Here is a 53,253-nt window from a genome sequence, read left to right on the forward strand (position 1 = left end):
CCTGCCTCGCTTGAGCTCCGCAAAGGCTCCGCTCAGCAGGCCTTGACCGCAAACATATCAACAGAAAGAAACAGGAACGGATTCTACACCTGAACGGCCCGGATCAGGGGGCTGGGTCAAAACTAAAAGACACAGTCGCGAGGGTGCGGTCATGTAGACCGACCCCCACCCGACATTTTTGGGCGGGGGTGCTCTTTCTGGATTGTGGCGATGAGGGGTGAGAGGCGGCTATACTTGAGTGGTTAGTATTAGTGTGCCGATCCAGAACCGAAGCGTCTCCCTTTTTTTCGCCTGACGGGTTCTCGTTTGGAACCACTCGTGCCGGGTGGGTTCTCAAACGGAACCACAGAGGTTTGCGACGGTTCCGCAAGAGAACCGAGTTTTGTTTTTTCTTGGCCGCTGTACTCACGCCAATCGTGGGATGGTAGCTCTTTACCCTTTGCCCGCTGCATCGGCTTGGTGGTCAACCGCCATTCATGGGCGCGACGGCTGTACCAGTTCCCTTCCCGCTCAAGCGCCAAAAACCCTTTTTCAACCAATTCAGAGAACGCCCGTCCCACGGTCGCCTTGCCCATTCCTAGTAACTCACTCGCTTCTGCGTAGGACAGCAATAGAGAACCGTTGTTCCCTCCGTTGTACCGCGTGTGCAATTCGAGCCAGACTCGCGCGGCAGGACCGCTTAGAGACCGCCACGCGTCGCTCTTTAAGAAAGAGTATGGGAGGGGCACATACTGCCCCTCCGTTCTGCGTTTAGATTTACCCATTGTCGTTGTCACCGTAGAAAGGTTGGAAAACTTGTCGCATCACCTCTGCATGGTCGCCGCGCATCATTGACTTGAACGGAGGGACCGCGAGCGTCCGTCTTTTGCAGCCTACGAGCAACGAATAGTGTGCGATGTTTTCCTGGCCCCGATACTCAGTTGCGATGGACCAATGATACTGCTTCCTCAGTTTGTGGATGATGGCCCCTAAACGCCAGCCGTTCACCTTGCCAATCTCGTCTTGATGAGTGATCACGCGCCCTTGGGCAAGCGCTTTACAGGTCCAGAAAATCTGGGTTTGGTTGGAGCGCCAATGATCAACCATGGGTGATTTGCCCTTTGCAGATAAGGATAAGTTCGACAGAGTTTGACAATGGGCACCGGCAAAACCACTGGCAGTTCGCCCTCGAAGAGTGCGGGCATCGCGTGGCAGACACTAAACTTGCTAGGGTGGCAGTCTCTTTCACTCGTAGAGCGCCGACGCGTGATTGCGTGTTGGGGCTTTTCATTTCGCGCCCTCGCTGGGGTCGACACGCTGGGCGCTGAGGTAGACGTTTAGGTCGGAGCCGAGATATCCGATCCGCCGCCCGATGCGCATGAAAGCTGGCCCGCGATTGCGGTGCCGCCATTGAGCGAGTTTTTCCACGCTGCCGAGAACGCGAAGTTCGGGGTCTTCTGGGAAGTAGATGCGGTCATGATTGTAGATAGTCGCCATCTGCAAGTCCTTTTTTAAGATTAGTTGCGATGGCTTAAGCTTGCCCGCTTCAGGCTTTCAGGACAGACAGGCAAAATAGGCAAAACCCTAAGCCGTCTTTTTGCCCCAATTTTCTGCTGAACAAAGCAATCAGTAGCGAGTTTTGCCCAACCTTATTTCTTTTTTCCGAGCCCCCTCTTTATTGTGTCGACGTCAACTGTTTGTCCCATCGCGCGCTCCACTTGGGCTCGAGCTTCTTTCCAAGATAATCCTTTGGCATTGTGTCCACTTGGAAAACACTGATGATAAGCGTTTGCTGCATCCTCTTGCTTGCGTGGTCTGCCAACCTGATTTTTATGTGTTTCGTAGTCTGTGAAAATGTCTCGACCGCGATCCGCAAAGTAACTTCTTGCCCCATCCGCCACATTTTCGGGAATGCATATATAGCTACCATCCAATACGCGTAGTTCGTCAGCCAACTGACGGCTTCGTGTAGAATTGCCCAGTCTAGTGAACCCAGCGCCATAATTCTCTTCGCAGAATTCGAAGAGCCTCAAATCTAACTTGCCAGTTCTCGTCGCCACAAAGCGAGGAACTCGGAGGTACCCCCTTGAAGACGCGGCTTGGTTCGCAGCTGCCAACATCGCCTCAGAAATGGGTCCGTCTGAACTACAACCCAACATGTTGGTCCAACCTTCAACTTGATAGAAATCATCGGGAAAGCAGCCGATTTGAAAGTCCTCTATCAATTTTTCATCAAAAATGTCGGAATCCTTTCTTGCAAGCGACCCCGGATAGCCGAGGCCGCCAAGCCACAAGGTATCCAAAAAGATTTCACGGGAGTGAACCTGCACCAAATTTTGAAACGGTTTAAAGGCGTATAGGTCGGCTTGGATAAGCTCGGCCACTGCAAAGAACGCGTAGTCCATGGGACTGCCTAAAGAAATTTTCTTTTGAACATCGGCATCACTGGACGCGCACTCCAAAAGGAACTCTTTCATGAAAGGCCGAAGTTCAGCTTTTGCAACATCCATCACTGTGGTCAGAGGAATAAAGTTGGGAGGTGTCAGCAAACCTTTTCCTCTGGAATATCTGAAACCGCAAGCGTCCACCCTTCCATCAACTCCCGTCGCCGCTCCAGCATGTCAGACCGCGCATAGGCCCGCTCGACCTCAGACCCGACCTGATGCGCCAGTGCCGCCTCTGCGACCTCTCGCGGCGCGCCTGCCGCCTCTGAGGCCCAATCGCGGAAGGAACTCCTAAAGCCGTGTATGGTGAACCCCTCGCGCCCCATCCGGCGCAACAGCATGAGCATCGACATATTGGACAGAGGCTGGTGGCGCTTCTGGCCCTCAAATACAAATTCAGACGCCATCACGCGCAATGGCTTCAGTATCGCAAGCATTTCATCCGTCAGCGGTACGCGGTGTTCCGCGCCCGCTTTCATCCGCTCCGCCGGAAGGTTCCATACGCGGGTGTCAAAATCAAATTCTTCCCAGCGTGCCTCGAGCACTTCGGACGTTCGACAAGCGGTCAAGATGGTGAATTGCAGCGCTTTGGCCGCAGTGGCCGTGCGCCCCGCCAGTTCCGCATAGAAGGCTGGCACATCGCGCCACGGCATTGCGTCATGGTGTTTCACCTTGACCTTTACCTTGGGGAGAACGTCGCTATCGCGGATTGTAGCCACAGGGTTCTCGCCTGCTCGGAACCCCTTTGACTTGGCCACATCCAGCACCGCCTTGATGCGCTGTGCGAGGCGTTTGGCAGTTTCGTGTTTGCTGGTCCAAATAGGTGACAAGCACATCAGCACTTCGGGCTGGCCAATGCTATCGACAGGCATCCGTCCAATTTTGGGAAAGGCATAGTCGCGCAGAGTGTTGAGCCATTGCTGGCCGTGCTTGGCGTTTTTCCAGGTGGGCAAGCGGTCGATATGGACTTGCTGGCTGAGTTCTTCAAAGGTCGGCACTTCGCGCTTTGCATTGAAGCGAGGATTTAGGCCCGACTTGGCCATCCGGCGATATTCCAACGCGCGCTCGCGGGCTTGATTGAGTGTAACTACATCTGCACCGCCCAAGCCAAAGTCGGTGCGCAGCGGAGCGCCTTTTTTGTTGCGCTGGCCTTTAACGGTGACACGAACAATCCAGCGCCGCGCACCCGATGGATCGACCACCAAATAGAGGCCCGACCCGTCGCCATGCCGCCCCGGCCCAAGATTCTCCACCAGCTTCTTTGTTAGCTTGCCGCCCAGCGCCGCCATAAATACCACATTCAGTACCACACAGTGAAAGAGTATAGGTGCGATCCAACAAAACGCAAAGAAAACCAAGGCAGCGAATAAACCTTATGAAACCTAAGTCTTAGGTTATCTTTCGCGATCATGTAAAATCTGGGGAAATGTGGTGGTGGCGGACCGAGGAGGATTCGAACCCCCGACCCCCTGATTCGTAGTCAGGTACTCTATCCAGCTGAGCTATCGGTCCGTGAGGAGGGCATTTATCGTTCGCGGCTGAGCGATGCAAGAGGCAAATGCTGAAAATCAGTCCGTCGCGTTCATTGGCAACCGGATCGCAAAGACGGTCCCGGCGTCATCACTGCTTTCAAGCTCCAGAACACCGCCATGACCGCGCACCAGTTCCGAGACAATTGCTAGACCGAGGCCGGTTCCACCCTTTCGGACACCGCCCTGAAACGGCTGGAACAGATGTTCCCGCGCTTTGGGTGGCAAACCCGGCCCAGTGTCTGAAACCCGGATCTCCCACGCGTCGTCGGCGCTGAGGGCAGACACACTAATCTCTCCTGGTTTGCCTGTGGCGATGATGGCCTGCCGGGCGTTGCGAACAAGATTGGCAATGGCGCGATACAACTGCTCCGGATCCCCGCGAAGCATCAGACCGGCAGGGACATCTTCACTAAGGCTGATGTCTGCATTTCCGATAGCAAGCCGCTCGGCCTCGAACACTTCGTTGACCATTTCAGCAAAGTTGAACCGGGTCAGAACTGGGGCTGGCTCTTCCGCCTTACCGAAAGCCAACGTGCTTTCGCAGAGCGAGACGGCGCGCGTGATGGAATTGACCAGTTTGGGGGCCATACGCTTTACGGTCGGATCCTCAGACATTTCTATCCGGTCCGTAAAGAGCTGCGCCGAGGTCAGGATATTGCGAAGGTCGTGACTGACCCGAGCGACAGCGCCACCCAGCTGGGCCAGACGTTCCTTTTGGCGCAGCGCTTGCGTCAACTGTGTCTGAAGAGACTGCAGCGCGTCCTCGGCCTCGCGCAGTTCACGCACAGAGGCCGAAGGTTGGATAATTCGGTTGGCATCCTCGGGGGCCAAGGCATAGCCCTGCATATGGCCCACCACGCCCTTGATGGGCTTAACCAGAAAATTGCGAACGGCGAGGAACAGCAGAACAGCGGTGAAGATCGAAATGACAGCCGACAAAACGAGAATACGCAAACCATAGTCCAGCATGGCTGCGCGCAGTTCCTTGGTGTCCATCGTAACTTCCACCAGATCGCCGGCTTCCTGAAACGGGTTTCCAATGACCCGGATCATTTCCGCTTCGGGTTTTGACAAACGGACCATGGCATCACCAATCAGCACCCATGCCTGAGCGTCCCGCAGATCATAGGTGCTGGTGATTTCGCCCGGCATCGGTGACGACAAGACCAGCTGCCTGATCTCGTCGCGCCGCAAAACAACGTTGAAAACCCCTGCGTTTTCCAAAAGCTCGGACTCAAGCTCAGGGCTAAGCATGTCGTCAGCCAACAGTGCCAAAGACGCAATCTGCGCTCTTTCCAACCGATTCAGCAGATAGTCCTCTCTGAACCGCGCAATCGACGGCACAAAGATCAGCACTTCTGCCAGCATCACGAAAATCGTCGTGAGTATCAGGAAACGGCCGGAAAGAGAGTTATGCATTCTGCGTCCTGGTTACGGCAGCCAGCGCTGAACAAAGCGGACCACTTTTTTCACTGTCTCGTTTTCGAACAGTCTGGGCGAAAAATAGGCGCCTGCAACACGTTTGTTAAGCTCTCCGATCGTAGGGTACGGGGAAACCATGTTGGAGACATGCGACATCTTCAGGCCGTTGGCGATCACCAAGGACCACAGATTGATCAATTCGCCGGCCTGATGCCCGGCTATGGACACGCCAACCGGTTTACCTTTGACCACCATGACCTTGATCAGGCCCTTGGTCTTTCGTTCGGCAATAGCCCGGTCGTTATGGCTGTAGTGGAACCGGTGCACCTCAAGTTTGATGCCATGCTCCTTCTTGGCCTGCGCCTCGGTCAGGCCGACTTGTGCCAGTTCTGGCTGCGTATAGGTCGCCCAGGGAATGTGATCGGTTTTGGCCTTAGCGGGCAGTCCAAACAGGGCCGAACGAATGACGATGCCTGCGTGATATCCTGCAACATGGGTGAATTGCAGACCGCCTGCGGCATCACCGATGGCGTAGACGCGTTTGTTGGTGGTCTTCAAACTGTCATCCACCTGAATGCCAGTCCGGGTCGTTTTTATACCCGCTTTGTCGAGGTCGAGCGTATCGGTATTGGCCTTGCGACCGACGGCGACCAGAACATGGCTGCCTTTGAACACGCGCCCGTCCTGTGTTTCGACCTCAATCGCACCATCTGTGCCGCGCACTTCTTTGGCCAACGCGTCTTCGGCGATCTCGATCCCTTCACCGCGTAGCGACCCGAGAACCACTTCGGCCATTTCGGGATCGTCCTTGCCCAGCGCTTTTGCGCCTTCAATCACCGTCACCTGACTACCCAGACGCCTATGGGCCTGCGCCATTTCCATTCCGATCGGCCCCCCGCCAATCACAAGCAGATGGTCGGGACGTTCCCGCAATTCCCACAATGATTCGTTGGTCAGATATGGCACCTGATCCAACCCCGGAATTGGCGGCACGAAGGGTGACGATCCTGTTGCGATTACGATGCGCCGTGCACTGATACGATAATTGCCTGCTTCAACTTCAGTTTCAGACACGAAGCGGCCGAATTCACGAATAACCCTGACACCAAAGCCTTCGAACCGTTCCTGGCTGTCGACCGGGGCGATTGTGTCGATCACGTCGCCGACATGGTCCTTTGCCGCAGCATAATCCACCTGAGGGACAACATCGCCAACGCCATAGGGCGCAGCATGGGACATCGTATAGGCCGTCTTTCCGGACGCGATCAGCGCCTTGGAAGGAACACAGCCATAGTTCAGGCAGTCTCCGCCCATTTTGTGGCCTTCCAGCATGACCACATCCGCACCCATTTGGCTTGCGCCTGCTGCGACGGACAAGCCGCCAGACCCTGCGCCGATGATCAGAAGATCGGTTTTGATCGTTTCCATGGCTCAGATTTCCTTTTTGCCGCGAATGGCTTTGATGACGATTGGAAGGGCAGCCAGAGCGGCAAGACCGAGGATCGGGCCAATGACATGGGGCGCCCAGAGCAATGACAGGTCAGGCGTCTCGCCACGGTCAAACACTTCACCAAGACCTACACCGATCGAAGTAAAGACGATCCCACCCGGAATGATGCCCAAGGCCGTTGTCCAAACGAAATTGCGCAGCTTTACCCCCACCAAAGCCGGCACGAGGTTTGCAACAAAGAACGGCACAACTGGAACCAGCCTCAGCAGAAAGAGCATGCTGATTTCGTTTTCGCGAAGCCCCTCTTTCAGGCTGCGCAGACGTCCTTCGGACGCGTCCATCTTGGCCGCAAGCGTTTTGCCCAAACCAGCACGTGCAGCGAGGAAAATGGCCACAGCCCCCAATGTAGCCGCGATGACGTTAAAAGCCGTCCCGGCCCACAGACCGAACAGAAAACCACCTGTGACCGAGGCAACCGCAGCGCCGGGCAGTGAAAAGGCGACGATCAGGAAATAGACCGCAACGAATGCAGCAACCATCAGCACGTAGTGATTGTCGCGATAGTTCAGCAGCCATTCGCGATTCTGACTCAGCGTGTCAAAAGTCAGATAATCTCGCAGTGTGAAAAAGCCGATCACAGCCACCGTCAGGATGGCAATCAGCGGAAGGTGCCTTTTCAGGCCGGGATCAGGTGCATCAGTCATTTGGGTCATGGGCTCTGGGGCTTTCGGTTGCGTTGTACTAGACCAGAACATGAGTGCGCCGCCCATGCTGCAACAGTCAGATCACGGCCGCTTGATCGCCGGTGTGTTCTGACGTGAAAAAAGTGGGCTCTGATGTCAGGACTGAAACATTTGCACCCCCAATCAAGCCGAGAAATGTTGCAATTCTTGCTGCCTTCCCGTTTGACATGCGTTCCAGCCCCCCCTATAGCACGGGCTTCGAACACCACTGGCTGCGCGAATCCGAATTTCGGGCGGCCAATGTCATGGAGTAGCCGCGATGAAACGCACATTTCAGCCATCGAACCTGGTTCGCAAGCGTCGCCACGGATTCCGTGCGCGCATGGCCACCAAGGCAGGCCGCAAGATTCTGAACGCGCGCCGCGCTCGTGGCCGCAAGAGCCTGAGCGCCTGATCTTGGCCGCTTCGCCAAAGGCGGAGCGTGATGACACGACCTTAAAGGCCGCCCCGGTTGATTCCGCGGCGGCCCTTTTACCTTTGGTCGTTTTGCAGAACCGATCGGATTTCCTGCGTGCTGCCCGGGCCAAACGGGTGCCATGCGGTGCTTTTCTGCTTCAGGCTCGCAAACGGGATGAAACGGAACCCGGCGGTCTGCGCGTCGGGTTCACCTGCTCCAAGAAGGTCGGAAATGCGGTAATCCGCAATCGGGCCAAACGCCGACTGCGAGAAATCGCCCGCGCAGAACTGCCCCGGGCCGGGTTGCCGGGCTGGGACTATGTTCTGGTGGGGCGCGCGGACCGAACAATCAGCGAAGACTTTGCCAAAATGCGTGCCGATCTGAACCGCGCTCTCAAGAAAATCCATGGGGCGCAGACATGACCCTCTTTGCGCAGGTGATGGCTCTGCCAGTTCGGTTCTACCGGCTCGTGTTTAGCCCATGGGTGGGCCACGGCTGCAGATATCAGCCGACCTGCTCCGCCTACGCGATGGAAGCGTTGGAGAAGCACGGTGGGTTCAAAGGAACATGGCTTGCGGCGCGGCGCGTGTTCCGGTGTCACCCTTGGGGTGGTTCGGGTGTCGATAACGTACCTGATTGATCCAATGCCCCGCATCGCTTAGGGACAGCCCATGCTTGATGACGCAGATGACATACACCCGCTCTTTTTCGGCGCTCCCAAAACGACCGAGTTCAAGAAGCTTCGCAAACGGATCGTGCAGAATGCACGCGAGGCGATCGAACAATACGGCATGGTGGAACCCGGTGCGCGCTGGCTTGTTTGCCTGTCCGGCGGCAAGGACAGCTACACATTGCTTGCAGTCCTGCACGAGTTGAAATGGCGCGGTCTTCTTCCCGTTGACCTGCTTGCCTGCAATCTGGATCAGGGCCAGCCGGGCTTTCCGGCCACCGTATTGCCCGAGTTTCTCGACAAAATGGGGGTTCCCAGCCGGATCGAGTATCAGGACACCTATTCAATCGTTATGGACAAAGTCCCTGAGGGCCGGACCTTCTGTGCACTTTGTTCGCGATTGAGACGCGGAAACCTGTACCGTATCGCACGCGAGGAAGGCTGCTCGGCAGTTGTACTGGGTCACCATCGCGACGACATTCTCGAAACATTCTTCATGAACCTCTTCCACGGGGGCCGTCTGGCAACGATGCCACCAAAGCTGGTGAACGAAGAGGGCGACCTGTTTGTGTATCGGCCTCTGGCCCATGTTGCGGAAATCGATTGTGAAAAGTTCGCGCAGGCGATGAATTACCCGATTATCCCCTGTGATCTATGTGGATCCCAGGACGGTCTTCAGCGACAGCAGGTCAAACAAATTCTAGACACTTGGGAAAAGAACAGCCCTGGACGCCGTCAGGTGATGTTCCGGTCACTGATGAATATCAGGCCCTCGCATATGCTGGACCCAAAGCTATTCGATTTTGCAGGATTGACCCGGCAAATAGACGCTGAACAAGACTAGAACATTCTACATATCCATTAAGAGCCCTGTTACTTCTTTCTCCTAGGCTCCTCGTCAGAACTGATGAGGGTTACACAGATGAAGCCGACATTCCTGGGCGAATTCGGTACGGTACGCAGACTGTTCCGCAAAACATTTCTGGGACCGCAGGCATTGGCATTCCTGCCTGCAATGGCGCTGGCGGCGTTCTGGCTGGGCGGCGAACCGATGTTGATCGCCGTCGCATTGGGGTTACCACTCTTGTATTTGTTCGCCGGAGGAGGGCCCACTGACCGTTCGTCGATCTCAACGCGGTTGCCGCAACCTGACGTGGTCAACAAGAAAACCGCCTGCGATATGGCCCAATCCGTTCTGGATGATGCGCGGGACAGCAACCTTTCAGCGGGCTGTATCCTGATCGAAGTTCAGGGGCTGGATGATGTTTCACAACGCGGAGGAGAGACCGCCGCTGAAACAATGCGTGATCTGACTCTGACCCGGTTGAGAAACATGCTGCGGCGGGACGATCGGGCCATGAGGATTGGCGAAAATCGGTTTCTTGTCTTGCTTGGATCCTCTTTGCGACTGGACCTAGAAGCGATGTTGCAGATGTGCGCCCGATTGCAATCAGGCATTGAAGAACCGGCATCGGTGGAAAACACGATGCAATATGTATCGGCCTGCATCGGGTTCTGCAGCAGCACGCGATTGCCCAGCAACGCTACAGGGCAGGACATCTACGAAGCCGCTGCCGTAGCGTTGACCGAAGCTGCGGCAAACGGGCCATCGGCCTTGCGCGCGTGGTCCGACAAAATGAATGCAGCACACAAGGCGCAGAAGTCGCTCTTGGGTGAAGTGGAAAAGGCCCTGATGAACGGGCAGATACAGCCATGGTTCCAGCCACAGCTTTGCACGTCGACCGGTGCCATCAGCGGCGCTGAAGCGCTTGCAAGATGGATTCACCCTGAACGCGGCATTGTGGCCCCGGCGCAGTTCTTGCGCTGCCTCGAGCAGTCGGGCCAGATGAACCGGCTAAGCGAGGTTATTCTTCAACACAGCCTGACCGCGCTGAGAAGCTGGGACAAAGCCGGCATCGACGTTCCCAGGATCAGTGTGAACTTTTCAGATGTTGAACTGCGGGATCCAAACCTTGTTGAACGGATCAAGTGGGAATTGGACCGCTTTGGTCTGACGCCGCAACGATTGGTGATCGAAGTGTTGGAGACCGTGATCGCAAGTTCGCCCGACGGGATCGTCGCGCGCAATATCACCGCTCTTTCCAAACTCGGGTGTCAAATTGATCTGGACGATTTCGGAACTGGTCACGCATCGATCAACGCCCTGCGCCGATTTCAGGTTCATCGTCTGAAAATTGATCGCAGCTTTGTCACGCGGATCGATCGCGACGAAGACCAACGCCGTATGCTGGCAGCGGTGCTGGGATTGGCGGACCGGCTGGGTCTGCAAACACTGGCTGAAGGCGTCGAAAGCGTAGGGGAACATGCCTTGCTGTCGCAACTCGGGTGCGATCATGTGCAGGGCTACGGCATTGCGCGTCCAATGCCATCGGACAACGTGATCGACTGGGCCAGCGCTCACGAAGACAAAATCAAACAAGCCCGAAAACTGGGTCGCGACGCAAGCTGACGCACCAAAGCGTTGCAGCCCGTATCGCAAAGGATCTCCCCGCGGGCGGCACCAACGGGCAAACAGCTGCTCCACAAACCCGCACATAGGCCCGAATTGCCCGAATCCGCTTGACCTTTGGTCCTCAGGACGTTTGAACCCTGCGGAGTCTTCCAAAGGAAAAAGCGACGCCCCCATGGACGATCAGAACAAGAACCTGCTTCTCGCAACGGCATTGTCATTTGCTGTCATTCTGGTGTGGTTCCTCTTGTTTCCACCTCCGGAACCCGAGGCCATTGATCCCAACGCAGAAGTCCCGGTTGCGGTCGATGCCGCAACAGGCGAGGCTGTCGCGACCGGACCCGCTGCTGCACCGGGCGCCGCCACAGGCACCGCCGCTGAAGCCGCCGAAGAGATCGCTGATGCTCCGCGCGTCGACATCAACACGGACCGTCTGGAAGGGTCGATCTCTCTCATCGGTGGCCGGATCGACGATTTGCGTCTCAAGGACTATCGCGTTTCCGTGGACCAGGATTCAGACATTGTTCAAATCCTCGATCCTGTCGGCAGCCAGACGCCCTACTACGCACTTTACGGCTGGGCGCCGGGTGCCGGTCTGACGCTGGATGATGTTCCGGGTGCGAATACGCTTTGGACCGCTGATGCCGCTGCAACGCTGGGTGTCGGAAGCCCGGTCGTTCTGACATGGGAAAGCCCCGCAGGCCTGACCTTTACCCGCACGGTCGAAATTGACGAAGATTATCTCTTTTCGGTAACCCAAGGCGTCGAGAACACCGCTGGCGGCACTGTGTCGCTTGCGCCATATGGTGTGATCGCCCGTCATGGCGAACCGGCCGATCTGAAGAACTTTTTCATCCTGCACGAAGGCGTCGTGGCCATGGCCGACGGCACGCTGGCCGAAATTGACTACGATGACATGCCTGATTTCTCGGTTGTCCCATCCGAAGGCGCGCGCGCCGAGGTGACGCAGGTTGCCGAAAATGGCTGGATCGGCTTTACGGATCACTACTGGATGACCACCCTGATCCCTGCTCCGGGCAGTGCCTTCAAGCAGGTCGCAAAATATGATGACCGTCGGGGCATTTTTCAGACAGAGGCTGTCTTGCCGACGGTGCAGCTGGCGCAGGGCGAAACGCAGCAGGTCACCACGCAGCTGTTCGCGGGCGCCAAGGAATGGGAAACCATCCGTGCCATCGAAAAAGGCGGCGTTGACCGGTTCCTCGACAGCATCGACTGGGGTTGGTTCTTCTTCCTGACAAAGCCGATCTTTGCCGTGCTGCACTATCTCAATGCATGGATTGGAAACATGGGCTGGGCGATCATTGGCCTGACCCTTCTGATCAAGGCCATCCTCCTGCCGCTTGCGTTCAAATCCTATGTCTCCATGGCCAAGATGAAAGAACTTCAGCCGGAAATGGAGAAAATCAAAGAGCGCGCTGGCGACGACCGCCAGAAGTTGCAGCAGGAAATGATGGCGCTGTACAAAAAGGAAAAGGTCAATCCGGCCTCCGGCTGTTTGCCCATTCTTTTGCAGATCCCGATCTTCTTCTCGCTCTACAAGGTGATTTTCGTCACGTTGGAGTTGCGTCACGCACCGTGGCTTGGCCCGTTTCAGGACCTCAGTGCGCCAGACCCGACCTCGATCTTCAACTTCTACGGTCTGCTGCCTTGGGCATCGCCCGAACCAGGCAGCCTGATGGCGCTGATCTTTATCGGTATTCTGCCGCTGTTTCTGGGTGTTTCGATGTGGCTTCAGCAAAAGCTGAACCCGGCCCCAACCGATCCAACACAGCAGATGATCTTTGCCTGGATGCCTTGGGTCTTCATGTTCATGCTGGGCGGCTTTGCCAGTGGTCTTGTGGTTTACTGGATTGCGAACAACGTCATTACGTTCTCGCAGCAATATCTGATTATGCGCAGCCAGGGCTACACCCCGGACATTCTGGGGAACATCAGATCCAGCTTTAAAAAGTCTGTTCAGGATGGGGCTCCGGCAAACAAGGACTCCAAGCCAAAAGGCAAGAAATGACCGTAACTGTCACCTCTCTCTGGCGGCATCCAATTAAAGCAGTCGGACGAGAGAGCGTGGACAACGTCAAACTGATCGCCGGGCAGACAATGCCCGGTGATCGTATTTGGGCGGTCGCGCATGAAGCATCCAAAGCAAACGATCTCGAATGGAGCCGCTGTGTCGGTTTCGTGCGGGCAGCATCTTCGCCGCTACTGATGGCTGTCGAGGCCCGCACGGAAGGTGATCTTTTGCACCTGACGCACCCCAACCGCCCTTCCATTTCCGTGAACCCTGATCGGGACGAAGCAGCGCTGATCGAATGGCTGAGCCCCCTGATTGCAGAAGGGCGCGCCGCGCCAAAGCGGATCGTGCGCGCGCCGCGCGGCCGCGGGATGACAGACACCTCAGATCCGTCTTTGACACTTGGCAGCACCAAATCACATCGCATCGTCGAGGCGCGGGCGGGCCGCTCTTTGTCCATGCATAGATGGCGTTGCAACATCTGGGTTGATGGCCTCGCCCCTTGGGAAGAGTTCGATCTGGTTGGCCAACGCTTCAGGCTGGGCACCGCCGAGCTGGAAGCCTACAAACGTATAGACCGTTGCGAAGCGACCGCAGCGAACCCTGAAACCGGACGCCGCGATGCGGATCTGCTGTCCATTCTGGAACACTATGGGCACACTGACTTTACAGTCGGGTTGCGCGTGGTCACAGACGGCACGATCGCATTGGGCGACACATTGGTGATGGCATGACACAGCTATCTTTTCCTCTATCCGAAGACGCGGACGAGGCGACAACAGAGCAGGCCCGCAAGCTTTTTGTGGGTGAGGTCGATTTTCTCAAGGGCGTGGTCGCTATGGATGGCCTGCCGGATGCGGACCGCGTTGAAGTCTGCTTTGCCGGGCGTTCAAACGTGGGCAAATCAAGTTTGATCAACGCGCTGACAGGCCGCAAGGGACTTGCTCGGGCCTCGAACACGCCGGGGCGGACACAGGAAATCAACTTTTTCACATTGGGCCAAAGCCATTATCTCGTGGACTTGCCCGGCTATGGTTTTGCCAATGCTCCTGTTTCGGTTGTCGAAAAGTGGCAGGCGCTTCTCAAACGCTATCTGGCTGGTCGCGTATCGCTTCGGCGGGCCTTTGTCCTGATCGATGCGCGGCACGGGATCAAGTCGGTAGATGAAGAGATCATGAAACTGCTGGACACCTCGGCCGTAACCTTTCAGGCGGTTCTGACGAAAGCCGACAAGGTCAAAGCGAAAGATATGGACAAAGTTCTCGCGCAGGTCCGCGAGAAATTGTCGAAACATCCGGCAGCCTTCCCTGAACTGGTCCTCACCAGCAGTGAAAAAGGGGATGGCATCGCCACGTTGCGGTCAATTATTGCCGGGCTGGACTAGACCCCGTGCGACCGCCATTGTGACGCAACGCGCCGCCCCGAGGATCCGATGAGACAGCAAGACATGAACAAGAACTGGTTAGAGACCGCCCGGACACTTTCCGAAGCCCTGCCCTTCATGCAGCGTTATTCCGGCGCTGTGGTTGTCGTGAAGTTTGGCGGTAACGCAATGGGTGACGATGCGGCCATGGCCGAATTCGCACGTGATATCGTGCTGATGCGCCAGGTCGGGGTTAACCCTGTGGTGGTGCATGGCGGCGGCCCAATGATCAACGATCTGCTTGGCCGCCTGAACATCAAGAGCGAATTTGTGCGCGGCAAACGTGTCACCGACCAAGCCACCGTCGAGGTGGTGGAAATGGTGCTGACCGGTCTGGTGAACAAGCGCATCGTTCAAGCGATCATGGATCAGGGCGGACGAGCTGTTGGTTTGTCCGGAAAAGACGATGCTCTTTTGGTCTGCGAGCCAGATGATCCGGAATTGGGCTTTGTGGGCAAGCCAGCGCAGATCAACACGCAAGTTCTGCATGATTTGTTCGGTGCTGGTATTATCCCTGTTGTCGCTCCTGTCGGTACAGGGCGCGGCGCAAACGAAACCTACAACGTCAACGGCGACACCGCTGCAGGCGCAATCGCTGGTGCGCTTCGGGCTGATCGCCTGCTGCTGTTGACCGACGTTTCGGGCGTCAAGAACGCCGAGGGTGAAGTTGTGACCGAACTGACCCCCGAGGAAGTGGTGCGCATGACGCAAGACGGCGTTATCGCTGGCGGCATGATCCCCAAGACGGAAACCGCGCTGAAGGCGATCTACGAAGGCGTTCGGGGCGTGGTCATCATTGACGGACGGGTGCCCAACGCCTGCTTGCTGGAACTCTTTACCGCTCATGGCTCAGGATCGCTGATCCGGGCAACCAATCTTCCACCCCGCGAAGAATGACGCTGGATGAACTGACCCGCGATGCGGCTGCACAGGCGCTGGTGATCCACGGCGGGTTTGCCCCCACGCCGGCTGATGCCGCGCCAGAAGGGGCTGCCTGTGTTCTCATGATTGGCCCAGATGAACCCGCATTCTGGGAGGTTTTCAAAGGGTCTGGTGAATACACGGATGGGGAGCCTCATCCGCTGGATCGCTGGTCCAAACGGGTTATTGGCGCACTTGCCAACCACTGGGGCGGGGACGCCGTCTTCCCCTATGACGGGCCGCCCTATGCACCATTCATTCGTTGGGCCGAGGCCACCAGCCGGGCGCATCCTTCGCCGACAGGCTTGCTGGTTCACGACACGGCTGGCCTGTTCATCAGCTTCCGTGGCGCAGTTGTATTACCTTACCCGGTGGCCTTGCCTCAGAGCCCACCCAAACCCTGTCTGAGCTGCGAGACCAAGCCCTGCGAAACCGCCTGTCCTGTGGGCGCTCTCGCACCCGGACAGCCCTATGATGTCCCCAAGTGCCAAGCGTATATGCGCAGCCCGCAGGGGCAGGACTGCAAGAATGGCTGTCTTGTCCGGCGCGCATGTCCCGTGTCGCAGCAATTCGGCCGAAGGGCAGAACAGTCCGCTTTCCATATGTCCGCCTTTCTGGGAGAGTGACGACCATGAAACGGCTCGTTCTCATGCGTCATGCGAAATCGGATTGGGCTTTTGACCGGTCTGACCGGGATCGTCCCCTGAACAAGCGAGGGCGCAGAAGTGTGCCAGCGGTAGCCGAGTGGCTGGCTACCCGTAATCACCATCCTCAAGAGGCGCTGGTTTCTTCGGCCGAACGAACCCGCGAAACCTGGTCACTGCTGGGCAGTGATGCCACGGTCCGATTTCTCGACGATCTGTATCTGGCAGAACCCGAGGTTATGCTAGACGCCTTGTTTGAGGCGACGGCCGATACGGTCTTGATGATCGGGCACAATCCCGGAATCGCCGAGCTGGCCCACAGTCTTGTCAACCAGACGCCAGATCACCCCCGGTTTTCCGACTATCCAACCTGCGCAACACTGGTTGTGGAATTTGACGTTGCCGCTTGGTCAGACATTCGACCGGGAACAGGCCGGGTTCTTGATTTTATCGTCCCCCGCGAATTGACCTGAACATTCAGCTTTGTCTTGCCAAACTTGAGGCGTTGCCGCCAAACTGATCGCGTTAAAAGCGAGTTTGTTGATTGGAGGGACACTCTTTGAGGATGATTTCAACCTTGGGCGCCATCGCCCTTTTGGCATTTGCAAGCCCGGCCATGGCCGGGGAAGGCAAATTTTCACGCGCCGACGGTTTCCAACTGCATATCAAATGCACAGGCAGTGGGTGCCGCGTTCGCGGCAAAGAACCCAATGGCAAATGGGGACTGGTCGAAAAGGGCCCCGGCGGCAGCAATAACTACAAAAAGCTGGTAGCCAAATACAACGGCATGGGCTTCGAATAGAACAAGAAAAAGCGGCGCCAAATTCGGCGCCGCTTTCCATTTCGTTGTTTAATATTGGGATCAGTGCCCGAGAATCTGGCTCAGGAACAACTTGGTCCGCTCGTTTTGCGGGTTGTTGAAGAACTCTTCAGGTTCGTTCTGTTCCACGATCTGGCCCGCATCCATAAAGATCACGCGGTTGGCCACCTGACGGGCAAAACCCATTTCGTGCGTAACGCACAGCATGGTCATGCCTTCTTCGGCCAGTTCCACCATCGTATCCAGAACTTCCTTGATCATCTCGGGATCAAGCGCCGAAGTCGGTTCGTCGAACAGCATGATGCGCGGACGCATGCAAAGCGAACGGGCAATCGCCACACGCTGCTGCTGACCACCGGACAGCTGACCGGGGTACTTGTTCGCCTGATCCGGGATCTTGACCTTTTCCAGGAAATGCATCGCGATTTCCTCGGCCTCTTTCTTGGGCGTCTTACGAACCCAGATTGGGGCGAGGGTACAGTTCTCAAGGATCGTCAGATGCGGAAAGAGGTTGAAGTGCTGAAAGCACATGCCGACCTCAGACCGGATCTTGTCGATGTTCTTGATGTCCGAGGACAGCACAGTGCCGTCCACGGTGATTTTACCCTTTTGGTGTTCTTCCAGTGCGTTGATGCAGCGGATCAGCGTTGATTTGCCCGACCCGGATGGGCCCGCAATAACGATCCGTTCACCTCGGTAAACCGTCAGATCGATGTCCCGCAGCACGTGAAAGGTTCCGTACCATTTGTTCATGTTCTCAATCTGGATGGCAACTTCATCCGAGACTGTCATTTGAGCGGCTTCAGACATGAATTAGCCCTCCCTTATCGATGATCGGTGGCAAGCTGACGCTCGAGCCACTGTGAGTATTGAGAAATGCCGTAGCAGACGACGAAGAACAGAAGGACGGCAAAGCCCCACAGTTCCCAGTAAACGCCGTTCCATTCGGTCGAAGCGAGGATCGGTCCGCGGATCATACCCACGAGATCAAACATCGAGATAACCGAAACCAGAGTGGTGTCCTTGAACAGGCCCACTGCCACGTTCACGATTCCTGGGATCGAAATCTTGAGCGCTTGCGGCATGATGATCAGGCGCGTTGCCTGCGCATAGTCCAGGCCCAGACTGTCTGCTGCCTCGTACTGGCCGCGCGGCAAAGCCGCCAGACCACCGCGGATCACCTCGGCAATATAGGCTGAGCTGAACATCGTGATCATGATGATCACCCGCAGCACAAGGTCAAAGTTGGTGCCCGGTGGCAGGAAGTAAGCCAGAACCACGTTAGCCACGAACAGCAGCGTGATCAGCGGCACACCGCGGATGAACTCGATGAAGACAACGCAGATCCATTTGATAATCGGCATCGACGACTGACGGCCAAGCGCCAGCAAGATACCGATCGGCAGGGACAGCGACACACAGACCGTACCTAGGATGATGTTCAGGACAAAACCGCCCAGATCCCGGCTTGGGATTTCTTGCAGCGCAATGAACCCGGACATCGCTTCGGTCAGGTAGCCTCCGATGAACCACGTCACCGCAGCGCCGACCACAAAGGCCAGCATGCCCATGGCAAAGCTCTGATGTTCAAACTTCTTGAAGGCAAGGTAGCCCACAACAAAGCCAAGCAGAGCCACGATGGGTGTCAGGATCGTGCCGCCCCAGATCAGCCAGAAAGCGATAAAGGGATACAGGCCGGTAAAGATCAGCATCTTGCGTGGGAAAACCTTGGCAAAGAGCACAGGCGCAACTGCAACAAGCAATAGCACCATCGCCAGAAGCAAACGCCAATATTGATCTTCGGGGTACTTGAAGCCAAAGAGCAACTGGTTCCAGCGTTCGGTCAGAACCGAGAAGCACGCACCCGTTGAACCCTGCAGGACTTCACGGCATTCGGCCAGGGACGATGTCGTCCAGACACCGTTCATGAACCAAGGCCATGCACCAGACACGATCTTGTAGATGAAGTAGATTGCGATCAGCGTCATGATCGAATTGATCGGCCCCGAGAACAGGTTCTCGCGCAGCCATTTGACGATACCGCGCTGGGTTGCCGGAGGCGCTTGCTCAGGCAACATTGTCTCGCGAACGAAAGCGACGGATTGCTGTTTATCAGACATATCAGCGCTCCTTCAGCTTAACGGCGTTGTTGTAGACGTTCATGATCGCCGAGATCGACAAGCTGATCGTCAGATAGAACAGCATCAGAAGCAAAACGCATTCAATCGCACGGCCTGTCTGGTTCAGCGTGATGCCGCCCAGCGTACCTGTCAGATCCATGTAACCCACGGCAATCGCCAACGAGCTGTTTTTGGTCAGGTTCAGATACTGCGAGATCAGCGGCGGGATGATCACCCGTAGCGCCTGAGGCAGAACCACAAGGTTCATGATCCGGCCCGGGCGAAGACCTAGCGAAGCGGCCGCTTCGGTCTGGCCTTTCGACACGGCGAGAATACCGGCACGCACGTTTTCTGCGATGAAGGCCGCTGTGTAGATCGCCAAGGCAAAGGTCAGAGCAATCAGAGAGTTCCGGGCGAAAATGCCCCCCTTGAAGTTAAAGCCCTTGAGTTCAGGGTACTCCAGCGTGATCGGCTGACCCATGACAAAGAATGCCAGAATCACCGGAACAAAGAATATACCAACCGAAGGCCAGAGCGTCGGGATCATCTGACCACGATCAAACAGCGCCTTCTTTGCGTAGCTCCGCAAATAGAAGATACCGGCAATCGACGCGAGGAAGACTGCTACCACGATGCCAGAACCCGGCCCCATGACCGGCTTGGGAAAATAGAACCCACGTCCGGTAAAGGCAAAAGAGCCCAGCAGCATCGAAGCTTCAGCGTCTTCTCCGCGGAAATCTCTTGGCTGAGGAAGGATCGCAATGAACACGGCCATAATGATCAGGATCCAGATCAAAACCGGCACGTTGCGGAAGATTTCGACGTAGACGGCCATGATCTTGCGGATCAGCCAGTTGTTGGACAGTCGCAGGACACCAACCGCCACACCGATCACAGTGGCCAGGAAACATCCGACAACTGCAACAAGCAATGTGTTCAGAACGCCGACGACCGCAGCACGCCAATGTGACGATTGGCTGTTGTATTCGATCAGACGTTGGTTGATGTCATAGCCCGCAGGCTCTCCGAGAAATTCGTAGCTGATATTCAAACCGGCGGCGGCCAGGTTGCTTATCAGGTTCGCACCCAGAAAGGCGATCAAGGCCACAAGGGCGATCAGCGCTATGAATTGGAAGGTGTAGGAACGGTACCGCGTGTCGTTAATCAGCTGGGAAAGCCGAAACGACTCCGACGGTGGGTCGGTCATGGTCGACATGTGATTATCCCTGATGGGTTCACCGCTTCTGGAGATGACGGGTTATCCCGTTCTTACAGCAGGCGAACCATTTTATTGGCTAAGCAGGCAATAGAAGCGAAAGGGCGCGGTAATCCGCGCCCTTTCTGATGTATTTAGCGGAACGGCGGGCTGTAGAGCAGGCCGCCATCGGTCCACTGTGCGTTCAGACCACGCGACAGACCGATTGGTGTGTTTTCGCCGATGTTCGTTTCGAACAGTTCGCCGTAGTTACCACCAGCCATGATCGCCATCTTGGCCCAGTCAGCATTCAGACCCAGCATTTCGCCGAGGTTGCCTTCTGTGCCCAGCAGACGGTTGATCTCTGGGTTGTTGGTGCCAGCTGCGAGCTCTGCGATGTTGGCCGAAGTCACACCCAGCTCTTCTGCTGCGATCAGAGCGTTCAGAGTCCAGCGAACGACGTCGCCCCACTCGTTGTCGCCGTGGCGAACAAGCGGACCAAGAGGCTCTTTCGAGATGATTTCAGGCAGAACAACGTGGTCGCCTGGGTTCTCGAATGCAGCACGTGTCGCGGCAAGACCGGACGCGTCTGTGGTGTACACGTCGCAAGCACCTTCGAGGTACAGCGGCTGTGCTTCAGCATTTGTTTCGATCGGAACCGGCTCGTAGCTGATGTTGTTCGCGCGGAAGAAGTCCGCCAGGTTCAGCTCGGTTGTTGTGCCGGTCTGGATGCAGACGGTCGCGCCGTCCAGTTCCTTGGCCGAAGAAACGCCCAGTTCCTTAGGAACCATGAAGCCCTGACCATCGTAGTAGTTGATGCCTACGAATTCGAACTTCAGATCAACGTCACGGCTAAAGGTCCATGTGGTGTTACGTGCCAGCATGTCGATTTCGCCCGACGCCAGCGCTGTGAAGCGTGTCTTGCCGGTTGTAGGTACGAATTCAACAGCGGACGGATCACCCAGAACCGCAGCGGCTACGGCACGGCATACACCCACGTCGAAGCCGTCCCATTCGCCATTGGCGTCCGGTGCAGCGAAACCAACCAGACCGGTTGTAACGCCACAGTTCAGCTTACCACGGGCTTTCACGTCGTCCATTGTCGCAGCCGATGCAGCGCCTGCTGCCAGGCCGGCAATGGTCATCGCGCCCAGAAGTACGGTTTTTTTCATAAGTTACCTCTTCCTGTTATTCCGCATTTGTGCGGTTTGGTTGCCCCTTTTGGGGCAGATAGTACCAAAGCAGGGGCTCCCCCCCGATCTCAGTGCTGTAAGTTTGGGCGGATTCTTGCGGAAACGTCAAGCGAAGAACCCGTTGTATCTTTGCGATTTGCGCTGATTACCCCTAGGTCAAGCGCGCCAAGTGCCGAGAAATTAAGCCGCCATTCCAAAGAACTTCGACGCGTGTTCAAAAGCAGCTTGTTTGATGTTGGCCATTTGTTCGGCTTCATCGTCCTTGCCCCACTGCTCCGCCTGCCAAATTTCGTCGAGTCGCGACAGCTTCCAAGCTTCTTGGGCAGGCAGTTTTCCCTCAGAAGTAGCAAATCCGAGAATCAATGAGCCAGGCAAAGATACCAGATCGTGAAACGCCGCGAGCTGGAACGCGCTAAGCGAATGCACGCGGGCCCGCAGTTCGGCCAAGGCGGACGCATCCTGCGGCTCGTGCATGATTCCCTGACGCGACTCCAACCTTGCGCCCAATTCTTGTGCAGCCCAGTCCAGCACCGGATCCCATTTGCGGGCTTGCCGCTCAACAAGCTCCGCCGGGCCATCAGCACGGTAACACAGCAAATCGCTGTCACCGTAGTCCGCCAGCATATCGGCCACCTCGGAAAACTGGATGCGGACCTTGTCGAGCGCCGAATTGGAGGTGCGTGTGAAAGGCATCGTATTGGGATCGACCTTGTCTTCTTGTGCATCCCATTCCGCAGCAATCGCATTGGCAAGAGTCTGCGTTGGAAGCACCAAAAGGGTTTTGGCAGGTGTTCGCACAGACCGGCCATCCAACGTCACGGTATATCCACCTTCAGTTTGTGCAACTTCGGTCGACTTCCAAAAACGTTTTGGTGCCCATTCGCTCATCTGGTCAGCTCCAACATATCCAGCAGGGTTTTTTCGAGGGATTCGGCGCTTGATACGATGTGTGATGCGCCCTGTAGTCTTTCAATCGGGTGGTATCCCCAGTCGACGGCGATTGCCCGCACTTTGGCAGATGCCGCCATTTCCAGATCAAAACTGGTGTCGCCAATCATGACTGCATCAACCGCGTCGACCCCGGCCTCAGCAAGGGCCGTCAGCACCATTGAGGGGTGAGGCTTTGAAGGATGATCATCAGCGACTTGCGTCGTGACAAAGCATCCCCGCAGTCCAAGGCTATCGATCAGGGCGTTCAGTCCGCGCCGGGATTTACCGGTCGCGACGCCCATTAAAAGGTCATCCTGTTTGGAAAGACGATCCAGCAAGGCCCCCATGCCGGGATATAGCGGTGCACTTTTGGAACCGCTTGCCATTCTCAAATCCGCGTAGCGGGTTTTGTAGGCCTCAACCATGGCGTCCAGATCAGATGGTGCAGCATCCGGAGCAAGCCGCGCCATGGCTTGGGGCAAGGACAGGCCCACGATACCCAATATATCTCGGCGCTGGGGCAAGGCGCGCCCCGCGAGCGCAAAGGCGGCGTCCATCGAGGCCAGAATGTCAGCCTGACTATCAACCAACGTCCCATCGACATCGAAGATCGCCAGCTTCAACGCAGTCATCGCAGCGCCTCAAAGGGATCATCGGAGGCATAACTTTCTTCCCAGCCCAAAGTATCCCAACTGCTGGCCATATGCTCAGGCAGAGGCGCCGTCACTGTGATGATCTGCTTGGTCATGGGGTGCTGGAACTCCATCTGGCGCGCATGCAGATGGAGCTTTTTCGAAATAACACCGCCCAGCTGGGCGCCCCAGCCATCCCCAAGATTTTCCTGGCCTGAGCCACCGTATTTTCCGTCACCAATAATTGGATGCCCGATTTCAGCCATATGAGCGCGCAGCTGGTGGGTCCGACCCGTGATCGGCTCCATGGCAACCCAAGCCGCGCGGTTCGCCACACGATAGAGCGTGGCGTACTGCGTCAGCGCACGCTTGGCACCCGGTGTGTTTTCGACCTCTCGTGGGTGGATGCAGTGCATTTTTTCGCCTTCACCACCCCGGCCATGTCCATCGGCCTTGACCAGACCAAAGCGGATTTCGCCCAGATAAGGGGTCGGCACACCTGCAACCAATGCCCAGTAAATCTTGCGCGTTTGTTTGTGCTGAATTGCAGCGGTTAGCCCCTTGGCTGCCTCGCGGCTTCGAGCCAGCAACAAAACTCCAGAGGTATCCTTGTCCAACCGGTGCACCAATCGCGGCTTATCGGGAAGATCCCCCTGAAAAACCACGGACAGACCGTCCACGTGTTTTTCCTGTTTGCTACCACCCTGCGTCGGCAAACCCGGTGGCTTGTTGATCGCGATGATGTGGTCGTCCTGCCAGATTACGCTGTCGCGCATCATGCGTTCATCCGATGCCGAAACCTTGATCCCTGGCTTGGGCTTTGGCGCCTCACCGGTTGGAATTGGTGGGATGCGGACGGTTTGACCTACTTCAAGCCGCGTCGAAGCCTTTACCCGGCCACCGTCCACTCTCAACTCACCCTTGCGGCACATCTTTTCAATGCGCCCGTGGGTCAATTGCGGGAACAGGCGTTTCAGCCAGCGATCCAATCGCTGATCCCCGTCACCGGGGCCAATCGTGATTGTCTGTACTCGGCTCATGCGGAAAGTGTCCTTGCGATCAAAAGGCCAGCCCCAAGAGCGGCGAGCGACAATGTGACAGAAGCCACGACATAAAGGGTCGCAGCGCCAACTTCGCCGCGTTCATAGAGGGTGACGGCATCCAGCGAAAACGCCGAAAAGGTCGTAAAGCCGCCAAGAAAGCCAGTCATCAGCAACGGCGCAAACCGGTTTGCCGAAAAATGGGCCAGCGCGACGATCAACACGCCCATCGCAAAAGACCCCACGATATTCACCGCCAGTGTACCCCATGGGAATCCCTTTCCCATCAGGCGCACAGCCCAAAGACCCACGCCATAGCGGCAGACTGCGCCGATTGCGCCGCCCAAAGCGACCTGGATCAAAGTGTGTGTCATGGGGCGGGGCTTCGCGCAGGGGCGGCGCGATGTCAAGCCAAGGGGCCTTTTCCAAGGGCCGACTCACGCTATCATGCAAAGAGAAGCGGAGGATATCATGATCGACCGACGTAGCTTTTTGGGAAGTGCCGCGGCTTGCATCGCGATTCCCAATGCCGGGCACAGCGCCTCCAACCTGCTGCGTGCCGCCCCCGGCACGCAACAAATTGCACCAGATCGCTTTGACCCGACCGACCTTTGGGTCTTCGATGGCGCGATGCCGGGCCGCAGCCTGCGGGCCCGTCAGGGCGATCGTTTGTCGATCACCGTCGAAAACGCCCTGCCAGATCCGACATCGGTGCACTGGCATGGTCTTCGGATCGACAATGCAATGGATGGCGTTCCAGGCCTGACGCAAGAGGCAATCGCTCCGGGCGACCGGTTCGACTATGACTTTGCCCTGCCGGATGCCGGCACCTATTGGTACCACAGCCATGCTCAAAGCGTTCAGCAGGTTGAACGGGGCCTGTACGGCCCGCTGATTGTCGAGGAAGCCGAGGGCGCTCCGGACATCGATCAGGATCTGACACTGATGCTGGATGATATCCGCCTGACCGAAACCGCGCAGGTGTCGGATGACTTTGGCAATTTCCATGACAACAGCCATGCGGGTCGGTTTGGAAATGTCTGGCTGGTCAACGGACAGATGGAACCCAAGTACGCCGTACAACGTGGCCAGCGACTGCGGCTCCGGTTGATTTCGGCGGCCAATGCACGCGTGTTTCAACTTGGTCTCAGCGGAATGTCTGGCCACCTCGTCGCGTTGGACGGCATGCCGTTGTCCGAGCCAGCACTCATACAAGACACCTTTTCGCTGGCTCCGGCACAGCGCGCTGACCTTATCGTGGATGTGACCACAGACGAGGCTGAAGCCTTCCTGATCAGCTTTGAACGGGATGGCGGATATGCCATGGCCAGCTTTCCGGTTTCAGGCGCGAAACAGGCTTTGCGGCCGCCCCCCGCCGCGTTGCCCGCCAACCCAGACTTTCCCATCGATCTTAAATCAGCGCGCACGGCCACACTGCTGATGGAAGGTGGCGCGATGGGCGGCATGCGTTCAGCACGGCTCAATGGCACCCAGTTGGATATTCGTGATCTCGCCCAACGCGGGAAGTTCTGGGCCTTCAACGGCACCGTCGGTGACATGAAAGCCTACGGACGAGACACGCCGCTGATCGACGTCGCCCAAGGCGAAAGCGTTCGGATCGGTTTGGCGAACGACACGGCCTTTGCGCATGCCATGCACCTTCACGGGATGCATTTCTCAGAGGTACTGGCAGATGGCAGCCTCGGGCCATTGCGCGACACGCTCCTGATGCAGCGTGGCGAAACCCGCGAAATCGCGTTCAACGCCCACAACCCGGGCGACTGGCTTTTTCATTGTCATATACTCGGCCATCATGCATCCGGCATGGGCACTTGGCTACGGGTTACCTAGGGCCGCGGTCGCGGCGCAAACGTGCGAAATAGTCCACGCGTTTGCGCAATTCTCGCTCAAAGCCACGTTCGACCGGATCATAGAATTCTGTGCGGTCCATATCGTCGGGAAAATAGTCCTGTCCGGAAAAGCCATCCGGCGCATCGTGGTCATAAGCATAACCATCACCGTAGCCCTGATCTTTCATCAGAGACGTTGGCGCATTGAGGATATGCTTTGGCGGCATCAGGCTGCCGGTGTTTTTGGCCGCGCTTCTGGCACCCTTGTAGGCCACGTAGACCGCGTTCGATTTCGGAGCGAGCGCGACGTAGACTAAGGCCTGCGCAAGGGCCAGTTCGCCCTCGGGACTGCCGAGCCGTTCGTAGGTCTGCCAGCTTTGCAGGCACACATTTTGCGCCTGAGGATCTGCAAGGCCGATGTCCTCGACTGCCATACGTGTAATCCGTCGCGCAAGAAAGCGTGGATCTTCGCCAGCATCCAGCATACGTGCGAACCAATACAGCGCTGCATCCGGATCAGACCCACGCACCGATTTGTGCAGGGCGGAAATCAGATTGTAGTGGCCATCACCCGATTTGTCGTACTGAGCGGCGCGCTTCATCAGGCGCGCGCTCAGCGCATCACGCCCCAGCTTGCCGTCCACTCTCCAGGCCATAACCTGCTCAATCAGGTTCAGCAGGGCACGGCCATCGCCATCGGCCATTTCCAGCAGCGCTTCACGCGCTTCGCCATCGAGCGGCAATGCTCGGTCCAATTCTTTTTCGGCGCGCTGCGCCAGCCGTTCCAGATCGGCCAAGGCCAACCGTTCGAGCACAAGTACCTGCGCCCGCGACAGCACAGCGGCATTCAGTTCAAAGCTGGGATTTTCAGTTGTCGCCCCAACAAGCAGGATCGTGCCGTCTTCCATATGTGGCAGGAACCCATCCTGCTGCGCTTTGTTGAAACGGTGAATTTCGTCGACAAACAGCAACGTGCCCTGACCGTTGGCATGCCGGTGTTTGGCCGCATCAAACACTTTGCGCAGGTCCGGAACCCCAGTGAAAATTGCGCTAACCTGCACAAAATGCCGATCTGTCGCATCCGCAAGTAAACGGGCTATGGTCGTCTTGCCTACACCCGGCGGCCCCCAGAACACAATCGAGCCCAGAGAACCGCTTTCCAACATAACACCAAGCGGCGCATCGGGGCCCAGCACCTGCTCCTGCCCGATAACCTCGGACAGAGTTTGCGGCCTGAGTCGATCAGCAAGCGGCCTTGGCCCCTCGGTTTTGGGCGTTGCCCCGGTATCAAAGAGATCAGCCACCGCTACACCCTGAACCGCAGCGCAATCCGGCGATTGCCGCGCTGTGCCTCAATCTGAATGCGGGGCGCGGCCCGCTTTAAAATACGGTCCACGTCGCTCGGGGCCCGCGGCGCCAGCCCGTTGATAGCCCGAATGATATCACCAGACTGCAACCCGGCCCTCACCCCATAAGGCCCTGGGTCGATGACAACGATCCCAGTCGCGCCGAAGGGCAGCCCGAACTCATCCGCCACTGCCGGGTTCAACCGGGCGACGGTCAATCCGGGCAAAACGGCCCGCTCATCCGAGGTCACCGGATCAGAGGGCGGATCGGCTGGAGGGCGCATCATGGTTACATCTGCACTCCGGGTGCGACCCCCGCGCGTAAACGTGATTTCAGCTGCCTCTCCGATACCCCGCACCGACATGCGAAACAGCATCTCGGCGGGCGTATTCACCGGTTGTCCGTCTACAGTCGAAACTACATCTCCGGCTTCCAGCCCGGCAGTTGCAAATGGGCTGGCGGGATGCATCTGAACCACGACAACCCCGCCTGGCAATCCCAGCCCAAGGCTTTCCGACAAATCTGCGTCAACCGGTTGTCCGGTCATACCGGCCCAAGGGCGTTGAAATCGCGACTGGCCCGCCCGGGCCTGAGACACGAATTCCCGAACCAATGACGACGGGATTGCGAAGCCGATTCCATTGGAGCCGCCCGACCGGGTCAGGATCGATGTGTTCACGCCAATCAGCCGCCCAGCGACATCGATCAGCGCACCACCGGAATTGCCCGGGTTGATAGGAGCATCAGTCTGGATGAAATATCCGCGGGCACTACCCGTGGCCGTTCCTGTACGGGCCAGGCCAGACACGATGCCGCTTGAAACCGTTTGACCGACGCCAAAGGGATTGCCGATCGCCAAAACCAGTTCCCCGACTTCCACGGTGTCGCTGTCACGCAAATCCATGTGCGGCATGTCCGTGGCATCCAGCAACTGAAGGATCGCAAGGTCTACCTCCTCATCCGAAAGCAGGACCCGCGCTTCAAACTCGCGGCGGTCATTCAAAACAACCCGGATATCGGTGGCCTGACCAACCACATGGTAGTTGGAAACAGCGATCCCGTCGGCCGAAAGTATAACCCCGGAGCCAAGCGAGTTCTGAACCCTCGGACGGTTGTTGAGATCGCGAAACAGCCCTCCAAAAAACGGATCATCGGCAAAGGGGCTGCGGGATTGCTGGACGACACGCCGAGCATAGATGTTCACAACTGCAGGCGCCGCCTGTTTGACCAACGGCGCAAAAGACAGTGATATCTCAGCCTGGTTTTGCGGAACCCTTGTCTCGGCATAGACCGGGCTCGCCAGCAAAAACAGAATGCTTAGAATTCGGATCATGGCCGCCTCCATCCCGCAGGATATGTCCACCGTCGGCAGGCAATGCAAGCGGCACATGAGGCTTCTTCTTTTTAAAAATACGCAAACACCCGGTGCCACCAGGCGAACAACATCCAAAGAAAAAGGCCCTGCCGTTGTCGGCAGGGCCCATCCATCGCTTGAAAAAGCGGTGTTTATTCTTCTTCTGCAGCCGCCAAACGGGCCTTGTCTGCCGCGCCTTTGGCGTCAACATCACGGTCAACCAGTTCGATGATGGCCATGGGCGCCATGTCGCCGTAGCGGAAGCCAGCCTTCAGAACACGGGTGTAACCACCGCTACGCTCTTTGTAGCGCGGACCGAGGATTTCGAACAGTTTTGCAACGTCCTTGTCCTGCTTCAGCTGAGCTGCGGCCTGACGGCGGGCATGCAGATCACCGCGCTTGCCGAGTGTGATCAGCTTGTCCATGACGCGCTTGAGTTCCTTGGCTTTGGGCAGAGTCGTCTTGATCTGCTCATGCTCGATCAGCGAGCCAGCCATGTTGGAAAAAAGCGCCTTACGGTGCTCATGGGTACGGTTGAGGCGGCGATAGCCTTTTGCGTGACGCATTGTCTTACTCCTAATGTGCCCTCTACGGGCGATTTTGCTTTGTCTGGCCAGCGATGCGTGTCACCGGCTCTCCTTGGGGCTCTTGCCCGGGTTGTCACCCGCTGCCCCGGTGGTGACCGGAGCGGGACGGGAGGGCGGGTGGGGCCCGCTTCGGTCAGTGCCGGGGCAGCGGGCCCTCCCAATCTCAATTTGTCAGGATCAGAAGCTGTCTTCGAGCTTCTTGGCCAGATCTTCGATGTTGTCCGGTGGCCAGTCCTCGACGTCCATGCCAAGGTGCAGCCCCATGCCGGACAGAACTTCCTTGATCTCGTTCAGCGACTTGCGGCCGAAGTTCGGCGTGCGAAGCATCTCTGCTTCTGTCTTCTGGATGAGATCGCCGATGTAGACGATGTTGTCGTTCTTGAGGCAGTTCGCCGAACGTACAGACAGCTCCAGTTCGTCCACTTTCTTGAGCAGAAGCGGGTTGAACTCCAGACCATCGTCGTCGTCCTGACGACCGGCCTGCTCGGGCTCGTCGAAGTTCACGAAGATCGACAACTGGTCCTGCAGAATACGCGCCGCAAAAGCGATCGCATCATCCGGCGTGACCGAACCGTCTGTTTCAATCTTCATGGTCAGCTTGTCGTAGTCCAGAACCTGACCTTCACGGGTCGGCTGAACGTCGTAAGCCACCTTTTTGACAGGCGAGTAGATCGCGTCGATCGGAATAAGACCGATAGGAGCGTCTTCCGGCTTGTTTTTGTCAGCCGAAACGTAGCCCTTACCGGTGTTGACGGTCAGCTCCATGTAAACTTCGGCACCTTCGTCGAGGTGGCAAATCACATGCTCGCGGTTCAGGACTTCGATGCCTGCAGACTCAGAAATGTCACCGGCCGTAACAACGCCCGGACCTTTTGCATTGATCGAAACCCGCTTTGGGCCTTCGACTTCCATGCGCAGGCTGACGCCTTTGAGGTTCAGGATGATGTCGGTGACATCTTCACGAACGCCCGCAACAGAAGAAAATTCGTGCAGAACGTTGTCGATCTGTACCGAGGTGATGGCCGCGCCCTGAAGCGACGACAGCAGAACACGGCGCAGCGCGTTGCCCATGGTCAGACCAAAGCCACGCTCAAGCGGTTCGGCAACCACGGTTGCCTTGCGCGCGGGATCGTTGCCCGGTTTCACGTCAAGCTGTGTTGGCTTGATCAGTTCAGCCCAGTTCTTGTGGATCATATGTCCCTCCATACCTGCCGGCCCCTCATGTCCAAAAAGGGCAGACGCCCGAGGTTTCTAAATGACGTATTCGGGGCCAGGCACAAAAGGCCCGGCCCCGAAGGGTAGTTCCTGCCGGATTAAACCCGGCGGCGTTTTGGCGGACGGCAGCCGTTGTGCGCGATCGGTGTCACGTCGCGGATCGACGTGATGTTGAACCCGACAGCAGCCAAGGCGCGCAGCGCGCTTTCGCGGCCCGAACCAGGGCCCTGCACTTCGACTTCCAGCGTCTTTACACCGTGCTCTTGTGCTTTCTTGCCTGCGTCTTCTGCGGCCAGCTGGGCAGCGTAAGGTGTCGATTTACGCGACCCTTTAAAGCCCATGGTGCCAGCGGAGGACCAGGAGATTGCGTTGCCCTGAACGTCAGAGATCAGGATCTTCGTGTTGTTGAAGGTCGAGTTCACATGCGCAACGCCAGCTGCGATGTTCTTGGAGACCTTTTTCTTGCCACTACGGCGAGTATCACGTGCCATATCTGTGCGCTCCCCTTACTTCTTCTTGCCGGCGATGGGCTTTGCGGGGCCCTTGCGCGTACGTGCGTTTGTGTGTGTACGCTGACCGCGTACAGGGAGGTTGCGGCGGTGACGCAGGCCACGGTAGGAACCGAGGTCCATCAGGCGCTTTACGTTCATCTGAACTTCGCGGCGCAGGTCGCCTTCGACGGTGTAGTTCGCGTCGATGTGCTCACGCACGGACAGAACTTCTGCATCGCTGAGTTCGTTCACGCGGCGGGTCGCGTCGATGCCTACGGCTTCGCAGATCGCCTTGGCCGAAGAATGGCCAATGCCTGTGATATATGTGAGTGCGATCGGCACTCGCTTGTGGGTCGGGATGTTTACGCCGGCAATACGTGCCACGTTGTCTTCCTTTTCGTTGCGGGTCCGTAGTACCAGACCCTTTTTTCACAACATTGGCCCGAGGCTTAAACGCTCACGGGCCCAGCTGATCAGGTGATCGGCGCGACAGTGTCGACTCAGATCGCGCCATGCGAGTCTCTAATAGAGATGCGGGTAAGTAGGAGTGATGCGCGCGCGCGTCAACCCCTTGTCAAGGGATTTGTGCCCACGCGCGCAGCGTCAGATTGGTTTAGCCGAGAATGGCCGCGATGTCGGCTTTAACGGCCTCAATCTCACCCAGACCGTCAACCGACTTCAAATCGCCCTTGGCGTGGTAGTAGCCGATCAGGGGCGACGTCTGTTTGTAGTAAGCCATCAGGCGGACCTTGAGGCTTTCTTCGTTGTCGTCAGCACGCGCCGTGCCGCCAGCGGCGACAGCCTCAGCTGCGCGGCCAAGAATGCGTTCAACCAGCACTTCGTCGTTGACCTGAAGTTCGATCACATGATCGAGGCCCTGACCAAATTCCGCCAGCAATTCACCCAGCGCATCGGCCTGAGCCAACGTGCGGGGGAAGCCGTCAAAGATGAAACCGCCGTGATCGCCGCCGGCTTCAAGCTTTTCCCGGATCAGGCCAATGACGATTTCGTCCGTAACCAGATCGCCGCGATCCATGACATCGGCCACAATGTTGCCCATTTCGGTTCCCGAGGTGCGAGCTTCACGAAGCATGTCACCGGTCGAAAGCTGAACCATGTTACGCGACTCAACAAGCATTCCGGCTTGTGTGCCTTTGCCCGCTCCGGGCGGTCCAAGAAGAATAATGTTCATCGACGAGCGGGTCCCTTTTTCTTGCGTCCCTTACCTTTACCGCGCAGCTGCGATTTTTGGATGAGACCTTCGTATTGGTGCGCCAAGAGATGGCTTTGCACTTGCTGGATCGTGTCCATGGTCACGCTGACAACGATCAGAACCGAAGTGCCACCGAAGTAGAACGGGATCGCGAGTTCGTTGCGCAGGATTTCCGGCAAAAGACAGACGGCCGCCAGATAGCCCGAGCCCATTACCAGGATGCGGTTGACCACATATTCCAGATACTCGGCTGTGTTCTTGCCTGGGCGAATACCGGGGACAAAGCCATTCTGGTTCTTGAGGTTCTCAGCGACATCGTCCGGCTTAAAGCTGACGTTGAAGGTGTAGAAGTACGCGAAGAAAATGATCATCGCGGCAAAGAACAACAGGTACAGTGGCTGACCCGGGCCGAAGTAGGCCAGAATAGTCGACATCACAGGACCTGCGTCAGACCCCGAGAACGTGCTGATCGTCACCGGAAGCAACAAAAGCGAGCTGGCAAAGATGGCCGGGATAACGCCGGCAGGGTTCACTTTGACAGGCAGGTGGCTGCTCTGTGCTTCGGTCATCTTCATACCGACCTGACGGCGCGGGTATTGAATGGTAATTTTTCGCAAGGCCCTTTCCATAAAGACCACGAAGGCGATCACCGCCACTACCATTATCATGACGCCCACGATCACCGCAGGGCTGATGGCCCCGGTCCGGCCAGATTCAAAGAACTGCGCCAGCGCGGCGGGCAATTCGGCAATAATGCCGACAAAGATGATCAGTGAGATACCGTTGCCGATGCCGCGTGCGGTGATCTGCTCACCCAGCCACATCAGGAACATGGTACCGCCCACCAGCGTGATCACGCAGGACGCACGGAAATACCAACCGGGATCAGTGACCAGATCGCCCGCTTCAAGCGAGGCAGCAAGCCCGTAAGCTTGGAAGGTGGCCAGCAGCACAGTGCCGTAGCGTGTGTACTGGTTGATCTTCTTGCGGCCCTGTTCGCCCTCTTTCTTGAGCTGTTCCAGCGCAGGCACCATCGAGGTGAGCAGCTGAACAATGATCGAGGCCGAAATATAGGGCATGATACCCAAGGCAAAGATGCCCATCCGCGACAGCGCGCCACCGGTGAACATCGACACCATGCCCGCAATGCCTTGCCCTGCTTGATCGACAAAGTCACGCAGTGCTGCTCCATCAATGCCGGGAACGGGCAGGAATGTCCCGATCCGGTATACAATGAGCAACCCGAGCGTGAACAAGATGCGGTTGCGCAGGTCGGTTGCTTTGCCAAGCGCCGCCCAGCTTGTGTTGGCGGCCATTTGCTCTGCTGCGGATACCATGCGGATCTCTCTGTTTATGATAAACGCCGCCAGAGCGTTTTCCAGCTCAGGCGGCGTTTTGGGAAAACTGGTAGATGATGTAAGCGGCCCGGTGGCCGCTCACAACCCGTTATTCTGCCGCGCTCGCAACTGTGAGCGACCCGCCAGCCTTTTCAACGGCTTCCACGGCCGCCTTGGAGGCACCGGTTACGTTGATTGTGGCTTTTGCGGTGATCTCGCCCTTGGCAAGAACGCGGACGCCATCCAGCTTGCGGCGAACAGCACCGGATTCGACCAGTGTATCTTCGTTCACATTGGCTGCGTCCAGCTTGCCGGCATCAATGAACTTCTGAATGATGTTCAGGTTGATAACGGCATAAGATTTGCGGTTTGGCTTGTTGAAGCCGCGCTTTGGCAGACGCTGGTAGAGTGGCATCTGGCCGCCTTCGTAGCCATTGATGGCTACACCCGAACGGGACTTCTGACCTTTGATACCACGGCCACCCATTTTACCCATGCCCGAACCCGGGCCACGGCCAATGCGCTTTTTACGTTTTGTTGCGCCAGGATTGTCGCGCAGTTCATGCAGTTTCATATCGCTTCTCCTTGCCGGATGTGCCCCCCGAAGCGAATGGGACAACCACGGCTTTTCTTGCTTATGTGAATCGGGCCTACAGGCCACCGGGCGCGTATAAAAGAAACCCCTACCCTTTGGCAAGCGTGAAGCGTTGGCCCAAAAGATGCGCCCGACAGTCAGGAATTCCTCCATCGCCAGAAAGCACCACAGGCGGCAAGGTGTTGTTGGGACATTTCAACGCCCGACACGACAATTTTCGATCTGACGTTTCATATATCTATTCTCACGGCTGGTGCTCATGTCATCCGACGGCATTTATCAATTCTTGGGTGTGTTTTCTGCTGTTTTGGCGGTTTGTGCATTCCTTCCATACATTCGCGACATGCTTTTGGGACGCACCAAACCCCTGCGCTCCGCTTGGTTGATCTGGTCCGTTCTGGCCAGCCTGTCCGCAGCGTCCAACCTCGCCGAAGGTGCAGGTGACTCGGCTTGGTTCGTTTGTGTGCAGGCCGGGGCAACTTTGCTGGTTTTCGTCCTGTCCTTCCGCTTCGGAACTGGCAGTTTTGTCCGATCCTACGATGGTGCGGTGCTCGCGCTGGCGCTCGTTGGTCTTGGCCTTTGGTGGCTGACCCATACCGCAATCTATGCTTTGGCGATTTCGATCGCAGTCAGCGCGCTTGGCGGCTGGGTCACGATCTCAAAAGCCTACAAGGCGCCTGAGACGGAGACCGCAAGTTGTTGGATCCTGTCCGTCATTGCGTCAGCCATGGCCATTGTTTCGGTCGGCAGCCTCGATCCCGTGCTGCTGGCCTATCCGGCGTATCTGCTGGTGCTTTATCTGGGCATTTTGACCGCGATTTTCCTGGGCCGGCAACGCGGTGCAGCCCCGGTATCCGTCTTGCAGCGGAACCGCGCATCCACCGTGGTCCAATTGCGTGTGGAGCCACCCTTGACCCGCAAAAGAGCGGCATAATCGATTTTTCGGAAACGCTATGCCACGCGCACCGGCAGGCTGGCAAACCCCCGGAACCGCGCAAGCGGGACATGCTGGCGCGGACCATTGGATTGCATTTTGGGGAACCTTTGAACCAAACGGCCCAGAGCGATCCGCCCTTCGACCCGCGCCAGTGAAGCTCCAAGACACACGTGGATCCCAGTTATAAAAGCGATATGCCGGTTCGGTTTGCGCGTAATATCAACACGATCCGGGTCATGAAATTGTGCGGGATCCCGGTTCGCACCGGCAATAGACGTATGAATGTAGGTTCCTTTGGGAATCACTTCACCCGATAGCTTAATGTCCTCACCTGCAAGCCGGTTGCCAATTTGCAGTGGGCTTTCAACACGCAGGAACTCCTCAACCGCTGTTCCGATATGACTGGGCTCGCGCAACAAAAGCTGGTGCTGATCCGGGTTATCCAGCAGGATTCCCACCGAGTTTCCCACCAGACTGGTTGTGGTTTCATGGCCTGCATTCAGCAAAAAGATGCAGTTTTGGATCAACTCTTCCTGTGTGAGGCGGTGCCCGGCGTGCTCTCCAAAGATCAGAGAATCGAGCACCTCACCCTGCGCCGCGTCATCAGGATTCGATCTGCGGTGGTTGATCAGGTCATTCAAAATTTCGCTGAATTCTTCAACCGCCCGGTTCCCCTCGGCCAATCGCTGTTGTGACACATTGGGATCGAGCGCCCCCAGTATCGCCAGCGAATATCCACGCAGTCTGGCACGGAACTGTTCGGGGATACCCAACATGAAACTGATGATCTCGGTCGGCAGCACCTTGGCGAAGTCGTCGATCAGGTCCAGTTCTCTCATATCTTCGACACGGTCGAGCAATCCATCGACGATACCGCCAATCAGGGGCTCAAACTCTGCCAGCTTGCGCGGTGTAAAGGCGCCTGAAATCAATTTTCGCACAGTTGTATGATAGGGAGGATCGTTGAAAACCAGCGACGTTGTGTGATGCCTGTGCAGCGGACAGGCACCGAATTTCTCGCCAAAAGCCTCGGTTTTGTCGGAAAGCATATCGCGAGATTGGTACACGCGCATGCAGTCATCATACCGCGTAAGATAGATCGAACCGTCGGGGTTTTTGTGGATCGGGCTTTCTGATCGGAGTTGATGCAAAAAGGGGTGCGGGTCGGCAATGAAATCCGAACCGATTGCATTGAGGTCAAACTCCGAAACATCGAGCGGCATGGATGGGTCCTCCGGGTTTGTACCGTGACCGAGCATCGCCAAGGCGACAAGCCCCTATCCCTGCCGCCCCAGACAACGGTTGACTTGGAAGGCCGCACGCTTCATATGCCACCCAAGGTCCAGCCCGCCGCGTGAGCGGGCACCGCGCACACAACGATAGCAATCAAAAAGCGCCCGACCTGACTTTGATCAAACACGGTTCCCAATTCACGCGGGGGGCAAGCACCAACGCGGCGGCAGGGGCATTCGGCTCTTATCGTCAGATTTGGGGCAACCCAGCGGTGATGCGTGCAGCAATGCGCCCGGACCGAAGATTGGCGTCCGCACTCAGCGGTTCGTCCAAAAAGGAAATAACTTTGACTTTCGAAACCCTCGGGCTCCCAGCCCGAATTCTCAAGAACCTTGCCGAAATGGGCATTTCTGATCCGTCCCCCATTCAGGCCAAGGCAATCCCCCTGGCAATGGAAGGCCGCGATGTTATGGGCCTCGCCCAGACCGGGACAGGCAAGACGGCAGCCTTTGGCCTGCCCATCGTATCCAAGCTGTTGCGTCTCGAAGGACGCCCGGACCCGAAATCGGTTCGCGGCCTCGTCCTTGCTCCGACGCGGGAATTGGCCGGACAAATCCGCGACAACCTACGGGCCTATGCCGAAGGCACTTCGCTACGGATCAACCTTGTTGTGGGCGGTGCAGGCATTAACGGACAGATCAACCGCCTGCAACGCGGGACCGACGTTCTGGTGGCCACTCCCGGCCGCTTGATCGACCTTCTGGATCGTCGTGCAGTCCGTTTGGACAAAGCGAAGTTCCTCGTTCTCGACGAAGCTGACCAGATGCTCGATCTGGGCTTTATCCATGCGCTGCGCCGCATTGCGCCCCTGTTGCCCAAAGAACGTCAGACTATGCTGTTCTCGGCCACCATGCCAAAGCAAATGGCCGAGCTTTCCGAAGCTTACCTGACCGATGCTGTGCGTGTCGAAACCGCGCCTCCAGGCAAACCGGCCGACAAGATCGAGCAATTCCTTCACTTTGTAGTTCAATCGGAAAAGGCGGGCCTTCTAAAGGAACATTTGGCCGAACATCGGAGCGATCAGGCCTTGGTCTTTTCCCGCACCAAACACGGCGCAGAAAAGCTGATGAAAGGCTTGGTTGCGGCCGGTTTCGAAGCGGCTTCCATTCACGGCAACAAAAGCCAGGGCCAGCGTGATCGCGCAATCAAGGCGTTCCGTGCCGGAGAACTGATGGTTCTGGTTGCTACGGATGTTGCGGCACGCGGCATCGACATTCCAGAAGTTCGGTATGTGTACAACTTCGATCTGCCCAATGTGCCGGACAACTATGTTCACAGAATTGGACGGACGGCCCGTGCCGGTCGGGACGGAACCGCGATCGCGTATTGTGCACCGGACGAAATGGGCGAATTGAAAGCTATCCAAAAAGTCATGAAGCGGGACATTCCGGTGGCAAGCGGACGTCCTTGGGATCCGGTGGACGCACCCAAAAAGGGTCGGCCCGGCGGCGGTCGTCGTCGCGGTGGACCGGGTGGCGGTGGTGGACAGGCCAAAAAGCAGGGCGGCGCGCCAAAGAGCGGCCAACGCCGCCGCAATCGTAGGTCAAAAGCTGCATAAATCGGCGATATCTATGGGGCAGAAATCGTTTCTGCCCCATAGGCTCAAAGGCGCCGTGGTCTTAGGACAAAAAAACACCCCCCGGATACGATCCGGGGGGTGTTTCTAATTCCGGTGAAAGGCGGCTTAGCCGCGCTCTTCTACGATCTCGACCAGATGCGGGATCTTGCGGATCATACCTCGAACCGAAGGGGTATCCTCGAGTTCGCGGGTCTTGTGCATCTTGTTCAGACCCAGACCGATCAGCGTTTCACGCTGCTTGGCGGGGCGACGGATCGGCGAGCCGATTTGCTTTACAACAATGGTCTTTGTCATGGGTCTCAGGCCTCCTCAGCGACTTGAGTGGATTCTGACGGCGCGTCTTCGCGCTTGGGCAGAATGTCGGCCACTTTCTTACCACGACGCTGCGCTACCGAGCGCGGCGATTGTTCCTTGCTCAGGCCGTTCAGCGTGGCGCGGATCATGTTGTATGGGTTCTGCGAACCGATCGACTTGGCAACAACGTCCTGTACGCCCAGCATTTCGAAAACGGCACGCATCGGACCACCGGCGATAATACCAGTACCGGTCGGCGCGGTGCGCATGACCACTTTACCAGCGCCGTGACGGCCCTCGATATCGTGATGCAGCGTACGGCCTTCGCGCAGCGGAACGCGGATCATCTGGCGCTTGGCTTGCTCGGTCGCCTTACGGATGGCCTCAGGAACCTCCTTGGCCTTACCCTTGCCAAAGCCTACGCGGCCTTTCTGGTCGCCAACAACGACAAGCGCGGCAAAGCCAAAACGCTTACCGCCTTTAACGGTCTTGGACACTCGGTTGATCGCGACGAGACGATCTGCGAATTCCGGTGCTTCATCGCGCTCACGGCGACCGCCCCGGCGGTTTTCACGTTCTGCCATTTGGCATCCCTTTATCTTGGTGGCGCAAGTCGCGCCGTATCACACTCGATCCTTGGTGGGGACATGCCCCCCGGATCATCGAGGAGGCCGCAAAAGCAGCCTCCTGCAAGTCTTAGATTTTCAGACCGCCTTCGCGGGCAGCGTCGGCCAGAGCCTTGACGCGGCCGTGGAACAAGAAACCGCCACGGTCAAAGTAGGCTTCGGTCACGCCAGCGGCTTTCGCACGCTCAGCAATCGCTGTGCCGACCTTTGTGGCCGCTTCGACGTTGTTCTTGCCCACAACACCCAGTGTCGGCTCAAGCGACGAAGCGGAAGCCAGTGTCTTGCCGGCCACGTCGTCGATGAGCTGAACAGAGATGTTCTTGTTCGAGCGGTGAACCGAAAGGCGAACGCGACCTGCGTTGACCTTGCGGAGTTTGTTCCGGACGCGCAGGCGGCGCTTCTGGAACAGATCTCGTTTGCTGTTTGCCATTTCCTGCGATCCTTACTTCTTCTTGCCTTCCTTCTGGAAGATGTACTCGCCCTTGTAGCGAATACCCTTCCCCTTGTAGGGCTCGGGGCGGCGCCAATCGCGGATATTCGCCGCGACTTCACCAACCACCTGCTTGTCCTGCCCCTCGATGATAATCTCGGTCGGCTTTGGGCAAGCAATCTTGATACCCTCAGGAATGGCGAAATCCACATCGTGGGAGTAACCAAGGTTCAGCTTGAGCGTGTTGCCCTGGACTTGGGCACGATAACCCACACCCTGGATTTCCAGCTCTTTCTTGAACACTTCGGTCACACCGTGGACCAGATTGGCCACCATAGTGCGGGACATACCCCACTGCTGACGGGCGCGCTTGGATTTGCCGCGCGGCATTACAGTGACGGTGTTGTCTTCGATCGTGATGGTCACGTCGTCAGTTGCGGTAAAGCTCTGGGTGCCCTTAGGCCCCTTCACCTCGATGGTCTGGCCCGAAAGGGACGCAGAGACACCCGAGGGCAGCTCGACCGGTTTTTTGCCAATACGAGACATGAAGCCCTCCTTAGAAGATGGTGCAGAGCACTTCGCCGCCGACGTTGGCTGCGCGTGCGTTTGCATCCGACATCACACCCTTGGGTGTGCTGACAATCGACACACCCAGACCCTGACGGACCGTTGGGATGTCTTTCACGCTCATGTATACGCGACGGCCAGGCTTGGAGACCCGCTTGAGTTCGCGGATGACAGGCGTGCCATCATAATACTTGAGGCTGATTTCCAGCGTCGGGTGACCCGCCGCATCAGTGCCTTTTTCGTAACCGCGGATGTAGCCTTCGTCCGCCAGCACATCCAGAACCCATGCACGCAGCTTTGACGCTGGTGTGGACACAACGGATTTGCCGCGCATTTGGCTATTGCGGATGCGGGTGAGCATATCGCCGATAGGATCGTTCATATCATACCCTCCCTTACCAGCTCGACTTTACCATACCGGGCAGCTGGCCGGTCGAACCGAGTTCGCGCAGTGCGATACGGCTGACTTTGAGCTTACGGTAGTAGGCGTGCGGCCGGCCTGTCAGCTGGCAACGGTTGTGCAGACGGGTTGGCGAGCTGTTGCGAGGCAGCTTCGCCAGCTTCAGGCGCGCTTTGAAGCGCTCTTCCATCGGCTTGCTTTCGTCATTCGCGATCTCTTTGAGCTCAGCACGCTTGGCGGCAAATTTCTCCACCAGGCGCTGACGCTTCTTTTCGCGTTCGATCATTGCTTTTTTGGCCATGATGCGGGTCCTCTTACGCGTTGAACGGCATGTTGAAATGCTTCAACAGCGCTTTTGCCTGCGCATCGGCGGAGTGATCGCCGTATTGCTGCGCAGTGGTGGTGATGATGATGTCCATGCCCCAGACTTCGTCGACTTTATCAAAGTCGATTTCAGGGAAGACGATGTGCTCTTTCAGGCCCATGGCGAAGTTGCCACGACCATCAAAGCTCGGCTTCACTCCGCGGAAGTCACGGATACGAGGCATTGCGATGGTGATCAGACGATCGAGGAATTCGTACATCCGGTCGCCACGCAGCGTCACCTTGGCACCCAATGGCATGTCTTCGCGTACGCGGAAACCAGCGATGGATTTCTTGGCCTTGGTGCCGACGGCCTGCTGGCCAGCGATCTTGGTCAGATCTTCAACGGCAGATTTGGCTTTTTTGCTGTCACGGACAGCTTCTGCACCACAGCCGATGTTCAGAACGATCTTTTCAAGTGCAGGGATCTGCATGTCGTTCTTGTAGCCGAACTCTTCTTTCATTGCTGCCTTGATGGTGTCAGCAAAAGAAGACTTCAGACGCGGGGTGTAGTTTGCGGTATCAAGCATCGATCACGTCCCCCGTGGTCTTGGCAAAGCGGACTTTCTTGTCGCCTTCCATACGGAAACCAACGCGGGTCGGCTTGCCGTTCTTGTCGACGATCGCCAGGTTCGACAGATCGATTGGCATCGACTTGGGCAGACGTCCGCCCTGGCTTGTCTGGCTTTGACGTGTGTGGCGGATCGCCATGTTCAGGCCATCTACAACTGCCTTACCAGCAGCTGGCATAACGCGGGTGATCTCGCCGGTCTTGCCCTTGTCCTTACCGGCCAGGACGACAACCTTGTCACCTTTTTTCAGTTTAGCAGCCATCTTACAGCACCTCCGGCGCGAGCGAGATGATCTTCATGAAGTTCTTGGCGCGCAGTTCGCGAACAACCGGCCCGAAGATACGGGTACCGACCGGCTCACCTGCGTTGTTCAGGATCACGGCGGCGTTGCGGTCAAAGCGGATTGCTGTGCCGTCTTCACGGCGAACTTCCTTGGCGGTGCGTACGACGACGGCCTTACGGACGTCACCTTTCTTTACGCGGCCGCGCGGAATGGCCTCTTTCACGGATACGACGATGATATCGCCTACCGATGCGTAGCGGCGATGCGAGCCACCGAGGACCTTGATGCACTGCACCCGGCGTGCGCCGGAGTTGTCAGCAACATCCAGATTGGTCTGCATCTGGATCATATGGTTTCTCCCGACTTCCGGGGCCGCCTGATTAGGACATTGACCCCGGGGTTTCGTTCAAACCGAAAGGTTAGTGCTTATTCAGCAATAACCTCCCAGCGTTTGGTTTTCGATTTCGGCGCGCATTCGATGATTCGAACCATATCGCCGACAGCGAACTTTTCCGCCTCATCATGAGCACGGTATTTCTTGGTGCGCTTCACCGTCTTTTGCATGACGGGGTGCTTGAAGCGGCGCTCGACCAGAACAGTCACGGTCTGAGCGTTGGCAGTGGAGGTCACGGTGCCGGACAGGATTCTCTTGGGCATGTCTTACGCCTCCGATGCCGCGGACGCGGCCTTTTGGTTCAGCACGGTCTTGACCCGCGCCACATCGCGACGCACCTGACGGATGCGTGCAGAGTTCTCAAGCTGGCCACCGGCCTGCTGAAAGCGGAGGTTAAAGGCCTCTTTTTTCAGCTGAACAAGCTCATCGCGGAGCTGGTCCGGTGTCTTGTCATTCAGTTCCTTGGCGTTCATGTCGCCCTTTCCTTTTTATCAACATCACCGGAAGGCCCCTGCATTGATGAGGGTCACCCTGATTCCCGGTGGAGGTGGATGAACGCGCCGTATAGGGGTCATGGGTATTGTTGGCAAGGGGTTTCTGGGGCATCGCCATGCAGCGCTAGGCAAGCGATGTGACACCGATTGTTTCGACTGCGGGAACGCTCTGTCCCCGCGAACCGTTTGGACGGCGCAAACGGCCCGTGATATTCTCTCTATGGTTGATTGTCCCCATGTTGAGGTTGTTATGGAGTTTCTTGTTTTACTTAGTTTCCTCGGGTTCGCGTTTGCCGCAACAGGTTCTCATGATGTGGATGCCAACCCCAGCGACGATGCCGATACGGACGGTGACGACGTGCCAGCGCCGGACACCCCAGAACCGTCAGACGATCCACTCTCATTGACTGTATCCGGCAGCGGCACGTTTCTTGGCAGCGAAGGGGATGACACCGTAGCGCTTGGCGATCCGGTTGATCTGGATTTTGACGGTCCGGTTTCGATCGAAACCGCAGACGGTAACGACCTGATCGATTTCTTCTCGGCAGATGACTACGGTGATCGTGATGCACTCGAGGCGTCTCGTATCGTTGGCCTCAATATTGATGCCGGCACCGGCGACGATACCGTCGACGTGGTCGGCGAGGCCGTAGTCATTGATGGCGGGGCCGGGAACGACAGCATTTCCCTCTATGGCATCGATGCAGTAGTTTCCGGTGGAGATGGCAATGATGTCATTTCCGTAGAATCCGACGCCGGCGAACCCATCGTCGTCAATGGCGGGTTGGGCGATGACACGATTACCGGCGCCATCAATGTTGCGCTGAACGGTGGCGAAGGAAACGACGTTATTTCCGCAATCGGAGGCGCTTTTGCCGGCGAAGGCTATGCTGCGGTGCCTGATGGTGGCCCCGGCGATGATACAATCCGTTTCGACGTCCTCACCGATTTAAGCGGGCGAGGGTCAACTCAGGTCGCCCTCGGCGGCACTGGCGCCGATGTTTTCGAACTGACAGTCGATGAAGGTGATCCGGACACAGTCCTCGATTTCTCGGCTGCACAGGCACTGGGGCGTCTGGATGATGAGGGCAATCCAGTCTTTGGAACGGGCGACTACAGTTTCTCTGACCCGGCAGAAGTGTCTTTCGATACTCTGGTCATTCGAGATTTCGAACCGGGCGTCGACAGCATTGTACTGGAGGCGGACCCACTTTCAGATGACTACACCTTGTCCTCCGTCACGGTAAGCGAAGTGACTGCCGCCGACGGAAGCACGAATACAGAAGTCGCGATCCGGTATGAGAACCCTGGACTGTATGATCGCATCGTCATTGTGATCCTGCAGGGCGCGACAGGCGTCACCGCAGAGGACATTGAACTGGCAGGTGTGAATGCCTCGGTCGACGTTGCAGTAGCCTGACAGCTACGCCCTTGCGAATGACACTTTCAGGACAGGCGGCACGGACACAGCGCGCCGCCTATTCCCATTTGTAGTTGAAGCTGACGCTGATCCGTTCGTCCTCTTCCGCCATGTTCATGGGAACCTCATGACGCAGCCACGATTCCCAAAGCAGAACATCCCCAACTTCGGGTTTGACGTAAACGAAACTGCGCAGTTCTTCTCGGCAGTCCTTGATCCGTGTCGGCGCCGCCATCATCATGGGTAGGCGCGGGTCTTCCAGTTTCAGCGCAGCAGCCCCTTCCGGCATCGCCACATAGGTTGTTCCACTGATCACCGAATGCGGGTGAATGTGGCTGGAATGCGTGCCGCCGGGAGGCAGGATGTTGATCCAGATGTCTTCAAGCACCAGTGCCCGGTCCGCCAGATCAAATTCCAAATCTTTGGCAAAGGCGGCAACGTGTTTGTCCAGTGCCTTCTGGATGTCGCCAAAGATCGGGAACCGCCACGGCAAGTCGGTCAACGAAGCATAAGACGTGTAGCCGGGATAGCCTTCGGTTTCGCACCATTCCTGCCCCGCCTCGTCATCCTCGGCGATGGAAAAGCACGAGGCTTCAAGCTCATCAGGGTCGATCGAGCCAAACTCATTCAGGCTGGCATGATAAAGGCGGGTCGCAAAGAGAGATTTGATCTGGGACATGCCGGTTCTTTAGCGCCTCTGGCACAAAAGAACGAGTGCGATGTCGCGAATTTGAGGCGCAAACGCGGGCAATCATCCGGAGGCAAATCGCCCAGGTCCAGCCAATGTCCATATGCCCAAAGAAAAACCCCCGCCGGTTCAGGCGGGGGTTTCCAATTTTCAACGGTACCGGCTCGCATCGTCCTTACAAGTAAAGACGACTGCCGCCCGCTCGGCGGCAGAGCAACCGGTTACCAGTCTTCGCGAACCACGACGCGTGTCTTGACCGGCAGCTTCATCGCGGCGAGACGCAGCGCTTCGCGCGCGATCTCGTCGTTGACGCCATCGATTTCGAACATCACGCGACCAGGCTTGACCTTGCAGGTCCAGCGATCGACGGAACCCTTACCTTTACCCATACGAACTTCGATGGGCTTGGCGGTGACAGGCGTGTCCGGGAAAATGCGAATCCAGACCCGGCCCTGACGCTTCATGTGACGCGTCATGGCACGACGGGCTGCTTCGATCTGACGTGCTGTCACACGCTCAGGCTGAAGCGCCTTGAGGCCGTAGGAGCCAAAGTTCAGATCAGAGCCGCCTTTGGCGAGGCCCTTGATCCGACCTTTGTGCATTTTGCGGAATTTTGTACGCTTTGGTTGAAGCATCTATCCGTCCCCTTTACCGACGACCGCCAGCACCGCGTGGGGCTGGGCCGTCCTGGAGTTCCTGTGCCTTGCGGTCACGCGCGGAAGGATCGTGCTCCATGATCTCACCTTTGAAGATCCAGACCTTGATCCCGATGATGCCATAGGCGGTTTCCGCCTCGACATTTGCGTAGTCAATGTCAGCACGCAGCGTGTGCAGAGGCACACGGCCTTCGCGGTACCATTCGGTCCGGGCGATCTCGGCACCACCAAGGCGGCCCGCGACGTTAACCCGGATGCCCAAGGCACCCATACGCATTGCGTTCTGCACGGCACGCTTCATGGCGCGACGGAAAGAAACCCGGCGCTCCAGCTGCTGCGAAATGCTTTCGCCAACCAGACGAGCGTCCAGTTCAGGCTTGCGCACTTCGATGATGTTGAGGTGCAGCTCGCTGTCGGTCATAGCCGCCAGCTTCTTGCGCAGCACTTCGATATCAGCGCCTTTTTTGCCGATAATCACGCCCGGACGCGCAGTGTGGATTGTCACACGGCACTTCTTGTGGGGGCGTTCAATGATCACGCGGGCAACGCCAGCCTGCTTGCACTCTTCGTGGATGAAATCGCGGATGGCGATGTCTTCCAGCAGCAGATCACCGTAGTCCTTGGTGTCGGCGTACCAGCGGCTGTCCCAGGTGCGGTTGACCTGAAGGCGCATTCCGATCGGATTGGTTTTGTTACCCATTAGGCTTGCTCCTCGATCTGGCGCACCTTGATGGTGAGTTCCGAGAACGGCTTGTTGATGCGACCAAAGCGGCCACGTGCACGCGGACGACCGCGCTTCATCACCAGGTTCTTACCGACATAGGCCTCGGCGACGACCAGTTCGTCGACGTCCAGACCGTGGTTGTTCTCGGCGTTTGCGATAGCAGACTGAAGGCATTTCTTCACGTCCACAGCGATCCGCTTTTTGGAGAAGGTCAGATCGGTCAGAGCCTTGTCTACCTTCTTACCACGGATCAACTGAGCCACGAGGTTCAGCTTCTGAGGCGACGTGCGCAGCATACGCAGCTTGGCCATCGCTTCATTGTCCGCCACGCGGCGGGGATTTTTATCCTTGCCCATGGCTTATTTCCTCTTGGCTTTTTTGTCAGCCGCGTGACCGTAGTAGGTCCGCGTCGGCGAGTATTCACCGAATTTCTGGCCAATCATGTCCTCGGTCACGTTGACCGGGATATGCTTCTGACCGTTATAGACAGCGAACGTCAGACCCACGAACTGGGGCAGGATCGTTGACCGGCGCGACCAGATCTTGATGACTTCGTTCTTGCCCGACTCGCGTGCCTTCTCCGCCTTTTTCAGGACGTAGGCATCAACGAAAGGGCCTTTCCATACAGAGCGTGCCATATGTTAACGCCCCTTCTTCTTGGCGTGACGCGAGCGGATGATCAGCTTTTGCGACGCTTTGTTTTTGTTGCGTGTGCGCTTGCCCTTGGTCGGCTTACCCCATGGGGTAACCGGGTGACGACCACCCGAAGTCCGGCCTTCACCACCACCGTGCGGGTGATCGATCGGGTTCATGACAACACCACGGACCGACGGACGCTTGCCCATGTGGCGGACACGACCGGCTTTACCGAGGTTCTGGTTCGAGTTGTCAGGGTTGGACACGGCACCAACGGTGGCCATGCATTCCTGACGAACCAAACGCAGCTCGCCCGAGCTGAGGCGGATCTGAGCGTAACCACCGTCACGGCCAACAAACTGGGCGTATGTGCCCGCGGCGCGTGCGATCTGGCCACCCTTACCGGGCTTCAGTTCGATGTTGTGAACGATTGTACCGATTGGCATGCCGCTGAAGGGCATTGCGTTACCGGGCTTGATGTCGGCCTTGGCCGAGGCGATGATCTTGTCGCCAACACCCAAACGCTGCGGGGCCAGAACGTAGGCCTGCTCGCCGTCATCGTACTGGATCAGTGCGATGAATGCGGTACGGTTGGGGTCATATTCGATGCGGGCAACGGTGCCTGCAACGTCGAATTTGTTCCGTTTGAAATCAACGATCCGGTAGAGGCGTTTCGCCCCGCCACCGCGGCGGCGTGCCGTGATACGTCCGGTGTTGTTCCGGCCGCCCGATTTCGTCAGACCCTCAGTGAGGGCTTTGACGGGACGTCCTTTGTACAGCTCCGAACGGTCGATCAGCACCAGCCCGCGCTGGCCCGGCGTCGTAGGTTTGTACGACTTGAGTGCCATGCTTTCTGTCTTCCGTTAGCTTCGCAGCCCTTTCGGGCCACTATGTCATGGGCCTTTCGACCCGAAGTATAGGCCCCCGTAGGTGCCCGGTTCTTGGCGTTCTTACGAACAAAGGCAAAGCCCCGGACGAATCCGGGGCCACTGCCGATGGCGTCTGATAGGGGATGGTATGGTTGGGGTCAAGTGGGCCAAGCACGAAAGGCGGCTTCGGGGGACTTTGCTACTGCGAGTGCATGCCCCGACAGACGCCCTAAGACGCGAGAGCCCGGTGTAGCTCGGGCAATGCCCGTAAGGCACCTGATCTCATTTTGGACTGAAAGCGATCGCTCACCACCACCAACAGACACGCCAAAGGTTCGTTCTCGACGGTCCACCCCCGCGGCTTACGTCCGCGCTCGATGCGTGAAACTTCGGCTTAGATCGCACAAGTCTTGCAAAACGGGGTCGCAGGCAGCGCCGCCAACCTTTCGGTTGAAATGCTGTTCCCACACTGTACGCATTCGCCATAGGTGCCCTCGGCAATGCGCGCCAAAGCTCCGTCGATCTGGCGTAGTTCGGCGGCGTCGTGGGCACCCAGTGATTCCAGCACTTCATCGCCCTGCCGCTCGGAGGCGCGGTCTTCCCAATCCTTGGGTGGTTCATCGTCGAGTTGGTCTTCGATCTGCCTGATTTCTCCGACCAATTCGGCGCGCCGCGTTTTCAAAATCTGTTCTTGTTGGCTCCAATCCGTCATTTCGCGCTCCTCTTCGCTGTTTGTTGAACACGATAGGCTGCGGGGACAGATGCCGTCTTTGATCTAGGCCAAAAGAAAAACCCCGGCCACGAGGCCGAGGTTTCATGTCATTTGAGAAACGTGGCGAACCCGCCCGTTAGGCCCTCAGGGCACGAGCCTGCGCAAAAGACATCAATTGCCGGGATTTTTCGTCCCACAGGTGAAGCCGCGCATTCGCAAGGCTTTGACGAATGGTCATGCGGTTGCCCATGGCCAGTTCCTGATGATCGCGCAGGACCTCAGGCAGCCGGTAAAAGGGAATGCGGCTGTAAAGATGGTGTACGTGGTGAATGCCGATATTCGCACTGATCCAATTCAGCACTGGCGGCAGCACGTAGTGAGAACTGCCATGCAGTGCAGCCTCATGCATGTCCCAGCCGTTTTCGGATTCCCAATAGGTGTCCTCGAACTGATGCTGAACGTAGAACAACCATACGCCGGCGGTCGCCGCCAAAAGCGTAGAGGGTACAAAGATCAGGACAATCGGGGCCCAGCCACCAAAAAAGTAGATCACACCAAGCGCCGCCAGAATTGCCAAGTTGGTCAACATGGCGCTGCTCCAGAACTTGGCTTTGTCGGTTAGCCCCAAAGGCAGCCTGTTCTGGAAAAAGAACAGGTACAGCGGGCCTAGACCAAACAGCACCAAGGGGTTTCGGTACAACCGATATTTGAGCTTTTGCAGCTTGGACAACGCGTTGTATTCGGCGACAGTCTTGGTGTGAATATCGCCAATCCCGCGACGACCAAGGTTGCCAGAGGCGCTGTGATGCATGGAATGGGTGCGTCGCCACACATCATAGGGGGTCATGGTCAAGACCCCCAGGCCGCGTCCGACCCAATCGCTGAGATCGCGTTGCTTGAGAAATGCGCCATGTCCCAGATCATGCTGAATGGCAAACAGCCGCAGCAAAAAGGCCGCATTTGCCAGCGAAATCGCAACGGTCAGCCACGCACTGACGGACAAGGCCGCCCATGCCAGAGCCCAAAGACCAACAAAGGGCACCAGCGTGATGGCCAGCTCAAAGATGCTACGCGACGTGCTCGGGTCGCGATACTTCGCCAGTACTTTGATCCAATCCCTTGCGGGGCGATCTTTAGGCTCTTTTGTCGGTGCATGGGAGTGGTCAAACATGCCTGCTCATTCCTTTAGGATGCACCAGTCATATAGGTCAGTCTCAGTTACGCAATCGTTGCCTGCCAGAAAAGCTACGAAAGGTCCGGTCAGGGTGTCGCACTTCTTTTGGACCGACCTGCGAAACGAAAAGGCCCCCGGCTATTGCCGAGGGCCTTCCCTAAGTCTTTTCGTACCGATCAGAGACCAGTCGAGACGTCGATTGTGTTGCCTTCTTCAAGCATCACATAGGCTTTCTTCACGTCTTTCCGCTTGCCCATCTGGCCGCGGAAACGCTTGGTCTTGCCTTTGGTGATCGTCGTGTTGACCGCTTTCACCTTCACACCAAACAGAGCCTCAACGGCCTCTTTGATCTGTGGTTTGTTCGCATCGATCGACACTTCGAAGACAACCGCGCCGTTCTCGGACGCCATGGTGGCCTTTTCAGTGATGACCGGCTTGCGGATCACATCGTAATGTTCTGCCTTAGCGCTCATTTCAGACGAGCCTCCAGTGCTTCGACACCAGCCTTCGTGAGCACCAGCGTGTCACGCTTGAGGATGTCATAGACGTTAGCGCCCATGCTGGGCAGCACATCCAGACCATCAATGTTGCGGGCGGCCTGGGCAAAGCCCTCGTTGACCTGCGCATCGATGATCAGGGCGCGCTTCCAGCCCAGACCTGCAACCTGCTTGGCCAGAGAGGATGTCTTGCCATCGCTCTCGGCGTTGTCGATCACGATCAGCGCGCCTGCTTTGGCCTTGGCCGACAGAGCGTGCTTCAGACCCAGTGCGCGGACCTTCTTGGGCAGATCATGCGCATGGCTGCGCGGTGTCGGGCCCTTGTAGATACCACCCTTGCGGAAGATAGGCGCCTTGCGGGAACCGTGACGTGCGCCGCCGGTGCCTTTCTGGCGATAGATCTTTTTGGTCGAGTAGCTGACTTCCGAGCGGGTCTTGACCTTGTGCGTACCGGCCTGCGCTTTGTTACGCTGCCAGCGGACCACACGGTGCAGGATGTCGGCGCGCGGCTCGAGATCAAAGATCTCGTCCGTCAGTTCGACAGATCCAGCTTTACCGCCGTCCAGTTTGATCACGTCAAGTTTCATGCCTCGCCTCCTTCTTCAGCGGGGGCCTCTTCAGCCGCGGCTTGTGCAGATTTCAGCGCAGCAGGCAGAACGACATTCTCGGGCGTCGGCTTCTTGACCGCGTCCTTGATTGTCACCCAACCACCCTTGGAGCCAGGAACGGCGCCTTTGATCATGATCAGACCACGATCGCTGTCGGTCTTGACGACCTGCAGGTTCTGCGTGGTGACACGAACGGCACCCATGTGGCCGGCCATCTTCTTACCTTTGAAGACTTTGCCGGGATCCTGACACTGACCAGTCGAACCATGCGAACGGTGCGAAATCGAAACACCGTGCGTGGCACGCAGGCCGCCGAAGTTGTGCCGCTTCATGGCACCGGCGAAACCTTTACCGATCGTGGTGCCGGACACATCAACGTACTGACCTTCAAAGTAATGGTCAGCGATGATTTCCTCGCCCACTTCAATCAGGTTCTCAGGGCTAACGCGGAATTCAGCGATCTTACGCTTTGGTTCCACCTTGGCAGCCGCAAAGTGACCGCGCATAGCCTTGGATGTGTTCTTCGCCTTGGCGGCGCCTGCACCGAGCTGAACGGCGCTGTAGCCATCCTTGTCTGCGGTACGCTGAGCCACGACCTGCAGCTGATCCAGCTGAAGAACAGTGACGGGGATCTGCTTGCCGTCTTCCATGAAGAGACGGGTCATGCCGATCTTTTTTGCAATAACTCCAGAGCGCATTGTCTGTAGCCCCCCTTACACCTTGATCTCGACGTCAACGCCAGCGGCGAGGTCGAGCTTCATCAGGGCGTCCACGGTCTGCGGGGTCGGATCCACGATATCAAGCATACGCTTGTGCGTGCGGATCTCGAACTGATCACGGGACTTCTTGTTCACGTGGGGACCACGCAGAACGGTGAATTTTTCGATCTTGTTCGGCAGCGGGATCGGGCCACGCACCTGCGCGCCGGTCCGCTTTGCGGTGTTCACGATCTCTTGCGTCGACGCGTCCAGGACGCGGTAGTCGAACGCCTTGAGCCGGATCCGGATGTTCTGGCTTTGCATGTTTCTAGCCTATCTTGGCGTTTGGATTGAGAGGAGGAAGCCGGACCATCCGGCCCCCTCTTCGAACCCGTATTTCCAGAGGCGCGAAAGCGCGCCTCTTTTTTAGGTTTGTCGGCCTTGGCAGGGCAGGGTTGGATCAACCCGCTGACTGCCTCGGCAACGGCGTATAAATTTACGCGACGATTTTGGCGACGACGCCGGAACCGACGGTGCGGCCACCTTCGCGGATCGCGAAGCGCAGGCCTTCTTCCATCGCGATCGGGGCGATCAGCTCGACGTTGAACTTCAGGTTGTCACCAGGCATCACCATCTCGGTGCCCGAAGGAAGCTCAACCGTGCCGGTCACGTCCGTCGTACGGAAGTAGAACTGTGGACGGTAGTTCGCAAAGAACGGCGTGTGACGGCCGCCTTCTTCCTTGGTCAGGATGTAGACCTCGGCTTCGAACTTCGTGTGCGGGTTCACCGAACCTGGCTTACACAGAACCTGGCCACGCTCAACGCCTTCACGGTCAACACCACGCAGCAGCGCGCCGATGTTGTCGCCCGCTTCACCGCGGTCCAGCAGCTTGCGGAACATTTCAACGCCGGTGCAGGTCGTCTTCGAGGTGTCGCGGATGCCCACGATCTCGATTTCGTCACCCACGTTGATCACGCCACGCTCAACACGGCCGGTCACAACGGTACCACGACCCGAGATCGAGAAAACGTCTTCGATCGGCATCAGGAACGGCTGGTCAATCGCGCGCTCAGGCTGCGGGATGTACTCATCCACGGCCGCCATCAGTTCCTTGATCTTGTTCTCGCCGATGTTCTCGTCACGGCCTTCCATCGCCGCAAGCGCAGAGCCCGCGATGATCGGAATATCGTCGCCCGGGAAATCGTACTCGGACAGAAGTTCACGAACTTCCATCTCAACCAGCTCCAGAAGCTCTTCGTCGTCAACCTGATCAACCTTGTTCAGGAAAACAACCATCGCCGGAATACCAACCTGACGGCCAAGCAGGATGTGCTCACGCGTCTGTGGCATCGGGCCGTCGGCCGCGTTCACAACCAGGATCGCGCCGTCCATCTGCGCAGCACCGGTGATCATGTTCTTCACGTAGTCGGCGTGGCCGGGGCAGTCGACGTGGGCGTAGTGACGCGCGTCCGTCTCGTACTCAACGTGCGCGGTCGAGATCGTGATGCCACGAGCCTTCTCTTCCGGCGCGCCGTCAATCTGATCGTACGCCTGGAAGTCTCCAAAGTACTTCGTGATCGCCGCCGTCAGCGTCGTCTTGCCGTGGTCAACGTGACCAATCGTGCCGATGTTGCAATGCGGTTTACCGCGCTCAAACTTTTCCTTTGCCATGGTATTGGCTCCCTATTTTTCGTGTGGGCGGTGGACCTGCGGCCCACCCTACGGTGGTGGGTAGGGCGGGGTTCACCCCGCCATCCCGTTATGCGTATTTCGCCTGGATCTCGTCCGAGATGTTCTGCGGTACTGGATCGTAGTGATCGAACTGCATCGTAAACTGCGCGCGGCCCGAGGACATGGAACGCAGTGTGTTGATGTAGCCAAACATGTTGGCCAGAGGCACCATGGCGTTGATCGCAACGGCGTTGCCGCGCGGCTCCTGCCCGGTCACCTGACCACGACGCGAAGTCAAATCGCCGATGATACCACCAGTGTAATCCTCAGGTGTGATCACTTCGACTTTCATGATCGGCTCAAGCAACTTGGCACCCGCCTTGCGCATACCTTCGCGCATACCCATGCGGGATGCGATTTCGAAGGCCAGAACCGAGGAGTCCACGTCGTGGAACTTACCGTCGATCAGTGCAACCTTGAAGTCGATGACCGGGAAGCCCGCCAGAGGACCGGAGTCCATAACCGACTTGATGCCCTTTTCGACGCCAGGGATGTATTCCTTTGGAACCGCACCACCAACAATGCGAGACTCGAAGGAGTAGCCTTCGCCCGGCTCTGTCG

Annotated in this window: 67 protein-coding genes and 1 tRNA gene (1 of these 68 only partly in view); 16 read left to right on the forward strand and 52 right to left on the reverse strand. The window is 57.4% G+C overall.

The genetic code is table 11. The features are described from left to right. Positions 1–248: 248 nt before the first annotated feature. From PFY00_RS00005 to PFY00_RS00045, 9 genes are all read right to left on the reverse strand, one after another. Positions 249–575 (reverse strand): hypothetical protein, encoded by a 327-nt coding sequence (locus PFY00_RS00005; RefSeq protein ID WP_271430466.1) that lies wholly within the window; start codon positions 573–575, stop codon positions 249–251. Between the two features lie 181 nt (positions 576–756). Continuing rightward, a complete protein-coding gene (locus PFY00_RS00010; RefSeq protein WP_271430467.1) occupies positions 757–1,086 on the reverse strand; it encodes a hypothetical protein in 330 nt (109 codons plus the stop codon). Positions 1,087–1,266: 180 nt separating this feature from the next. Further along, entirely contained in the window at positions 1,267–1,476 is a 210-nt protein-coding gene (locus tag PFY00_RS00015; RefSeq protein ID WP_271430468.1) for a MerR family transcriptional regulator, read from the reverse strand. Positions 1,477–1,628: 152 nt separating this feature from the next. Then, the gene (locus PFY00_RS00020; RefSeq protein WP_271430469.1) at positions 1,629–2,456 is read right to left on the reverse strand and encodes a hypothetical protein; all 828 of its coding nucleotides are present in this window, start codon (positions 2,454–2,456) and stop codon (positions 1,629–1,631) included. A 65-nt stretch (positions 2,457–2,521) separates the two neighbouring features. Beyond that, a complete protein-coding gene (locus PFY00_RS00025; RefSeq protein ID WP_271430470.1) occupies positions 2,522–3,712 on the reverse strand; it encodes a tyrosine-type recombinase/integrase in 1,191 nt (396 codons plus the stop codon). Between the two features lie 146 nt (positions 3,713–3,858). Next, positions 3,859–3,935 (reverse strand) — tRNA-Arg (locus tag PFY00_RS00030). 56 nt (positions 3,936–3,991) lie between these two features. Beyond that, entirely contained in the window at positions 3,992–5,374 is a 1,383-nt protein-coding gene (locus tag PFY00_RS00035; protein ID WP_271430471.1) for a sensor histidine kinase, read from the reverse strand. Between the two features lie 12 nt (positions 5,375–5,386). Further along, entirely contained in the window at positions 5,387–6,805 is a 1,419-nt protein-coding gene (locus tag PFY00_RS00040) for a dihydrolipoyl dehydrogenase family protein (protein ID WP_271430472.1), read from the reverse strand. A 3-nt stretch (positions 6,806–6,808) separates the two neighbouring features. Continuing rightward, complete coding sequence (locus PFY00_RS00045; RefSeq protein WP_271430473.1) at positions 6,809–7,540, reverse strand: TVP38/TMEM64 family protein; 732 nt, start codon at positions 7,538–7,540, stop codon at positions 6,809–6,811. Between the two features lie 289 nt (positions 7,541–7,829). Between PFY00_RS00045 and rpmH the strand changes: the two genes are divergently transcribed. The 12 genes from rpmH to PFY00_RS00105 all read left to right on the forward strand — a co-directional run bounded on the left by rpmH (position 7,830) and on the right by PFY00_RS00105 (position 16,929). Beyond that, positions 7,830–7,964 carry a 50S ribosomal protein L34 gene (gene rpmH / locus PFY00_RS00050; RefSeq protein ID WP_012177012.1) on the forward strand — a complete coding sequence of 45 codons (135 nt, stop codon included), beginning with the start codon at positions 7,830–7,832 and terminating at the stop codon, positions 7,962–7,964. Next, entirely contained in the window at positions 7,964–8,389 is a 426-nt protein-coding gene (rnpA, locus tag PFY00_RS00055) for a ribonuclease P protein component (RefSeq protein ID WP_408648438.1), read from the forward strand. The genes rpmH and rnpA overlap by 1 nt, the downstream gene beginning before the upstream one ends. Then, positions 8,386–8,607 carry a membrane protein insertion efficiency factor YidD gene (yidD, locus tag PFY00_RS00060; protein WP_271430474.1) on the forward strand — a complete coding sequence of 74 codons (222 nt, stop codon included), beginning with the start codon at positions 8,386–8,388 and terminating at the stop codon, positions 8,605–8,607. The genes rnpA and yidD overlap by 4 nt, the downstream gene beginning before the upstream one ends. A 31-nt stretch (positions 8,608–8,638) precedes the next feature. Continuing rightward, complete coding sequence (gene ttcA, locus PFY00_RS00065; protein ID WP_271430475.1) at positions 8,639–9,481, forward strand: tRNA 2-thiocytidine(32) synthetase TtcA; 843 nt, start codon at positions 8,639–8,641, stop codon at positions 9,479–9,481. Between the two features lie 78 nt (positions 9,482–9,559). Then, on the forward strand, positions 9,560–11,107 hold the full coding sequence (locus PFY00_RS00070; protein WP_271430476.1) for a GGDEF domain-containing phosphodiesterase: 1,548 nt from the start codon (positions 9,560–9,562) through the stop codon (positions 11,105–11,107). A 175-nt stretch (positions 11,108–11,282) separates the two neighbouring features. Then, on the forward strand, positions 11,283–13,136 hold the full coding sequence (gene yidC / locus PFY00_RS00075; protein WP_271430477.1) for a membrane protein insertase YidC: 1,854 nt from the start codon (positions 11,283–11,285) through the stop codon (positions 13,134–13,136). Continuing rightward, positions 13,133–13,873 carry an MOSC domain-containing protein gene (locus PFY00_RS00080; protein ID WP_271430478.1) on the forward strand — a complete coding sequence of 247 codons (741 nt, stop codon included), beginning with the start codon at positions 13,133–13,135 and terminating at the stop codon, positions 13,871–13,873. Before yidC ends, PFY00_RS00080 begins: the two co-directional genes overlap by 4 nt. After that, positions 13,870–14,523 (forward strand): ribosome biogenesis GTP-binding protein YihA/YsxC, encoded by a 654-nt coding sequence (yihA, locus tag PFY00_RS00085; protein WP_271430479.1) that lies wholly within the window; start codon positions 13,870–13,872, stop codon positions 14,521–14,523. Before PFY00_RS00080 ends, yihA begins: the two co-directional genes overlap by 4 nt. A 48-nt stretch (positions 14,524–14,571) precedes the next feature. Then, positions 14,572–15,459: an acetylglutamate kinase gene (gene argB, locus PFY00_RS00090; RefSeq protein WP_271430480.1), complete on the forward strand. Its 888-nt coding sequence runs from the start codon at positions 14,572–14,574 to the stop codon at positions 15,457–15,459. Beyond that, the gene (locus PFY00_RS00095; RefSeq protein WP_271430481.1) at positions 15,456–16,109 is read left to right on the forward strand and encodes a ferredoxin; all 654 of its coding nucleotides are present in this window, start codon (positions 15,456–15,458) and stop codon (positions 16,107–16,109) included. The genes argB and PFY00_RS00095 overlap by 4 nt, the downstream gene beginning before the upstream one ends. Positions 16,110–16,114: 5 nt before the next feature. Continuing rightward, positions 16,115–16,600, forward strand: a complete 486-nt coding sequence (locus PFY00_RS00100) for a SixA phosphatase family protein (protein WP_271430482.1) — start codon at positions 16,115–16,117, stop codon at positions 16,598–16,600. A 92-nt stretch (positions 16,601–16,692) separates the two neighbouring features. After that, positions 16,693–16,929: a hypothetical protein gene (locus PFY00_RS00105; RefSeq protein ID WP_271430483.1), complete on the forward strand. Its 237-nt coding sequence runs from the start codon at positions 16,693–16,695 to the stop codon at positions 16,927–16,929. Between the two features lie 60 nt (positions 16,930–16,989). Here PFY00_RS00105 and PFY00_RS00110 read toward each other — a convergent pair whose 3' ends face one another. From PFY00_RS00110 to crcB, 8 genes are all read right to left on the reverse strand, one after another. Beyond that, the gene (locus PFY00_RS00110) at positions 16,990–17,757 is read right to left on the reverse strand and encodes an amino acid ABC transporter ATP-binding protein (protein ID WP_271430484.1); all 768 of its coding nucleotides are present in this window, start codon (positions 17,755–17,757) and stop codon (positions 16,990–16,992) included. Positions 17,758–17,771: 14 nt separating this feature from the next. After that, on the reverse strand, positions 17,772–19,067 hold the full coding sequence (locus PFY00_RS00115) for an amino acid ABC transporter permease (RefSeq protein ID WP_271430485.1): 1,296 nt from the start codon (positions 19,065–19,067) through the stop codon (positions 17,772–17,774). Position 19,068: 1 nt separating this feature from the next. Further along, positions 19,069–20,283 (reverse strand): amino acid ABC transporter permease, encoded by a 1,215-nt coding sequence (locus PFY00_RS00120; protein WP_271430486.1) that lies wholly within the window; start codon positions 20,281–20,283, stop codon positions 19,069–19,071. 134 nt (positions 20,284–20,417) lie between these two features. Beyond that, positions 20,418–21,434, reverse strand: coding sequence for an amino acid ABC transporter substrate-binding protein (locus PFY00_RS00125; RefSeq protein ID WP_271430487.1), 1,017 nt, complete (start codon positions 21,432–21,434; stop codon positions 20,418–20,420). A gap of 201 nt (positions 21,435–21,635) precedes the next feature. After that, positions 21,636–22,343, reverse strand: coding sequence for an ATP12 family chaperone protein (locus PFY00_RS00130; protein ID WP_271430488.1), 708 nt, complete (start codon positions 22,341–22,343; stop codon positions 21,636–21,638). Continuing rightward, entirely contained in the window at positions 22,340–23,017 is a 678-nt protein-coding gene (locus PFY00_RS00135) for an HAD-IA family hydrolase (protein ID WP_271430489.1), read from the reverse strand. The genes PFY00_RS00130 and PFY00_RS00135 overlap by 4 nt, the downstream gene beginning before the upstream one ends. Continuing rightward, positions 23,014–24,057 carry an RluA family pseudouridine synthase gene (locus PFY00_RS00140; RefSeq protein WP_271430490.1) on the reverse strand — a complete coding sequence of 348 codons (1,044 nt, stop codon included), beginning with the start codon at positions 24,055–24,057 and terminating at the stop codon, positions 23,014–23,016. Before PFY00_RS00140 ends, PFY00_RS00135 begins: the two co-directional genes overlap by 4 nt. Beyond that, positions 24,054–24,431, reverse strand: a complete 378-nt coding sequence (gene crcB, locus PFY00_RS00145) for a fluoride efflux transporter CrcB (RefSeq protein ID WP_271430491.1) — start codon at positions 24,429–24,431, stop codon at positions 24,054–24,056. Before crcB ends, PFY00_RS00140 begins: the two co-directional genes overlap by 4 nt. Before the next feature lie 97 nt (positions 24,432–24,528). Between crcB and PFY00_RS00150 the strand changes: the two genes are divergently transcribed. Then, complete coding sequence (locus PFY00_RS00150) at positions 24,529–25,908, forward strand: multicopper oxidase family protein (protein ID WP_333908180.1); 1,380 nt, start codon at positions 24,529–24,531, stop codon at positions 25,906–25,908. On the opposite strand, the gene PFY00_RS00155 is transcribed toward PFY00_RS00150, so the two are convergent. The 9 genes from PFY00_RS00155 to rplO form a co-directional block, all read right to left on the reverse strand. Beyond that, the gene (locus PFY00_RS00155) at positions 25,901–27,211 is read right to left on the reverse strand and encodes a replication-associated recombination protein A (RefSeq protein WP_271430492.1); all 1,311 of its coding nucleotides are present in this window, start codon (positions 27,209–27,211) and stop codon (positions 25,901–25,903) included. The genes PFY00_RS00150 and PFY00_RS00155 overlap by 8 nt on opposite strands. 2 nt (positions 27,212–27,213) lie before the next feature. Beyond that, entirely contained in the window at positions 27,214–28,587 is a 1,374-nt protein-coding gene (locus PFY00_RS00160) for a trypsin-like peptidase domain-containing protein (protein WP_271430493.1), read from the reverse strand. A gap of 173 nt (positions 28,588–28,760) precedes the next feature. Then, positions 28,761–29,174 (reverse strand): 50S ribosomal protein L17, encoded by a 414-nt coding sequence (rplQ, locus tag PFY00_RS00165; protein ID WP_271430494.1) that lies wholly within the window; start codon positions 29,172–29,174, stop codon positions 28,761–28,763. 198 nt (positions 29,175–29,372) lie between these two features. Next, entirely contained in the window at positions 29,373–30,389 is a 1,017-nt protein-coding gene (locus PFY00_RS00170; protein ID WP_271430495.1) for a DNA-directed RNA polymerase subunit alpha, read from the reverse strand. A 119-nt stretch (positions 30,390–30,508) separates the two neighbouring features. Then, positions 30,509–30,901, reverse strand: coding sequence for a 30S ribosomal protein S11 (gene rpsK, locus PFY00_RS00175; protein WP_271430496.1), 393 nt, complete (start codon positions 30,899–30,901; stop codon positions 30,509–30,511). Between the two features lie 15 nt (positions 30,902–30,916). After that, complete coding sequence (rpsM, locus tag PFY00_RS00180; RefSeq protein WP_271430497.1) at positions 30,917–31,285, reverse strand: 30S ribosomal protein S13; 369 nt, start codon at positions 31,283–31,285, stop codon at positions 30,917–30,919. Between the two features lie 229 nt (positions 31,286–31,514). After that, positions 31,515–32,093 carry an adenylate kinase gene (locus PFY00_RS00185; protein WP_271430498.1) on the reverse strand — a complete coding sequence of 193 codons (579 nt, stop codon included), beginning with the start codon at positions 32,091–32,093 and terminating at the stop codon, positions 31,515–31,517. Then, positions 32,090–33,451, reverse strand: a complete 1,362-nt coding sequence (gene secY / locus PFY00_RS00190) for a preprotein translocase subunit SecY (protein WP_271430499.1) — start codon at positions 33,449–33,451, stop codon at positions 32,090–32,092. The genes PFY00_RS00185 and secY overlap by 4 nt, the downstream gene beginning before the upstream one ends. A gap of 109 nt (positions 33,452–33,560) precedes the next feature. Beyond that, positions 33,561–34,025 carry a 50S ribosomal protein L15 gene (gene rplO, locus PFY00_RS00195; RefSeq protein WP_271430500.1) on the reverse strand — a complete coding sequence of 155 codons (465 nt, stop codon included), beginning with the start codon at positions 34,023–34,025 and terminating at the stop codon, positions 33,561–33,563. 364 nt (positions 34,026–34,389) lie between these two features. Between rplO and PFY00_RS00200 the strand changes: the two genes are divergently transcribed. Continuing rightward, entirely contained in the window at positions 34,390–34,980 is a 591-nt protein-coding gene (locus tag PFY00_RS00200; protein WP_271430501.1) for a hypothetical protein, read from the forward strand. 17 nt (positions 34,981–34,997) lie between these two features. Here the strand turns inward: PFY00_RS00200 and PFY00_RS00205 are convergent, their stop codons facing one another. Next, positions 34,998–36,206 (reverse strand): cytochrome P450, encoded by a 1,209-nt coding sequence (locus PFY00_RS00205; protein ID WP_271430502.1) that lies wholly within the window; start codon positions 36,204–36,206, stop codon positions 34,998–35,000. Between the two features lie 356 nt (positions 36,207–36,562). Here PFY00_RS00205 and PFY00_RS00210 point away from each other — a divergent pair, with 356 nt between their 5' ends. Continuing rightward, positions 36,563–37,834 carry a DEAD/DEAH box helicase gene (locus PFY00_RS00210; RefSeq protein WP_271430503.1) on the forward strand — a complete coding sequence of 424 codons (1,272 nt, stop codon included), beginning with the start codon at positions 36,563–36,565 and terminating at the stop codon, positions 37,832–37,834. Between the two features lie 126 nt (positions 37,835–37,960). Here PFY00_RS00210 and rpmD read toward each other — a convergent pair whose 3' ends face one another. From rpmD to rpmC, 11 genes are all read right to left on the reverse strand, one after another. Continuing rightward, positions 37,961–38,149, reverse strand: coding sequence for a 50S ribosomal protein L30 (gene rpmD, locus PFY00_RS00215; RefSeq protein WP_271430504.1), 189 nt, complete (start codon positions 38,147–38,149; stop codon positions 37,961–37,963). A 5-nt stretch (positions 38,150–38,154) separates the two neighbouring features. Continuing rightward, the gene (rpsE, locus tag PFY00_RS00220; protein WP_271430505.1) at positions 38,155–38,733 is read right to left on the reverse strand and encodes a 30S ribosomal protein S5; all 579 of its coding nucleotides are present in this window, start codon (positions 38,731–38,733) and stop codon (positions 38,155–38,157) included. 112 nt (positions 38,734–38,845) lie between these two features. After that, positions 38,846–39,205, reverse strand: a complete 360-nt coding sequence (rplR, locus tag PFY00_RS00225; protein WP_271430506.1) for a 50S ribosomal protein L18 — start codon at positions 39,203–39,205, stop codon at positions 38,846–38,848. Between the two features lie 12 nt (positions 39,206–39,217). Next, the gene (gene rplF, locus PFY00_RS00230; protein WP_271430507.1) at positions 39,218–39,751 is read right to left on the reverse strand and encodes a 50S ribosomal protein L6; all 534 of its coding nucleotides are present in this window, start codon (positions 39,749–39,751) and stop codon (positions 39,218–39,220) included. Between the two features lie 10 nt (positions 39,752–39,761). Beyond that, the gene (gene rpsH, locus PFY00_RS00235) at positions 39,762–40,154 is read right to left on the reverse strand and encodes a 30S ribosomal protein S8 (protein ID WP_271430508.1); all 393 of its coding nucleotides are present in this window, start codon (positions 40,152–40,154) and stop codon (positions 39,762–39,764) included. A 13-nt stretch (positions 40,155–40,167) separates the two neighbouring features. Further along, the gene (rpsN, locus tag PFY00_RS00240; RefSeq protein ID WP_271430509.1) at positions 40,168–40,473 is read right to left on the reverse strand and encodes a 30S ribosomal protein S14; all 306 of its coding nucleotides are present in this window, start codon (positions 40,471–40,473) and stop codon (positions 40,168–40,170) included. Positions 40,474–40,486: 13 nt separating this feature from the next. After that, on the reverse strand, positions 40,487–41,065 hold the full coding sequence (gene rplE / locus PFY00_RS00245; protein ID WP_271430510.1) for a 50S ribosomal protein L5: 579 nt from the start codon (positions 41,063–41,065) through the stop codon (positions 40,487–40,489). Then, entirely contained in the window at positions 41,058–41,369 is a 312-nt protein-coding gene (rplX, locus tag PFY00_RS00250) for a 50S ribosomal protein L24 (RefSeq protein WP_271430511.1), read from the reverse strand. Before rplX ends, rplE begins: the two co-directional genes overlap by 8 nt. Position 41,370: 1 nt before the next feature. Beyond that, a complete protein-coding gene (rplN, locus tag PFY00_RS00255) occupies positions 41,371–41,739 on the reverse strand; it encodes a 50S ribosomal protein L14 (RefSeq protein ID WP_038073566.1) in 369 nt (122 codons plus the stop codon). Between the two features lie 77 nt (positions 41,740–41,816). Next, the gene (rpsQ, locus tag PFY00_RS00260; RefSeq protein WP_271430512.1) at positions 41,817–42,047 is read right to left on the reverse strand and encodes a 30S ribosomal protein S17; all 231 of its coding nucleotides are present in this window, start codon (positions 42,045–42,047) and stop codon (positions 41,817–41,819) included. A gap of 3 nt (positions 42,048–42,050) precedes the next feature. Then, on the reverse strand, positions 42,051–42,257 hold the full coding sequence (gene rpmC / locus PFY00_RS00265) for a 50S ribosomal protein L29 (RefSeq protein WP_271430513.1): 207 nt from the start codon (positions 42,255–42,257) through the stop codon (positions 42,051–42,053). A gap of 271 nt (positions 42,258–42,528) precedes the next feature. On the opposite strand from rpmC, the gene PFY00_RS00270 reads away from it, so the two are divergent. Beyond that, on the forward strand, positions 42,529–43,698 hold the full coding sequence (locus PFY00_RS00270; protein ID WP_271430514.1) for a calcium-binding protein: 1,170 nt from the start codon (positions 42,529–42,531) through the stop codon (positions 43,696–43,698). A gap of 58 nt (positions 43,699–43,756) precedes the next feature. Here the strand turns inward: PFY00_RS00270 and PFY00_RS00275 are convergent, their stop codons facing one another. From PFY00_RS00275 to fusA, 14 genes are all read right to left on the reverse strand, one after another. Beyond that, positions 43,757–44,377, reverse strand: coding sequence for a 2OG-Fe(II) oxygenase family protein (locus PFY00_RS00275; RefSeq protein WP_271430515.1), 621 nt, complete (start codon positions 44,375–44,377; stop codon positions 43,757–43,759). A 230-nt stretch (positions 44,378–44,607) separates the two neighbouring features. Next, positions 44,608–45,021 (reverse strand): 50S ribosomal protein L16, encoded by a 414-nt coding sequence (gene rplP, locus PFY00_RS00280; protein ID WP_271430516.1) that lies wholly within the window; start codon positions 45,019–45,021, stop codon positions 44,608–44,610. Positions 45,022–45,034: 13 nt separating this feature from the next. Further along, positions 45,035–45,742 carry a 30S ribosomal protein S3 gene (gene rpsC / locus PFY00_RS00285; RefSeq protein WP_271430517.1) on the reverse strand — a complete coding sequence of 236 codons (708 nt, stop codon included), beginning with the start codon at positions 45,740–45,742 and terminating at the stop codon, positions 45,035–45,037. Further along, the gene (rplV, locus tag PFY00_RS00290; protein ID WP_271430518.1) at positions 45,742–46,122 is read right to left on the reverse strand and encodes a 50S ribosomal protein L22; all 381 of its coding nucleotides are present in this window, start codon (positions 46,120–46,122) and stop codon (positions 45,742–45,744) included. The genes rpsC and rplV overlap by 1 nt, the downstream gene beginning before the upstream one ends. 3 nt (positions 46,123–46,125) lie before the next feature. Beyond that, positions 46,126–46,404 carry a 30S ribosomal protein S19 gene (gene rpsS / locus PFY00_RS00295; protein WP_271430519.1) on the reverse strand — a complete coding sequence of 93 codons (279 nt, stop codon included), beginning with the start codon at positions 46,402–46,404 and terminating at the stop codon, positions 46,126–46,128. A 3-nt stretch (positions 46,405–46,407) separates the two neighbouring features. Then, positions 46,408–47,250, reverse strand: coding sequence for a 50S ribosomal protein L2 (gene rplB / locus PFY00_RS00300; protein ID WP_271430520.1), 843 nt, complete (start codon positions 47,248–47,250; stop codon positions 46,408–46,410). A 415-nt stretch (positions 47,251–47,665) separates the two neighbouring features. Continuing rightward, positions 47,666–47,983, reverse strand: coding sequence for a TraR/DksA family transcriptional regulator (locus PFY00_RS00305; RefSeq protein WP_271430521.1), 318 nt, complete (start codon positions 47,981–47,983; stop codon positions 47,666–47,668). Positions 47,984–48,119: 136 nt separating this feature from the next. Further along, positions 48,120–49,154: a fatty acid desaturase gene (locus tag PFY00_RS00310; RefSeq protein WP_271430522.1), complete on the reverse strand. Its 1,035-nt coding sequence runs from the start codon at positions 49,152–49,154 to the stop codon at positions 48,120–48,122. 179 nt (positions 49,155–49,333) lie between these two features. Further along, a complete protein-coding gene (locus PFY00_RS00315; protein ID WP_271430523.1) occupies positions 49,334–49,630 on the reverse strand; it encodes a 50S ribosomal protein L23 in 297 nt (98 codons plus the stop codon). Next, positions 49,627–50,241, reverse strand: a complete 615-nt coding sequence (gene rplD / locus PFY00_RS00320) for a 50S ribosomal protein L4 (RefSeq protein ID WP_271430524.1) — start codon at positions 50,239–50,241, stop codon at positions 49,627–49,629. Before rplD ends, PFY00_RS00315 begins: the two co-directional genes overlap by 4 nt. Next, on the reverse strand, positions 50,238–50,960 hold the full coding sequence (gene rplC, locus PFY00_RS00325; RefSeq protein WP_271430525.1) for a 50S ribosomal protein L3: 723 nt from the start codon (positions 50,958–50,960) through the stop codon (positions 50,238–50,240). Before rplC ends, rplD begins: the two co-directional genes overlap by 4 nt. A gap of 15 nt (positions 50,961–50,975) precedes the next feature. Next, positions 50,976–51,284 (reverse strand): 30S ribosomal protein S10, encoded by a 309-nt coding sequence (gene rpsJ, locus PFY00_RS00330; protein ID WP_271430526.1) that lies wholly within the window; start codon positions 51,282–51,284, stop codon positions 50,976–50,978. A 172-nt stretch (positions 51,285–51,456) separates the two neighbouring features. Then, a complete protein-coding gene (gene tuf / locus PFY00_RS00335; protein WP_271430527.1) occupies positions 51,457–52,632 on the reverse strand; it encodes an elongation factor Tu in 1,176 nt (391 codons plus the stop codon). A gap of 88 nt (positions 52,633–52,720) precedes the next feature. After that, on the reverse strand, positions 52,721–53,253 hold the 3' portion of the coding sequence (fusA, locus tag PFY00_RS00340; RefSeq protein WP_271430528.1) for an elongation factor G. The gene runs 1,585 nt beyond the window's last position; 533 of the gene's 2,118 nt are visible here — the last part of the coding sequence; the start codon falls outside the window, past its right edge; the stop codon is at positions 52,721–52,723.

It is taken from the genome of Thalassococcus lentus, from assembly GCF_028023555.1.
Lineage (GTDB): Bacteria > Pseudomonadota > Alphaproteobacteria > Rhodobacterales > Rhodobacteraceae > Thalassococcus_A > Thalassococcus_A lentus.

Excerpts from the sequence above, each read along its gene's own strand:
- PFY00_RS00095 (WP_271430481.1), top strand. The coding sequence starts at position 15,456 with ATGACGCTGGATGAACTGACCCGCGATGCGGCTGCACAGGCGCTGGTG.
- tuf (WP_271430527.1), bottom strand. The coding sequence starts at position 52,632 with ATGGCAAAGGAAAAGTTTGAGCGCGGTAAACCGCATTGCAACATCGGC.
- rpmD (WP_271430504.1), bottom strand. The coding sequence starts at position 38,149 with ATGACAAAGACCATTGTTGTAAAGCAAATCGGCTCGCCGATCCGTCGC.
- crcB (WP_271430491.1), bottom strand. The coding sequence starts at position 24,431 with ATGACACACACTTTGATCCAGGTCGCTTTGGGCGGCGCAATCGGCGCA.
- rplX (WP_271430511.1), bottom strand. The coding sequence starts at position 41,369 with ATGGCTGCTAAACTGAAAAAAGGTGACAAGGTTGTCGTCCTGGCCGGT.
- PFY00_RS00125 (WP_271430487.1), bottom strand. The coding sequence starts at position 21,434 with ATGAAAAAAACCGTACTTCTGGGCGCGATGACCATTGCCGGCCTGGCA.
- PFY00_RS00170 (WP_271430495.1), bottom strand. The coding sequence starts at position 30,389 with ATGATCCACAAGAACTGGGCTGAACTGATCAAGCCAACACAGCTTGAC.
- yihA (WP_271430479.1), top strand. The coding sequence starts at position 13,870 with ATGACACAGCTATCTTTTCCTCTATCCGAAGACGCGGACGAGGCGACA.
- PFY00_RS00035 (WP_271430471.1), bottom strand. The coding sequence starts at position 5,374 with ATGCATAACTCTCTTTCCGGCCGTTTCCTGATACTCACGACGATTTTC.
- PFY00_RS00275 (WP_271430515.1), bottom strand. The coding sequence starts at position 44,377 with ATGTCCCAGATCAAATCTCTCTTTGCGACCCGCCTTTATCATGCCAGC.
- PFY00_RS00100 (WP_271430482.1), top strand. The coding sequence starts at position 16,115 with ATGAAACGGCTCGTTCTCATGCGTCATGCGAAATCGGATTGGGCTTTT.
- PFY00_RS00120 (WP_271430486.1), bottom strand. The coding sequence starts at position 20,283 with ATGTCGACCATGACCGACCCACCGTCGGAGTCGTTTCGGCTTTCCCAG.
- rplP (WP_271430516.1), bottom strand. The coding sequence starts at position 45,021 with ATGCTTCAACCAAAGCGTACAAAATTCCGCAAAATGCACAAAGGTCGG.
- PFY00_RS00110 (WP_271430484.1), bottom strand. The coding sequence starts at position 17,757 with ATGTCTGAAGCCGCTCAAATGACAGTCTCGGATGAAGTTGCCATCCAG.
- rplR (WP_271430506.1), bottom strand. The coding sequence starts at position 39,205 with ATGGCAAACAGCAAACGAGATCTGTTCCAGAAGCGCCGCCTGCGCGTC.
- PFY00_RS00140 (WP_271430490.1), bottom strand. The coding sequence starts at position 24,057 with ATGAGCCGAGTACAGACAATCACGATTGGCCCCGGTGACGGGGATCAG.
- rplD (WP_271430524.1), bottom strand. The coding sequence starts at position 50,241 with ATGAAACTTGACGTGATCAAACTGGACGGCGGTAAAGCTGGATCTGTC.
- PFY00_RS00010 (WP_271430467.1), bottom strand. The coding sequence starts at position 1,086 with ATGGTTGATCATTGGCGCTCCAACCAAACCCAGATTTTCTGGACCTGT.
- PFY00_RS00150 (WP_333908180.1), top strand. The coding sequence starts at position 24,529 with ATGATCGACCGACGTAGCTTTTTGGGAAGTGCCGCGGCTTGCATCGCG.
- rplQ (WP_271430494.1), bottom strand. The coding sequence starts at position 29,174 with ATGCGTCACGCAAAAGGCTATCGCCGCCTCAACCGTACCCATGAGCAC.
- PFY00_RS00205 (WP_271430502.1), bottom strand. The coding sequence starts at position 36,206 with ATGCCGCTCGATGTTTCGGAGTTTGACCTCAATGCAATCGGTTCGGAT.
- PFY00_RS00025 (WP_271430470.1), bottom strand. The coding sequence starts at position 3,712 with ATGGCGGCGCTGGGCGGCAAGCTAACAAAGAAGCTGGTGGAGAATCTT.
- PFY00_RS00045 (WP_271430473.1), bottom strand. The coding sequence starts at position 7,540 with ATGACCCAAATGACTGATGCACCTGATCCCGGCCTGAAAAGGCACCTT.
- PFY00_RS00305 (WP_271430521.1), bottom strand. The coding sequence starts at position 47,983 with ATGACGGATTGGAGCCAACAAGAACAGATTTTGAAAACGCGGCGCGCC.
- PFY00_RS00130 (WP_271430488.1), bottom strand. The coding sequence starts at position 22,343 with ATGAGCGAATGGGCACCAAAACGTTTTTGGAAGTCGACCGAAGTTGCA.
- PFY00_RS00160 (WP_271430493.1), bottom strand. The coding sequence starts at position 28,587 with ATGATCCGAATTCTAAGCATTCTGTTTTTGCTGGCGAGCCCGGTCTAT.
- PFY00_RS00020 (WP_271430469.1), bottom strand. The coding sequence starts at position 2,456 with ATGAAAGAGTTCCTTTTGGAGTGCGCGTCCAGTGATGCCGATGTTCAA.
- rplO (WP_271430500.1), bottom strand. The coding sequence starts at position 34,025 with ATGAAACTGCATGAACTGCGCGACAATCCTGGCGCAACAAAACGTAAA.
- rplV (WP_271430518.1), bottom strand. The coding sequence starts at position 46,122 with ATGGGCAAGGATAAAAATCCCCGCCGCGTGGCGGACAATGAAGCGATG.
- rpmC (WP_271430513.1), bottom strand. The coding sequence starts at position 42,257 with ATGAACGCCAAGGAACTGAATGACAAGACACCGGACCAGCTCCGCGAT.
- rplB (WP_271430520.1), bottom strand. The coding sequence starts at position 47,250 with ATGGCACTCAAGTCGTACAAACCTACGACGCCGGGCCAGCGCGGGCTG.
- rplF (WP_271430507.1), bottom strand. The coding sequence starts at position 39,751 with ATGTCTCGTATTGGCAAAAAACCGGTCGAGCTGCCCTCGGGTGTCTCT.
- rplN (WP_038073566.1), bottom strand. The coding sequence starts at position 41,739 with ATGATCCAGATGCAGACCAATCTGGATGTTGCTGACAACTCCGGCGCA.
- PFY00_RS00015 (WP_271430468.1), bottom strand. The coding sequence starts at position 1,476 with ATGGCGACTATCTACAATCATGACCGCATCTACTTCCCAGAAGACCCC.
- rplC (WP_271430525.1), bottom strand. The coding sequence starts at position 50,960 with ATGCGCTCTGGAGTTATTGCAAAAAAGATCGGCATGACCCGTCTCTTC.
- PFY00_RS00105 (WP_271430483.1), top strand. The coding sequence starts at position 16,693 with ATGATTTCAACCTTGGGCGCCATCGCCCTTTTGGCATTTGCAAGCCCG.
- rpsQ (WP_271430512.1), bottom strand. The coding sequence starts at position 42,047 with ATGCCCAAGAGAATCCTGTCCGGCACCGTGACCTCCACTGCCAACGCT.
- PFY00_RS00115 (WP_271430485.1), bottom strand. The coding sequence starts at position 19,067 with ATGTCTGATAAACAGCAATCCGTCGCTTTCGTTCGCGAGACAATGTTG.
- argB (WP_271430480.1), top strand. The coding sequence starts at position 14,572 with ATGAGACAGCAAGACATGAACAAGAACTGGTTAGAGACCGCCCGGACA.
- PFY00_RS00135 (WP_271430489.1), bottom strand. The coding sequence starts at position 23,017 with ATGACTGCGTTGAAGCTGGCGATCTTCGATGTCGATGGGACGTTGGTT.
- PFY00_RS00200 (WP_271430501.1), top strand. The coding sequence starts at position 34,390 with ATGCTTTTGGGACGCACCAAACCCCTGCGCTCCGCTTGGTTGATCTGG.
- rpsE (WP_271430505.1), bottom strand. The coding sequence starts at position 38,733 with ATGGCAGAACGTGAAAACCGCCGGGGCGGTCGCCGTGAGCGCGATGAA.
- PFY00_RS00005 (WP_271430466.1), bottom strand. The coding sequence starts at position 575 with ATGGGCAAGGCGACCGTGGGACGGGCGTTCTCTGAATTGGTTGAAAAA.
- PFY00_RS00040 (WP_271430472.1), bottom strand. The coding sequence starts at position 6,805 with ATGGAAACGATCAAAACCGATCTTCTGATCATCGGCGCAGGGTCTGGC.
- yidD (WP_271430474.1), top strand. The coding sequence starts at position 8,386 with ATGACCCTCTTTGCGCAGGTGATGGCTCTGCCAGTTCGGTTCTACCGG.
- rpsJ (WP_271430526.1), bottom strand. The coding sequence starts at position 51,284 with ATGCAAAGCCAGAACATCCGGATCCGGCTCAAGGCGTTCGACTACCGC.
- rpsN (WP_271430509.1), bottom strand. The coding sequence starts at position 40,473 with ATGGCCAAAAAAGCAATGATCGAACGCGAAAAGAAGCGTCAGCGCCTG.
- rpsK (WP_271430496.1), bottom strand. The coding sequence starts at position 30,901 with ATGGCACGTGATACTCGCCGTAGTGGCAAGAAAAAGGTCTCCAAGAAC.
- PFY00_RS00185 (WP_271430498.1), bottom strand. The coding sequence starts at position 32,093 with ATGAACATTATTCTTCTTGGACCGCCCGGAGCGGGCAAAGGCACACAA.
- ttcA (WP_271430475.1), top strand. The coding sequence starts at position 8,639 with ATGCTTGATGACGCAGATGACATACACCCGCTCTTTTTCGGCGCTCCC.
- PFY00_RS00315 (WP_271430523.1), bottom strand. The coding sequence starts at position 49,630 with ATGAGCGCTAAGGCAGAACATTACGATGTGATCCGCAAGCCGGTCATC.
- yidC (WP_271430477.1), top strand. The coding sequence starts at position 11,283 with ATGGACGATCAGAACAAGAACCTGCTTCTCGCAACGGCATTGTCATTT.
- PFY00_RS00070 (WP_271430476.1), top strand. The coding sequence starts at position 9,560 with ATGAAGCCGACATTCCTGGGCGAATTCGGTACGGTACGCAGACTGTTC.
- rpsC (WP_271430517.1), bottom strand. The coding sequence starts at position 45,742 with ATGGGTAACAAAACCAATCCGATCGGAATGCGCCTTCAGGTCAACCGC.
- PFY00_RS00310 (WP_271430522.1), bottom strand. The coding sequence starts at position 49,154 with ATGTTTGACCACTCCCATGCACCGACAAAAGAGCCTAAAGATCGCCCC.
- rpmH (WP_012177012.1), top strand. The coding sequence starts at position 7,830 with ATGAAACGCACATTTCAGCCATCGAACCTGGTTCGCAAGCGTCGCCAC.
- PFY00_RS00080 (WP_271430478.1), top strand. The coding sequence starts at position 13,133 with ATGACCGTAACTGTCACCTCTCTCTGGCGGCATCCAATTAAAGCAGTC.
- PFY00_RS00270 (WP_271430514.1), top strand. The coding sequence starts at position 42,529 with ATGGAGTTTCTTGTTTTACTTAGTTTCCTCGGGTTCGCGTTTGCCGCA.
- secY (WP_271430499.1), bottom strand. The coding sequence starts at position 33,451 with ATGGTATCCGCAGCAGAGCAAATGGCCGCCAACACAAGCTGGGCGGCG.
- rpsH (WP_271430508.1), bottom strand. The coding sequence starts at position 40,154 with ATGAACGATCCTATCGGCGATATGCTCACCCGCATCCGCAATAGCCAA.
- rpsS (WP_271430519.1), bottom strand. The coding sequence starts at position 46,404 with ATGGCACGCTCTGTATGGAAAGGCCCTTTCGTTGATGCCTACGTCCTG.
- rplE (WP_271430510.1), bottom strand. The coding sequence starts at position 41,065 with ATGCTTGATACCGCAAACTACACCCCGCGTCTGAAGTCTTCTTTTGCT.